Raw genomic sequence first — 57,184 nt, 5'->3', positions numbered from 1 at the left:
CTGCGGGCCGGCGATGTGATCCTGCTAATCGTGGCGAGAACTACGGAGGGCTGGACGACACGGTGACAGGTGATGTGGGTGGACCTGCCGAATCCGAGACGTTCGACGTCGGCCGTGCCGACGTCGGACGTCTCGGGCAACGCCCGAATACCCCGGCCCTCTGGAGAGGCTCAAACAATCGGCGGGCGGCCGGCGCGGGCCAGTCGCAGCACGGTGGTCCAGGACATCGGCCGGCGCTGTCCGTACCCGCCCTTGAGACCTTCCCGTAGACCGGCGAACCAGACGGCGAGGTTCGCGCGGGACCGGATCCGGACGAGGCTGAGCAGAGTCCAGGTCGCCAGGTAGATGGGGATCAGGGGGGCGGGTAGCCGGCGGTAGGCGAGCCAGACGCGGTTGCGGGCGACGAGGCGGTAGTAGGAGGCGTGCCGGGCGGGGTCGGTGGCGGGGTGGTGGATGACGATGTCGGGCGCGTACCAGCCGGTGCGCCCGAGATCCCACAACCGCCAGGCCAGATCAACGCCTTCATGGAAGAGGAAGAAGTGGCCGGGCCAGCCGCCGGCCTGCTGGTAATCGGTGCGGCGTACGAGGACCACCCCTTCGGCCATGACGGTGACGGTGCCGGGCCGGGTGACGTCGCCGGCGCGCAGGCGCGGGACCCAGCGGCGCAGGGTGACACCGGTGTCGGGGTCGGCGATGCGGGGTTGGATGTAGGCGGCTTCAGGGTGGCGGCGGGCTTCGGTGACGAGCCGGGCGAGGATGTCGGAGGCGGGGAGGACGGCGTCGTTGTCGAAGAAGAACACGAACTCGCCGCAGCCCGGCCCGGCCAGGGCGTCCGCGCCGACGTTGCGGCCCTGGGGAATGCCTTCGTTGACGGGCAGGGTCACGGTGCGCACGCCGGCGGGCACCTGGTCGGGCTCTACCCCGTTGCCCACGATGACCACCCGTAGGTCGACGTCCTGCTGGACGAGGAGGGAGGCCATCGCCTGCGGGAACGCGGTGGGCCGATCGTTCATGGTGAGAACCACCACGTCAATGGTGGTCGTCGGGCTGGTCATCACGTCTCCCGGACGGGGTGGAGCACTCGTCGCGCAGGAGCGGTGCCACCTGCTGTTTTCCTCGTTTTAACTGGCTCACCCTAGCGCCGCGTCGGCCGAACGTCCCGCGGGCCGTCACCGGCCCGCCGCGCCGTGGCTTTTCCTGGCTCTGTGTAGGGGCGGCGTCAAAGCTTGGCGTCCGGGCGTATGGAACCCGTCAAGAAGCGCATTGCGCCGCAAAATCCACGATTTGCTCTCTATATGCCGCCGGTCTGGCGACAGGAACATTTCCGGATTTTGAGGAGTGAGGATGGCCGACGTCATCTTCGTCGTCCTGACGATCGCGATTTTCGCGATCTTCGGGCTCGTCGTGAAGGCGGTGGAGCGCCTGTGAGCGCTGTCAACGCCACCGGTCTCGTAGTGGCCGTCGGCCTGGTGATCTTCATGATCGCCGCCCTGCTCTTCCCGGAGCGCTTCTGATGAGCCCTACCTTCGCCGGGATCCTGTTCGTCGGATCCCTCGTCGTCGCGCTGGCTCTGGTGCACCGGCCCCTCGGCGACTACATGTACCGCGTCTACACCGGCACCCGGCACAACCCCGTCGAACGGGTGATCTACCGCTTGCTCGGCGTCCAGCCCGGCGCCGAGCAGCGGTGGAGCGTCTACGCCCGCAGCGTGCTGGCGTTCTCGGTGCTCTCGCTCCTGTTCCTGTACGGCCTGCAGCGCCTGCAGGACAAGCTGTTCCTCTCGCTGGGGATGCCCCCGGTCACCGACCACGTCGCCTGGAACACCGCGGTCAGCTTCGTGGCCAACACCAACTGGCAGGCCTATTCGGGCGAGTCCACGATGGGCCACCTGGTGCAGATGGCCGGCCTGGCCGTGCAGAACTTCGTCTCGGCCGCGGTCGGCATGGCCGTGGCGATCGCGCTGGTGCGCGGCTTCGCCAGGAACCGGAGCGACGGCCTCGGCAACTTCTGGGTGGACCTGGTCCGCGGCACGATTCGCATCCTGCTGCCCATCGCGTTCGTCGGCGCGATCGTGCTGGTGGCCGGCGGCCTGATCGAGAACTTCGCCGCCCCGCACACCGTGACGACCCTGACCGGCGGCCAGCAGGCGATCACCGGCGGCCCGGTGGCCAGCCAGGAGGTCATCAAGCTGCTCGGCACCAACGGCGGCGGCTTCTACAACGCCAACTCCGCGCACCCGTTCGAGAACGCCCAGGCGTGGACGAACTGGTTTGAGATCTTCCTGATCCTGCTCATCCCGTTCGCGCTGCCGCGCACCTTCGGCAAGATGGTCGGCCAGGTCAAGCAGGGCTACGCGATCGTCGCCGTGATGGCCACCCTCGCCATCGCGAGTGTCGTGCTGACCAACGTCTTCGAGCTGACCGGCGACGCCACCGTCCCGCAGGCCGTCGGGGCGGCACTGGAGGGCAAGGAGATCAGGTTCGGCGTGTCGAACTCCGCCACCTTCGCCACCGCGACCACGCTCACGAGCACCGGCGCGGTGAACTCCTTCCATGACTCCTTCACCCCGCTCGGCGGCATGATGACGATGGTCAACATGATGCTGGGCGAGGTCGCGCCGGGCGGCGTGGGCTCAGGCCTGTACGGCCTCCTCGTGCTGGCGGTGATCACGGTCTTCGTGGCCGGGCTCATGGTCGGCCGTACGCCGGAATATCTCGGCAAGAAGATCGGCGCCCGCGAGATGAAGCTCGCGTCGATGTACTTCCTGGTCGTGCCGGTCGTGGTGCTGCTCGGCACGGGCCTCGCCATGGGCTCGCCGGAGCAGCGAGCGAGCATGCTCAACAGCGGGCCGCACGGCCTCTCGGAGGTGCTCTACGCCTTCACCAGCGGTGCGAACAACAACGGCTCCGCCTTCGGCGGCCTCACCGTCAACACCCCGTGGTACGACGTCGCGATCGGTCTGGCCATGCTGTTCGGCCGGTTCCTACCGATCATCTTCGTACTCGCCCTGGCGGGGTCACTGGCCAAACAGGCACCGGTCCCGGCCTCGGCCGGCACGTTGCCCACGCACCGGCCACTGTTCGTCGGCATGGTCGTCGGCGTAACGGTCGTCCTCGTCGCCCTGACCTTCCTCCCCGCCCTGGCGCTCGGACCGCTCGCAGAAGGAATCCACTGATGTCCACTCCCGTGATCGAAGCGCCGGGCCACACCCCGGCCCCGCAGAAGCGGGTCGGTGGCGGCCTGCTCGATCCCAAACAGCTCGTCACGTCGCTGCCCGCCGCCCTGGTCAAGCTCAACCCCGTGCACATGTGGCGCAACCCGGTCATGCTGATCGTCGAGATCGGCGCGGTGTTCTCCACGGTGCTCGCGGTCGTCGATCCGTCGTTCTTCGCCTGGGCGATCGTCGTGTGGCTCTGGCTCACGGTAATCTTCGCCAACCTCGCCGAGGCGGTGGCCGAGGGCCGGGGTAAGGCGCAGGCCGCCACTCTGCGCGCCGCCAAGCGTGACACCACCGCCCGCAGGCTCGCGAAGCGGGACGACCCGTCCCGCTGGGACAGCATCGGCGCGCCCGAGCTCAAGCAGGGCGACTTCGTGATCGTCGAGGCCGGGGAGATCATCCCCGGTGACGGCGACGTGGTCGAGGGCATCGCCAGCGTCGACGAGTCGGCCATCACCGGCGAGTCCGCGCCGGTGATCCGCGAGTCCGGCGGCGATCGTTCGGCGGTCACCGGCGGCACCAAGGTGCTCTCCGACCGGATCATCGTCCAGATCACCCAGAAGCCGGGCGAGAGCTTCATCGACCGGATGATCGCCCTGGTCGAGGGCGCCAACCGGCAGAAGACGCCCAACGAGATCGCCCTCAACATCCTGCTGGCCGCGCTGACGATCATCTTCCTGGTCGCCACCGTCACCATGCAGCCACTGGCCATCTACTCCAAGGCCGACAACCCCGGCATCCCCGACTCCCTCGCGCTGAACGGCAACGGCGTCACCGGCATCGTGCTGGTCTCGCTGCTGGTCTGCCTCATCCCGACCACGATCGGCGCGCTGCTGAGCGCGATCGGCATCGCGGGCATGGACCGCCTGGTCCAGCGCAACGTGCTGGCCATGAGCGGGCGCGCGGTCGAAGCCGCCGGTGACGTCAGCACGCTGCTGCTGGACAAGACCGGCACCATCACCCTGGGCAACCGGCAGGCCTCGGAGTTCGTCCCGGCGCCCGGTATCTCCACCGACGAGCTTGCCACGGCCGCCCAGCTGGCCAGCCTCGCCGACGAGACACCCGAGGGGCGCTCGATCGTGGTCTACGCCAAGCAGGCGTACGGCCTGCGCGAGCGGCAGCCGGGCGAGCTGGCCCACGCCGAGTGGGTCCAGTTCACCGCCCAGACCCGGATGTCGGGCGTCAACGTCGACGGCCGCCAGGTCCGCAAGGGCGCCGCCACCGCGGTCATGAAGTGGGTCCGCGACCACGGCGGGCACCCGACCGACGAGGTCGGCTCCATCGTGGACGCCATCTCCGGCTCCGGTGGCACCCCGCTGGTCGTGGGCGAGGCGGTCGACGGCAAGGCCCGCGTGCTGGGCGTCATCCATCTCAAGGACGTCGTCAAGCAGGGCATGCGCGAGCGGTTCGACGAGATGCGCCGGATGGGCATCCGCACCGTCATGATCACCGGTGACAACCCGCTGACCGCCAAGGCCATCGCCGACGAGGCCGGGGTCGACGACTTCCTCGCCGAGGCCACCCCCGAGGACAAGCTCGCCCTGATCAAGAGCGAGCAGCAGGGGGGCCGGCTGGTCGCCATGACCGGTGACGGCACCAACGACGCGCCCGCGCTCGCCCAGGCCGACGTCGGCGTGGCGATGAACACCGGCACGTCGGCGGCCAAGGAGGCCGGCAACATGATCGACCTCGACTCCAACCCCACCAAGCTCATCGAGATCGTCGAGATCGGCAAGCAGCTGCTCATCACGCGGGGGGCGCTGACGACCTTCTCGATCGCCAACGACATCGCCAAGTACTTCGCGATCATCCCCGCGATGTTCGCCGCGGTCTACCCGGGGCTGGACGCGCTGAACGTCATGCGCCTGGCCAGCCCGCAGTCGGCGATCCTGTCCGCGGTGATCTTCAACGCCCTGGTCATCGTGGCGCTGATTCCGCTGGCGCTGCGCGGTGTCCGCTACCGCCCCTCCAGCGCCTCGAAGCTGCTCAGCCGCAACCTCTATCTCTACGGTCTGGGCGGCGTCGTCGTCCCGTTCATCGGCATCAAGATCATCGATCTTCTCATCCAGTTCCTTCCGGGGATGGCATAAATGGAACGCCTGCCCAGCTGGGTCCGCCAGCATCTCGCGGCACTGCGCGCAGTGCTCGTCCTCACCGTGATCCTCGGCGGGATCTACCCGCTGGTGGTCACCGGGGTCGCCCAGGCCGTCTTCAACGGCAACGCCAACGGCTCGATCATCCAGAAGGACGGCAAGGACGTCGGCAGCGCCCTCGTCGGCCAGAACTTCACCGACGCCGACGGCAAGGCGATCGGCAAGTATTTCCAGAGCCGTCCGTCGGCGGCCGGCGACGGCTACGACATGCTCTCCACCTCTCCCAGCAACCTGGGCCCCGAGGACATCGAAGATGTCCTGGCCGTCCCGGGCGCCAAGGACGACGAGGGCAACCCCGACACCGGTAAGCAGAGCCTGCTCACCCAGGTCTGCGCCCGCAGCATGGCCGTCGGCGAGCGGGAGGGCGTCAGCGGGGCCCGGCCGTACTGCACCTCCGACGGCGTGGGCGCCGTGCTGAAGGTCTTCCCGGCCGTCGGCACCGTCACCCGCGCGGTCAGCGTCAACCAGGCCTGCCCCGCCGCGCCGTTCATCGCCGACTACCAGGGCGTGAAGGTGGAGTGCGGCAAGCCCGGGGAAGACTACGCGGCCGGCCGTACCGTGCCGGTCCGGGGCGCCCAGACGGCGGCGGTGCCCGCTGACGCGGTCACCGCCAGCGGCTCCGGCCTCGACCCGCACATCTCGCCCGCCTACGCCGAGTTGCAGGCACCCCGCGTGGCCAGGGAACGCGGCCTGCCCGTGGGGAAGGTCGAGCAATTCGTCAAGGAGAACACCACCGGCCGCTCCCTCGGTTTCATGGGCGAGCCGGGCGTGAACGTCCTGAAGCTCAACCTGGCACTCGACAGAGGATGACCGGCGTGCCACGCGGACGGCTACGGGTCTATCTGGGTGCGGCCCCCGGGGTAGGCAAGACCTTCGCGATGCTCGGTGAGGGGCGCCGGAGGCTGGAGCGTGGCAGGGACGTGGTCGTGGGTCTGGTCGAGACCCACGGCCGGCCCCGCACCGCCGAGCTGATCGAGGGCATGGAGGTCGTCCCCCGCCGGACCCTGGTCCACCGGGGGACGAGCTTCACCGAACTGGACGTGGACGCGGTCATCGCGCGGGCGCCCCGGATCGCGCTGATCGACGAGCTGGCGCACACCAACGTGCCCGGTTCGAAGAACGCCAAGCGCTGGCAGGACATCGAGGAGATCCTCGACGCCGGGATCCACGTCGTCTCCACGGTCAACGTCCAGCACCTGGAGTCGCTGAACGACGTGGTCGAGCAGATCACCGGGGTGGCGCAGCGCGAGACCGTGCCCGACGAGGTGGTACGGCGGGCCGATCAGGTCGAACTGGTCGACATGTCACCCGACGCGCTGCGCCGCAGGATGGCGCACGGCAACGTGTACGCGCCGGAGAAGGTCGACGCGGCGCTGTCGAACTACTTCCGGGTGGGCAACCTGACCGCGCTGCGGGAGCTGGCACTGCTCTGGGTCGCCGGAAAGGTCGACGACCAGCTCGATCGTTACCGCGCCGAGCACGGCATCGCGGGGACCTGGGAGGCGCGTGAGCGGGTGGTGGTCGCGCTGACCGGCGGCCCGGAGGGGGAGACGCTGGTCCGGCGGGCCGCCCGCATCGCGGACCGGTCCAAGGGCGCCGACCTGCTGGCCGTGCACGTCACCCGGGCCGACGGCCTGGCCGGGGCCGATCCGGCGGGACTGGCACGCCAGCGCGCCCTGGTGGAGGACGTGGGCGCCACTTACCACCAGGTCGTCGGCGACGACATCCCGCGGGCGCTGCTGGACTTCGCCCGGGGGGTCAATGCCACCCAGCTCGTGCTCGGCGCCTCCCGGCGCGGCCGGTTCGCCCAGCTCCTCTCGCGGGGGGTGGGGGTCACGGCCACCGCGCTGTCCGGCTCCATCGACGTCCACATGATCACTCACGCCCAGGCGCACAAGGGGCGTGGTCCCGCCCGGTCCGGGGCGGCACTCACCCGCACCCGCAGGCTGGCCGGCTGGGTCGGCGCCATCGCCGGGGTGCCGATCCTCACCGCCGTGCTGATCCCCTTCAGGGAAACGCTGACGCTGCCCAGCGAGATCCTGTTCTTCCTGCTCATGGTCGTCGGTGTCGCCCTCATCGGCGGCATGTGGCCGGCCGTCACCGCCGCGGTCGGCGGCTCCCTCCTGCTCAACTACTACTTCACGCCGCCCCTCGGGACCCTGACGATCCACAATCCGGAGAACCTCTTCGCACTGGTCGTCTTCGTCCTGGTGGCCGTCATGGTGAGCGCCATCGTGGACGTGGCGGCGCGCCGGACGAGGGAGGCGGCGCGGGCGGGCGCGGACGCCGAGGTGCTGTCCACGCTGGCCGGGCACGTGCTGCGCGGCGAGGCGGCGCTGCCGTCCCTGCTGGCCCGGCTGCGCGAGACCTTCGCGCTGACCTCGGTCACCCTGCTGGAGCGGACCGGTCCGCCGGGCCCGGACGACCAGTGCGACCCGGAGGTGTGGCGGATCGTCGCGACCGCCGGGGCCGTCCCGTGCACCTGCCCGGGGACGGCCGACACCGACGTGGTCATCGACGAGACCCTGGTGCTGGCCGTGCGGGGCAGGCTGCTGGAGGCCTCCGACCGCCGGGTGCTGGAGGCGTTCGCCGCCGAGGCGGCCGTGGCGCTGCGCCAGGGCCGGCTGGAGGAGGAGGCCGGGCGGGCCAGGCCGCTGGCCGAGGCCGACAAGATGCGGACGGCGCTGCTGGCCGCGGTCAGCCACGACCTGCGTACCCCGCTCGCCGCGGCCAAGGCGGCCGTCGACAGCCTGCGCGCCACCGACATCCGGTGGAGCGGCGAAGACCGCGAGGAGCTGCTCGCCACGGCCGACGAGTCCCTGGTCAAGCTGGACCGGCTGGTGGCCAACCTGCTGGACATGAGCCGCCTGCAGGCCGGGGTGCTCGGGCTCACCCTCCAGCCGCTCGCGCTGGAGGAGATCATCCCGCCCGCGATCGACGACCTCGGGCACCTGTCCGAAAGGATCGACGGCCACGTCTCGATCGACCTGCCCGACATCGTCGCCGATCCGGCGCTGCTGGAGCGGATCCTGGTCAACCTCATGTCCAACGCCGTGCGCTACAGCCCGGCCGACCGGAAGGTCATCATCACCGCGAGCCGGTACGGCGAGCACGTCGAGATCCGCGTCGCCGACCACGGTCCGGGCATCCCGCCCGAGGCCTACGACCGGGTGTTCATGCCGTTCCAGCGGCTCGGCGACCGTGACAACCACACCGGTGTCGGCCTCGGCCTCGCGCTCTCCCGGGGGCTCGCGGAGGCCATGGGCGGCACCCTGCTACCGGAAGAGACACCAGGGGGAGGTCTCACCATGATCCTGACACTGCCCGTATCTTCGGGTGCGCACGCCGTACCCGCCCCTGTGGAGAGCGCGTGACCCGCATCCTCGTCGTCGACGACGAGCCCCAGATCCTGCGGGCGCTGCGGATCAACCTCCTCGCCCGGCACTACGAGGTCGCGGTGGCCGAGGACGGCGCCGCCGCGCTGCGGAAGGCCGCGGACTGGCACCCCGACCTGGTCGTCCTCGACCTCGGCCTGCCCGACATCGACGGAATCGATGTCATTCACGGGTTGCGCGGCTGGACTTCGGTCCCCATCGTGGTGCTCTCCGGCCGGACCGGCGGCTCGGACAAGGTGGACGCGCTCGACGCGGGTGCCGACGACTACGTCACCAAGCCGTTCAACATCGACGAACTGCTCGCCCGGGTCCGCGCGGTGACGCGGCGGACCGCCCTGCACGACTCCGAGCTCGCCCAGATCCAGGTCGGCGACCATGTCGTCGACCTGGTCGGGAAGACCGTCTCCGGCGGCGTGCGTCTGACGCCCACCGAGTGGCATCTGCTGGAGATCCTGCTGCGCAACCCCGGCAAGCTGGTCAGCCAGCGGCAGCTGCTGACCGAGGTGTGGGGGGCGAAGTATCTCAAGGAGACCCATTACCTGCGGCAGTACATGACCCAGCTGCGCAAGAAGCTGGAGCCCGACCCCGCCCACCCGGTGCACCTGCTGACCGAGCCGGGCATGGGTTACCGCTTCACACCGTGAGGCCCTGACCTCACGTCCGTCCGGAACGCACCGGAGGCGCCGGAACGGCGGCGCCCGGGAGTCCATGCGAGCGCACCGGCGTCAAACGCCATCGGAAATGGGAACTGCCGTTAAAAACCTGCGTGTCATCATCTTTCGTCTGCTGTTACGGTAGTGCGCGATGTGCCGGGAAGTCTGGTCGGCAATGGTGTTCGACGCCGGCTCGGACGGAGGTACCGGTGGCGCGGCGACTGGTTGAGCACCCGGTGGGTGGCTCTCGTCGGCCACGGCTGCCAGGAAGCTGATGGGGACCTCGCCACGGGCGTCAACCGGCGTGTCGCCGTCGGTCCGCCGCACGATCCTGTCCACGGCGGCGCCGTTCCCGGTCACCGGATCCGTGCCGGGTGTGATGCCCCCGGTGTCCGATGACGAGATCATCGGGGCGATGGCCGAGCCGGCCCTGTTCACGGTGTCGTTCCTCGACGGCAGGCGGATCGGCTGGAAGGACCCGCACAGCGCGCGGTGGCTGCCGGCCCGGGCGCTCTGCCGGGGTCTGCCGGAGGAGAGGACCATCGTTGGCTGACCATGGGAACGACCCCGTGGTGGTGATCGGGCTCGGCCGCTTCGGTAGCTCTCTCGCCCTGGAACTCGCCCGCCGGGGCACCGAGGTGCTGGCCATCGACAGTCGGCCCAAGATCGTACAGAGCATGGCCGGCCGCCTCACCCACGTCGTCACCGCCGACTCCACCGACCTGGAGGCACTGCGCCAGCTCGGTGTGCCGGATTTCTACCGGGCGGTCGTGGCCATCGGCACCGACCTGGAGGCCAGCATCCTGACCACCTCCCTGCTGGTGGAACTGGAGGTCGACGACATCTGGGCCAAAGCCGTCAGCCGCGAGCACGGCCGCATCCTGCAGCGCGTCGGCGCCCACCATGTGATCCTGCCCGAGCACGACATGGGCGAGCGGGTGGCGCACCTGCTGAACGGGCGGATGTTCGACTACATGGAAGTGGACGAGAACTACGCACTGGTCAAGACGCGTCCACCGCGCGAATACATCGGAATCCCGCTGGGCGAGTCCAACCTGCGCCGTAAGTACGGCGTGACCGTGGTCTGTGTCAAGGGCCAGGACGAGGAGTTCACCTATGCCGGGGCGGAGACGGTCCTGGCCTACGGCGACGTCATCGTCATCGCGGGCAAGATCGACCAGGTGGAGCGGTTCGCCGAACTGCCCTGAGGCCCCCGTGCCCACGGGTCCCCCGGCGGCTTCCCCGGGTCATCGGGGCGGGTGAGTCGCGCCGGAAGGCCGCGTCCCCGCGGGCGATGCGGGGACGCGGCCTTCCGGGTCCGGTCACGCGGGGGTGGCGACCTCCTGCTTGCCGGCCGGCTCGGGCAGGTCGAGGCTGTCGCGCAGCTTGGCGGGCTTGAGGAAGGCCGCGGCGATGAGGCCGACGGCGGCGATGGCGGCCGAGATGAGGAAGATGTGGCCGGTGGCGTCGCCGTAGGCGGCCCTGACGATCACCTTGATCGGCTCCGGCAGGGCGGCGATGTTCAGGCTGGCGCCGGCCGCCGCCCCACCGCCGCTGGTGGGAATGCCGGCCTTGGTCAGGCCTTCGGTGATGTTGGCGGCGACCTGGTTGGCCAGAACGGCGCCGAGTACCGAGACGCCGACGGTGCCGCCGAGTGAGCGGAAGAAGGTGACCGCACCGCTGGCGGCGCCGATCTCGCGCAGCGGGACGGTGTTCTGGATCACCAGCACGAGGTTCTGCATGGACATGCCGACCCCGATGCCGACGGCGAGCATGAAGATCGAGACCAGCACCAGCGGGGTCTCGTGGTCGATGGTGGCCAGGCCGGCGAAGCCGGCCAGCAGGACGACGAGGCCGACGAGGATGTACGGCTTGGTCTGGCCGCTCTTGGAGACCATCCTGCCGCTGATGGTGGAGGAGAACAGCACGCCGACCATCATCGGGATGGTCAGCAGGCCGGCGGTGGTGGGGCCGTAGCCCCGGCCGATCTGGAAGTACTGGCCGAGGAAGACCGAGCCGCCGAACATGGCCATGCCGACCGCGAGGCTGGCCAGGATGGCCAGCGCGGGGGTGCGGCGCCGGATGACGTGCAGCGGCACGACCGGCTCCCTGACCTTGGACTCGACCAGGGTGGCCAGGGCGAGCAGCACCACGCCGCCGCCGGCCATGGCCGCGGTCTGCCAGGACAGCCAGTCGAAGCTGTTGCCGACGAAGGTGACCCAGATGAGCAGGATGCTGACGCCGGCGGCGATGAGGGTGGCGCCCCAGTAGTCGATGCTCACGTTCTCGCGGCGCACGGTCGAGATGCGCAGGGTCTTGGCCAGCAGCGCGAAGGCGGTGACGGTGAAGGGCACGGCGATGAAGAAGCACCAGCGCCAGCCGAGCCAGGAGGTGTCGGCGATGAGGCCGCCGAGCAGCGGGCCGCCGACGGTGGCCACGGCCATGACGGCGCCGAGGTAGCCGTTGTAGCGTCCGCGCTCCTTGGGCGTGATCATGGCGGCGATGATGACCTGCGCGAGGATCTGCAGCGCGCCCATGCCGAGGCCCTGCAGGGCGCGGAAGGCGATGAGCTGCCCGGTGTTCTGCGCGAACCCGCAGGCCAGCGAGCTGACCATGAAGATCACGATGGCGATCTGGAGCAGCAGCTTCTTGTTGAACAGGTCGGCGAGCTTGCCCCAGATGGGGGTCGAGGCGGTCGAGGCCAGCAGGGACGCGGTGACGACCCAGGTGTACTGCGACTGGGTGCCGTCGAGTGCGCCGATGATCTGCGGCAGTGCCACCGAGACGATGGTGCTGCTGATCATGGCGACGAACAGGACGAGCAACAGGCCGCTGAGGGCTTCGAGGACCTGACGGTGGGTCATCGGCTCCGCCGCGGGCGGCGCCGCTGGCTGTGCGCTCACGCGCAAACTCCGATCTAGCGAGAAAGGGATACAACCCGGACACTTTACATGCCCAATGGGCAACTTTGCGCACTGGGCATTTATTCCCATTGGGTAAGCTGTCTGTATCATGGACAGCACAGCAGGGTTGCGCGAGCGCAAGAAGACCGAGACCCGCCAGGCCGTGCACGAGGCCACGCTGCGGCTCACCGTCGAGCACGGCCTGGACCATGTCACCGTCGAAGCCATCGCCGACGCCGCCAATATCTCCCGCCGGACGTTCTCCAACTACTTCGACAGCAAAGAAGACGCCCTGCTGTACGGAGATGAGCAGCGCCTGCGCGGGCTGGTGCAGCGGGTGCGCGACCAGCCGGCGGACCGATCCGCCTGGCAGGCGCTGTGCGACGCGCTGGAGAGCCTCTATGAGGAGACCGGCGGCCCCGACCGGGAATGGCATCTGCGCGCCCGGCTGGCCATGCGCCATCCTTCTCTGCTGGCCAAGCAACTGGCCAGCAGGATCCGGCTGGAGAACGAGCTGAGCCAGGCGGTGGCCGAGCGGGAGCGGCAGGGCGACAACAGCCCGGAGATGCTCACCGCCGCGTTCTTGACCGCCCTACGCCTCGCCACCCAGTGGTGGTGCGCCGAGCACGAGACGCGAACACTGCGCGAGCTCACCCGCCAGGCACTCGATCAGATCGCCCAGCCGTTCGGCTGACGCCGCGGCCCGGCGGAAGGGCGGTAAAATGATCAAGGGCCTGGTTCTCGTTGGAGAACCAGGCCCTTGAACTCGGGAATCAACGTCGGGGTGACAGGATTTGAACCTGCGACCTCTTCGTCCCGAACGAAGCGCGCTACCAAGCTGCGCCACACCCCGGTGCACGTCGGTCTTGCTCGTGCTTCGGAAAGTCTAGCGGACTTCGCGGGTGCTTGCGTCGCTCCGGCGGCGAGGTACGAGCGTGAGGAGGCTCGCTTCGGGGAAGCAGGCGAACCGGACGGGGGCATAGGGGCTGGTGCCGAGTCCGGCGGAGACGTGGAGGTAGGCGGAGTGGTGGCGGCTCAGGCCCTTGACCCGGGGCCGGTCGATGCCGCAGTTGGTGACCAGGGCGCCGTAGAAGGGGACGCAGAGCTGGCCGCCGTGCGTGTGGCCGGCGAGCAGCAGCTGGTAGCCGTCGGCGGCGAAGCGGGTCATGTTGCGGGGCTCGGGCGAGTGCATGACGCCCAGCCGGAGATCGGCCTCCGCGGGCGCCGGACCGGCGATCAGGTCGTAGCGGTCCAGGTTGATGTGGGAGTCGTGGATGCCGCCCACGGCCACGTCGAGGTCGCCCACCTTGATGCGGGCGGTGGTGTTGTTCATGTCCAGCCAGCCCTCGAGGGCCATGCCCGCGCCCAGCTCGTCCCAGGGGAGCGAGGGGAGCTTCTGGCCGTGGTCTCCCTTGGAGGTGCGCCAGAGGTAGCGCACGGGGTTCTTCGGGCGCGGTGCGTACATGTCGTTGGAGCCGTAGACGAACAGGCCCGGACGGGTCAGCAGGGGTTCGAGGGCGTGCAGGAGCGGGCCGACGGCGTCGGGGTGGGCGATGGAGTCGCCGGTGTTGACCACCAAGTCGGGCTTGAGGTCGCCCAGCGAGCGGACCCAGTCGATGAGCATCCGTCTGCCTGGGGTGAGGTGCAGGTCGGACAGGTGCAGGATGCGCACCGGCCGCTGGCCGGGCTCCAGCACGGGCACGTCGAAACGCCGCAGGCGGAACGCGTTGCGCTCGACGACAGAGGCGTAGGCGAGGCCGGCCAGGCCGGCGCCGAACAGGGACAGGGGAACCGCAGCTGCTTTCCTCACCTTCTCATCATGCCCGACATCACGCTCCCTGAAGGAAACTTGGGGTACGGCGGAGCCGGTGAGGCGGCAAGATGGACCGCATGAGCGCATTGAAGGACAAGCTGAAGGCCGATCTCACGGCTTCGATGAAGAGCAGGGACGAGATCCGGACCCGTACGATCCGGATGGCCCTCGCGGCGGTGAACGTCGAGGAGGTCGCGGGCAAGTCGGCACGCGAGCTCTCCGACGACGAGATCCTCAAGGTGCTGGCCAAGGAGGCCAAGAAGCGCCGCGAGGCGGCCGAGGCGTTCAGCGGAGCCGGCCGGACGGAGCAGGCGCAGGCCGAGGTGGACGAGCAGGCCGTGCTGGAGGCGTATCTCCCGGCCCAGCTCTCCGATGAGGAGCTCGGCAGACTCGTGGACGAGGCCATCGCGGAGAGCGGTGCCGCCGGACCCCAGGCCATGGGGCAGGTCATGAAGGTCCTGACGCCCAAGGTCGCGGGCCGGGCCGAGGGCGGCCGGGTGGCTCAGGCCGTACGTGCCCGTCTGACGGCCTGAGAGGCCGCGCACCCGCCCGGGGCTGTCCCGAATGGCGGGATGGCCGGAGCCCTCCCTGAAGGCTTCAGGGAGGGCTCCAGCGGCTCTACCGGTTGACGGGAGCGGGGGTGGCCTCGTTCGGGAAGCCGCCGTCACCGTCGTTCGGGAAGCCGCCGTTGCCGCCGTCGCCGTCGTTCACGGTGGTGTCGTCGGTGGAGGGTGGGCCGTCCCCGCTGTCGCGCGGCTTCCTGGGGGGCGGGGGCGCGCAGCCTCCGGAGCAGCCGCCGAAGCGGTCCATGTTCACCGGGGTGAAGCGAGTCGGATCGACGTCCTTCAGGGCGCTGGACATGGAGTTCCGCCAGATCTGACCGGAGATCGTGGCGCCGTACACGTAGCCGTAGTATTGCCCGCCGATGGTCACGCCGACCAGATCGTGCTCGAAGGCGCCACGCGGGTCGCCGAGGCTGACCGCGGAGGCGAGGTCGGGGGTGAAACCGGCGAACCAGGCGGCGGTGTAGCCGTCGGTGGTGCCGGTCTTGCCCGCGGCCGGCCGGCCGATGCCGCCGTACTCGCTCATGGTGCCCCTGGTGAACACCCCGGACATGATGTGGGTCGCCGCGTCGGCGACCTCCTCGTCGAGGACCTGGCTGCACTTCGGCTTGTACGAGGTGGTCTTGCCGGTGCGGTCGCGGACCTCGGTGATGGCCATGGGCTTGCAGTAGGTGCCGCGGGCGGCGATCGTCGCGTAGGCGGCGGACACCGTCACCGGGTCCATCTCGTTGACGCCGAGGGTGAAGGTCTCGACCTCCTCCAGCTTGTCGCCGTCGGCCCGCTTGATGCCGAGCTTCTTGGCCATCTTGACCACGTTGCAGAGGCCGACCTGCTCCTCCAGCTTCACGAAGAAGGTGTTCACCGAGCCCAGGGTGCCGGTGGTCAGGGTCTTGAAGCCGCCGCCGCCCTCGCTGGAGTTGTGGACGTCGTGTTCGGGGGCGCCGACCCGGTTGCCCTCGCAGTCGCGGAACGAGCCGTAGCCCGGAGCCCGGTACGCCGCTCCGGTGCTGTTGCCATCGTTGATCTTCATGCCCCGGTCCAGGGCGGTGAGCAGGGTGAAGGCCTTGAACGTGGAGCCGGCCTGGAAGCCCCGGCCGCCGCCGTGCTGGACGTCGGCGGCGAGGTTGTAGCCCATCTCGTTCTTCTTCTTGTTCTGCCCGAACTTCCGGCTGGCGGCCATCGCCTTGATGGCACCGGTGCCGGGGACGACCATCGCCTGCGAGGCGACCGGCTTGTCGCTGGTCTTCACGAACTGCTTGATGGCCTTCTCCGAGGCCTTCTGCGCGGTCAGGTCGAGCGTCGTCTGGATCGTCAGGCCGCCCCGCTGGAGCTGCTTCTTGCGCTGCGTGGCCGTCTTGCCGAAATCCTCGTTGTTGAGCAGCTCGTACTGGGCGTAGAGGCAGAAGTAGGGGTAGTCGCTCTCGTCGCAGCCGCCGGGGACCGGGATGTCCTTGAACCCGAGTTTCTTGGCCTTGGCCTCGGTGGCCTCCGGCAACGTGATCTTCTTGAGCTCGTACATCCGGTCCAGGACCGTGTTGCGCCGGTCCAGTAGCCGCTGACGGCTCTCCTTGCCCGCGTTCGGGTCGGTCCTGCTGGGGTTCTGCACGGCCCCGGCCAGGGTGGCCGCCTGCCACAGGTTCAGTTTGGCGGCGGGCTTGCCGAAGAACCGCTTGGCCGCGGCCTGGATCCCGTGGGCGCCCGCGCCGAAATAGGCGATGTTGAGATAGCGCTCGAGGATCTCCGACTTGGTGTATTTCTCCTCGACGGCCATCGCGTACCGCAGTTCGTTGAGCTTGCGGGGGTAGGAGGTCTCGATGGCGGCGGCCTGCTCCTCCTTGGTCTCCGCGCTGTTGACCAGCACCTGCTTGACGTACTGCTGGGTGATGGAGGAGCCGCCCTGGATGTCGCCGCCACCGGAGAGGTTCTTCACCGCGGCGCGGAAGGTGCCTTCCAGGTCGATGGCCCCGTGCTGGTAGAACCGGTAGTCCTCGATGGAGACGATCGCGGTCTTCATGATGTCGGCGACCTGGTCGAGTTTTACCGATTCGCGGTTCTCGTAGAAGAACTGCGCGAACTGCTTGCCGTCCGCGTCGAGCAGTGTGGTCTTCTCCGCGAGGGGGGGCTCATTGAGCTCCTTGGGGAGCAGGTGCAGCTCCTCCGTGGCGGACTTCACGGTCATTCCCGCACCGCCCACCGCCGGAAGCGCGACGGCAGCGACCAATACGCCTGTGGCAGCGGCTGCGGCGATCAGCCGCAGAAGGTTCCCGACGGCTGATCCCTGATCTTTGCCTTGAGCTTGCACGAGTCAAGGGTACGTCGGACGGATGGCCCAAACGGTAACGGATGACTATTTCGCCGCGCGTCGAGCATCTAATCGATCAGGTGACTAGTCATTCCCGGCCAGATGGCCGCTGATGACCATGCGAGAAATTGGTCCCGCCGGGGTCTGTCGGCCCGAACGTCTGATTGCGTACGTTCTCTTTCTGCGGCAATTGAATACGGAGGCTCGACGCCCGCGCCCGTCGGCCCCAAGTCACGACTGACCACCTAAGGGGAGTGGGGTCGAATGTGGATCACGGATTGGACCTCCCGTGCGGCCTGTAAGGGTGCGGATCCTGACGCGTTGTTCGTTCAGGGTGCTGCCCAGAACCGAGCAAAGCTGATCTGCCGAGGATGCCCGGTCCGGACCGAGTGCCTCGCCGATGCGCTGGACAATCGCATCGAGTTCGGGGTGTGGGGCGGGATGACCGAGCGCGAACGCCGGGCGCTGCTGCGTCGGCGGCCGGATGTCGACTCCTGGCGTGACCTGCTGGAGTTGGCCAAAGAAGAGTACGAGCGAACGAACGAGCTGATAGCGGGCTGAGTTCGCGCCGATCCCGTACGGCTGGCGCCGGGCGCCAGCCGTACATTCGTGTGCCCGCCCTGCGGCAGGCGGTTCAGGCTCCCTGGGAGGCCAGGAGCCGTCCCACCTCGCGCAGTCCCTCCAGGTCGTGCACGTCCTCCGCCATGGCGGGGACCTGGGCCACCGGCACCGTGGGATGGGCGGAGGCGAAATGCTCCTGCTCGCGGTGCTCCCGGGCGGCCAGCTGCATCCGACCGGCGTGCAACCGCAGGACGGCGGCGGTCAGGTCGTGCTCGCCCCGCGACTCCAGGTCCTCGGCCGCCGCGGTGCTCCGTGCCGCCGACAGCCCGGCCGCCGGTGAGCGGTGCACCCTGTTGACCACGAGCCCGGCCAGAGGCATGCGCTCCTCGGCGAGCCGCTCCACGAAGTAGGAGGCCTCACGCATCGCGTCCCGTTCGGGTGCGGCGACGACGACGAACGCGGTCCCGGGGGCCTGCAGGAGCTTGTAGGTCTGCTCGGCGCGCGCCCTGAACCCGCCGAAGACGGCGTCCAACGCGGAGACGAACGTCTGCAGGTCCTTGAGCACCTGCGCGCCCAGCAGCTTGGTCATGGCTCCGGCGACGAAGCCGAACCCCACGTTGAGAAGCTTGAACGCACTGCGCCCACCGGCCTTCGCGGGGGCCATCAGCAGCCGGATCAGTCGTCCGTCCAGGAAACGGCCCAGCCGTTCCGGCGCGTCGAGGAAGTCCAGCGCGGAGCGGGAGGGCGGGGTGTCCACGATGATCAGATCCCAGTCGCCCGACCGGCGGAGCTGGCCGAGTTTCTCCATCGCCATGTATTCCTGCGTGCCGGCGAAGCTGGACGACAAAGTTTGATAAAAGGGATTTGTCAGAATCTGCCGGGCCCGCTCGGGGTCCGCGTGCGCTTCGATGATTTCGTCGAAGGTCCGCTTCATGTCGAGCATCATGGCGTGCAGGCGGCCCTCGCCCGCCACACCCGCGACGGGCCGCGGGGTGTTGTCGAGCTCGGTGAGTCCCATGGACTGCGCCAGCCGCCGGGCCGGATCCACGGTGAGCACCACGGCCGAACGGCCGCGCTCGGCCGCTCTCAGCCCCAGCGCGGCCGCGGTGGTGGTCTTGCCGACCCCGCCGGAGCCGCAGCAGACGATGATCCGGGTGCCCGGGTCGTCGATGATCGCGTCAAGGTCGAGAACCGGGACGTTCCGCTGCCTGCCGGACCGCTCGCTCATGCTGCTCCCTGGTTGCGGATCGATTCGGCCAGCTCGTACAGCCCGGCCAGGTCCACCCCGTCGGCCAGCAGCGGCAACTCGTAGCGTGGACGTCCGGCTCTGTCCAGCGACGCCCTCTCGCGGTGCTCCAGGCGCGTCCGGCGGGCGTGGTCGGCGATCTCCTCGCCGAGGGACTCGGCCACGGCGGTGGCGTCGGAGCTGCCGTCCGCGAGTCCGGACGCCTTGAGGCCGAGTGCCAGCTCGCTCAGGTCGAACCGGTTCTCGCCCGCCTCGTCCAGGACGGACGCCGGTATCAGCGACTCCCTGACCATGTTCGTGAAGATCCCGCCGGGCGGCAGCTCGGCCTCGCGGAGCTCGTCGAGTCCGTCCAGGGTCTCCTGGACCGGCATCTCCTCCAGGAGCGTGACGAAGTGCACCGCGGTCTCCGGGGAGGACACGACGCCGTTCACCAGATCGGCGTGGTTCTTGATGGGCCCCATCCTGGCCAGTCCCGCCACCTCGCTGGTGACGTTGAGGAAGCGGGCGATCCGGCCGGTCGGCGGCGCGTCGAGCACGACGGCGTCGTAGACCCGGCTGCCGTCCTTGGCCCTGCGGCGGACGGCCTCGGTGGTCTTGCCGGTGACCAGGACGTCACGGAAGCCGGGGGCGATGGTGGTGGCGAAGTCGACGACGCCCATCTTCGACAGGGCCTTGCCCGCCCGGCGCATGCCGTAGAACATCTCCAGGTAGTCGAGCATGGCCTCTTCGGCGTCGACGGCCAGTGCGTAGACGTCACCGCCGTCGGGCGCGACGGCGATCTTCCTCTCCTCGTACGGCAGCGGCGGCAGATCGAAGATCTGCGCTATTCCCTGCCGGCCCTCGACCTCCACCAGCAGGACCTTGCGGCCGTCCGCGGCGAGGGCCAGGGCGAGTGCGGCGGCGACCGTGGTCTTCCCGGTGCCGCCCTTGCCGGTGACGACGTGGAGGCGTACGCCGTCCCAATCGGTGTCGCTAGCTCTCACGCTCCGAAGGCTACCCAACGGTCACCCGACGATTCGCCGGAGCTGTCTACTGGTGGGACCGCAGGTGCGGATTGTCATAGTGATCCTCCCCACTCCGGCACGGTGCGGGAGGTTGACAGCCGCGCTCCGCCCGTCGGAACACCCATGGGAACCCCCGGACGGAGCCTCCTCGCTAATGTGTCCCACATGACGAAATGGGAATACTCGACGGTGCCTCTGCTGGTCCACGCGACCAAGCAGATTCTCGATAACTGGGGCCAGGACGGCTGGGAGCTCGTCCAGGTCGTGCCGGGGCCCAACCCCGAGCAGCTGGTCGCCTATCTGAAGCGGCCCAAGCAGTGACCCCCGAGGAGAGGCTGGCCGAGCTCGGCCTGACGCTGCCCGAGGTGGTGGCGCCGCTGGCGTCCTACGTTCCGGCGGTCCGGTCGGGTGATCACGTCTACACCTCGGGCCAGCTCCCGATGGTGGACGGCAAGCTCGTGGCGACCGGCAAGGTCGGGGCCGAGGTGAGCCCCGAGGAGGCCCGTGAGCTCGCCAGGACCTGCGCGCTCAACGCCCTCGCCGCCGCCGCCTCGGTGGCCGGGGGGCTGTCGAACATCGTCCGGATCGTCAAGGTCGTCGGCTTCGTGGCCAGCGACCCCGCCTTCAGCGGCCAGCCGCAGGTCGTCAACGGTGCCAGCGAGCTGTTCGCCGAGGTGCTGGGGGAGGCGGGCAAGCACGCCCGCAGCGCGGTCGGGGTGGCCGTCCTCCCGCTGGACGCGCCGGTCGAGGTCGAGCTGATCGTCGAGGTCCGCTGACCATTGTCCGGTACGGGAGCCGTGCCACATGATGGACCCGGAAACCGAGTGTTGCTCCGGTGGAGGGTCTGAATGGGTGGGATTCCGCTTTCCGGGGAGTTCGGTGAGCGTGCGCGCGACATCCTGGCCGGGCGGGTGAAGCCCGTCCCGGCCAGGGACGCCGCCACCGTGGTCCTCCTGCGCGAGGGGGTGGAGGTCTACCTGCTCCGGCGCAAGGCGAGCATGGCCTTCGCAGCGGGGGCCTACGTGTTCCCCGGCGGGTCGGTGGACCCCCGCGACGCCGACCACGCGATCGCCTGGGCGGGGCCCTCGCCCGCGGAGTGGGGAGCGGTCTTCCGCGCGGACGAGAGGATCGCGCGCGCTCTGGTCTGCGCCGCGGTGCGGGAGACCTTCGAGGAGTCCGGCGTGCTGCTCGCCGGGACATCCCCCGAGTCGGTGGTGGCCGACACCACCGGTGACGACTGGGAGGCCGACCGGCTCGCGCTGATCGACCGGAGTCTGTCGTTCGCCGACTTCCTGGACCGGCGCGGCCTGGTTCTCCGCGCCGATCTGCTGCGCCCCTGGGCCCACTGGATCACTCCCGAGATCGAGCACAGACGCTTCGACACCCGGTTCTTCGTCGCCGCCCTCCCGCCGGGCCAGCGCACCCGCGACGTCGGTGGCGAGGCCGACCAGGTCGTCTGGGTACGGCCCGCCGACGCGATCGACCAGTCCAAGAACGGCCAGATCTTCCTGATGCCCCCGACCTACCGCACGCTCGGCGAACTGTGCGACCACCAGACGGTGGCCGACGTGCTCGGCACCGAGCGGGAGATCGTCACCTTCATGCCCGAGATCGTCGAGATGGACGGAGAGATATACATCGTGCTCGACGACGACTACAGGTTCGGTTCCGCATGAGTGGGCGAGTCGGTCGATGCGGGGTGTTCGCGAATGCGGACTCCGAGCTGCCAGGCGAGGGGGTCGCATGAGTGAGCGCAGCGAGCGAATCAGGCAGCACAGGGTGTCCGCGGATGCGGACTCCGAGCCGCCAGGCGAGGGGGTCGCATGAGTGAGCGCAGCGAGCGAATCAGGCAGCACAGGGTGTCCGCGAATGCGGACTCCGAGCCGCCAGGCGAGGGGGTCGTATGAGTGAGCGCAGCGAGCGAATCAGGCAGCACAGGGTGTCCGCGAATGCGGACTCCGAGCCGCCAGGCGAGGGGGTCGTATGAGTGGGTTGCGGATCCCCCTTGACGGGCCCGACGGGTCCGGGACGGCTCACGCCCTCAGCGTTCTCGCGCCCAACCCGTCCCCGATGACCCTGGACGGCACCAACACGTGGGTGATCGGCCGGGGGGAGGAGGTGCTGGTCGTCGATCCGGGGCCGGACGACGGACCGCACCTGCGGCGGGTCGCCGATCTTCTCCGGGAACGGAGGGTGACGACGATCCTGCTCACCCATGGGCACCATGACCACAGCGGCGGCGCGAGGAGGTTCGCCGAACTGGTCCGCGCACCTGTCCGGGCCCTGGATCCGGAGCACCGACTCGGCGAGGAGGGCCTCGCCGACGGCGACGTGCTCACCGCCGGCGGGCTGGAGCTCCAGGTGGTCGGCACCCCCGGCCACTCGTTCGACTCGCTCTGTTTCTGGCTGCCCGAGGACCGGGCGATGCTGACCGGGGACACCGTGCTCGGCCGGGGCACCACCGTCATCGCCCCGGACGGCGATCTCGCCGACTACCTGCGCTCCCTGGACCTGCTGCGGGCGAGGGCCGAGCAGGTCGGCGCCGAGGCGCTGCTGCCGGGGCACGGCCCGGTGCTGCCCGATCCGATCGGCGCGCTGGACGGCTACATCGCGCACCGGAGACGGCGGCTGGACCAGATCCGGGAGGCACGCGAACAGGGTGCGCGGACTCCGGGAAAGCTCGTCGAGATCGTCTACGCCGATGTCGACAGGTCCCTCTGGCCGGCCGCCGAGATGTCGGTCCGCGCCCAGCTCTCCTATCTCGAAGGTCTCGAAGGTCTCGAAGGCAGTGCGGGCGGCGACCGCTAACGCGAGCGGTTGTGCAGGCGCTCCAGGTCCATGATGACCACGGCCTTGGCCTCGATGCGCAGCCAGCCGCGCTGGGCGAAGTCGGCCAGGGCCTTGTTCACGGTTTCACGCGACGCCCCGACGAGCTGGGCCAGCTCCTCCTGGGTGAGGTCGTGGTGGACCCGGACACCGTCGTCGATCCGCTGGCCGAAGCGGTCGGCCAGGTCGAGCAGGGCCTTGGCGACCCGGCCGGGGACGTCGGTGAAGACCAGGTCGGCCAGCACGTCGTTGGTACGGCGCAGCCGCTGGGCCAGGGCGCGCAGCAGGTGCAGGGCCACCTCGGGGCGGCCGGTCAGCCAGGGGCGGAGGTCGTCGTGGCCGAGCCCGGCCAGGCGGACATCGGTCAGCGCGGTGGCGGACGCCGTACGGGGGCGGGGGTCGAACAGCGACAGCTCACCGAACATCTCGCTCGGGCCGAGCACGCTGAGCAGGTTCTCCCGGCCGTCCGGTGCGGTCCTGGAAAGTTTGATCTTGCCCTCGAGCACCACGTACAGACGGTCCCCGGTCTCGTTCTCGCTGAACAGGGTCTGGCCCTTGGACAGCTCGACCTCGGAGATGCTGGTGCGCAGCGCGGCGGCGCTCTCACGGTCGAGCGCCGAGAACAGAGGGGCCTTGCCCAGCACGTCGTCGGTGTTCACAGTGCCTCCTGGTTCACGGCTCACGCAGTCATTGTGACCCATCCCACCAAGCAGCTCTCAGGGGGCCCATGCGCGTAGGCTTGCCGGGTGCCTCGCAACGTCGGTCGTGCCGGTGAATCCCCGCTCGCCCTGGTCCGCCGTGCTCGCCGGATAGACCGCATTTTGGCGGAAACCTATCCGGACGCGCACTGCGAACTCGACTTCCGCAACCCCCTGGAGCTGCTGGTCGCGACGATCTTATCTGCGCAGTGTACGGACAAAAGGGTCAACACCGTTACCCCTACGCTTTTTGCGAAATATCAGACAGCTGAGGATTACGCGGGCGCGGACCGGACCGAGCTGGAGGAGCTCATCCGTTCGACAGGCTTCTTCCGGGCCAAGACCACCAGCATCATCGGCATGGCACAGGCCGTGTGCGGCCGTTACGGCGGTGAGGTCCCGGGCAAGCTCAAGGACCTGGTCACGCTGCCCGGCGTCGGCCGTAAGACCGCCAACGTGGTGCTCGGCAACGCCTTCGGCGTCCCCGGCATCACCGTGGACACGCACTTCCAGCGGCTCGTCCAGCGGTTCGGCTGGACCGGGGAGACCGATCCGGTGAAGATCGAGCACGTCGTCGCGGGGCTCATTCCGAAACGCGACTGGACGATGATGTCCCACCGCCTGATCTGGCACGGCCGCCGGATGTGCCATGCCCGCAGACCCGCCTGCGGCGTGTGCCCGCTCGCCGCGCTCTGCCCCTCCTACGGCCTCGGTCCCACCGATCCCGTGCAGGCCGCCAAACTGGTGCGTCCCGGACCCTCCTCGTAACCGGCCGCCCGATCGGGAAGCGCGGAGCGGGATGCCGTGTTGCAGAGACCGGAGGTGGGCCCGTGGAGATCCCCGGATGGTTGGAGACGCTGGCCGAGCGAGTCGCGAAGGCACCGGTGCCCCTGGCTCTGCGTCCGCCGCCTTCGGGCGGCCGGCCGGCCGCCGTGCTCATGCTGTTCGGCGAGGGGCCGCTCGGTCCCGACGTGCTGCTGATCCAGCGCAGCTCGCGCGGGCGCCGGCACGCGGGGCAGCCCGCCTTCCCCGGCGGCGGGGTCGATCCCGAGGACGACGGCCCGATCGCCGCCGCGCTTCGGGAGGCCAAGGAGGAGACCGGTCTCGACCCGGCCGGTGTGCGGGTGGTCGGCACGATGCCCGAACTCTACGTCAGGCCCAGCGACAACCGGGTCACCCCGGTGCTGGGCTGGTGGCACACGCCCAGCGTGGTGCACGCGGCCTCGCCCGAGGAGGTCGAGTCGGTGGAGCGCGTCCCGATCTCCGAGCTCGTCGACCCGGCCAACCGGCTCGGCCTGCGCCATCCGAGCGGTCACTCGGGCCCGGCCTTCCGGGTGCGCGGACTGCTGGTGTGGGGCTTCACCGCGGGAGTGCTCGACGGGGTGCTCGCCGGCTCGGGCTTCGAGCTCCCCTGGGACCGGTCACGGATCGAGGACCTGCCTCCGGACGTCCTCAACCTCGCGTCCCGTTGACAGCGCCAGGCCGAGACAGGCCCAGTCGGCCACGTCGTCGTCGGGATCCCTGATCAGCCGCCGTAGCGCGGCCAGGCCCATCGGGTCGGGCGGGCTGCCCATGATGTTCGGCAGCGCGTAGGCCGCGCCGTACCGGACCCGGCGATCGGGGTGCTCGCCCAGGGCGATCACCGAGGGCAGCGCACGACGGTCCCTGAGGTGGCCGAAGGCGATCAGCACCGAGTAGAGGACCATGCAGTCGTCCTCGCTGGCCGCCAGGAAACGCAGCACCGGCAGGCTGCGTTCGACGAACCCGAGCCTGCCCAGGATGTCCACTCCCAGCATCCGCTCGGAGGCGGTCTCGCCCGCGCACAGCCTCCGAGCCGCCAGGAAGGTCTGCAGGTCACCTCGCGCGTGCAGCAGAGTGATCGCGTGCCAGCGGATCGTGCCGTCCTGGTCCTGGTCCCGCAGCGCGGTCTCGATGAGAGACTCCACGGCCGCCGACCCCCCGATCGTTGCCATATGACCACGATAACCGCGTGGACCTACCGGAAGGGGTGCACGCGCGGGCCGGACGCTGGATACCGTAAAGGGGTGAGCGGTGATCTCCTTGATCTTATCCTGATCGCCCTGATGGTGGCCTTCGCTGTGTCGGGATACCGCCAGGGGTTCATCATCGGTGCCCTGAGCTTTGTCGGATTCGTCGGCGGCGCCCTGCTGGGCCTGTTCATCGCCCCGCCGATCGCCGCCGCCGTGGTCGACGGTGACACCGAACGGGCCCTGCTCGCCGTCGTCATCGTCTTCCTCACAGCCACGATCGGGCAGTTCGCCTCCTCGACCATCGGCGCGGTGGTCCGCAGCCATGTCACCTGGGAGCCGGCGAAGGTGGTCGACGCGGTCGGCGGCACCTTCGCGAGCGCGCTCTCGGTGCTGATCATCGCCTGGCTGATCGGGTCGTTGATCTCGGTCTCGCAGTTCACCCTGCTCAGCGAGCAGGTCAGCAAGTCCCTGCTGATCAGCACCGTCGACCAGACGATGCCGAAGGCGGCCAAGGACCTGCAGAAGCCGTTCAAGGACCTCATCGACACCTCCGGCTTCCCCAGGGTGTTCGACGCCATCGGAGGCGGTCAGTTCGTCGAGGTCGAGCCACCCGACCGGAGTGTGCCGAAGGGCGCCCAGCTCACCCGGGCCCGCCGGGGCATCGTCAAGGTCGAGGGCGTCGCCTCGACCTGCCGCCGGCATATCGAGGGCACCGGATTCGTCTACTCACAGAACAAGATCATGACGAACGCCCATGTGGTCGCGGGAGTCGACCAGGACCTCCAGGTCACCGACTACCTGAACAACGCCCACCCGGCCAAGGTCGTGCTCTACAACCCGGACAGGGACATCGCGATCCTCCACGTCCCAGGTCTGAACATGCCGATCCTGCGCTTCGACGGCACCGCCGAGAAGGGCGACAACGCCATCGTCGCGGGCTTCCCGCACGGCGAGGGTTTCACCATGAAACCGGCCCGCATCCGGGTGCAGCAGAAGGCGAAGGGGCCCGACATCTACGAGCGCAAGACCGTCGTCCGCAGCGTCTACTCGGTCCGCGGCGAAGTCAGGCCGGGCAACTCCGGCGGGCCGCTGCTCACCACCGACGGCCGGGTCTACGGCGTCGTCTTCGCGGCGGCGACCGACCGGGCGGAGACCGGTTTCGTGCTGACCGCCGCCGAGGTGGCGCCGGACGCCGAAGACGGCTCCAAGCTGTTCAACCGGGTGGACACCCAGGACTGCGACCGCAACAACTAGTCAGAGCAGGTCCCTGATCACGGCGACGGCCGCGCCGGCGTCCATGTCGTCCTGATCACCCAGGCTCCGGGCGGTCCGGGCGATCTCCTCGTACGGCATGCCGTACGAGGAGATCCTGTCGGCTCCCCGGGTGAACAGTGCGGCCGCCCCCCGCCGGTTGCCCCGCTGGAGATGGGTGAGACCCACGCAGATCTGCGCCAGCCCCTGCCAGAGCTCCCGCTCCTCCTCGGGAGCGGTCTTCCACCGGCCTTCGAGCACCTCGTGGGCGTGGAACGGCTGGCCCTCTCCGAGCAGCCGGCGTGCCTCGGAGAGGGCCTCGCCCGCGCTGGGGGCGTAGTCGTCCGGGACGCGTTCCACGCCTTCCGCCCCGTGCGGCAGAGGCCGCCCGAAGGCGTCCCGGGGACGCTGGTTGCGGGGCCTTCCGTCAGGGTCGCGGTCACGTGCGGTCATCGGTCACCGAGCCTTCCGCCCGTACGGCGGTCGCGGACGTCCATCGGTCGTCGAGCTCTCCGCCCGGAGAATAGTCGCGGACGTTCATCGGTCGGGCTCCGGGTCGGCCAGCCAGCCGATGAGCTCGGCGTCGAACTCCTCCGGGCGCTCCTCATGCGGGAAGTGCCCCGCGTCCTCGATGAGCCGCCACCGGTAGGGGGCCGCCACGTAACGGCTGGAGCCCTGGGCGGTGCGGGGCAGGGCATGTCCGTCGAGCGCACCGTGTATCTGCAGGGTGGGCACGCCGGTCTCCTTCCGCATGGTCCTGGCATAACGCAGGCCGTCGGGGCGGAGCTGGGAACGGGCGAACCAGCGGTGATACTCCAGGGCGCAGTGTGACACGGTGGGGATGCGGAAGGCGTCGCGGTAGGTCCTCGACACCTCCTCCTCCGGCCAGTCCGGCCCGGACCACCGATCCAGCAGCCGCCCCACCAGTGCCCCCTCCTTGGTGGTCAGACGGCGCTCGGGCAGGAAGGGGAGCTGGAAGCCCAGCGCGTAGAGAGCGGCCCTGAGCTGGCCGGACCGAGCACCGAGCAGCGCGGAGCGGAGCCTGCGCGGATGGGGAGCGGAGACCGGGACCAGTCGCAGGACCGTCTTGGGGTCCAGCACCGACATGGTCCAGGCCACCAGCCCGCCCCAGTCGTGCCCGACGACGATCGCGCCGGTCTCGCCCAGAGCCCGGACCAGCCCGGCGGCGTCGCTGGCCAGGGTGGGCAGGTCGTAGCCGCGCGGTGGCTTGTCACTGGCCCCGTAGCCCCGCAGATCGACGGCGACCGCTCGGTAACCGGCCTCGGGCAGCGAGACGAGCTGGTTGCGCCAGCTCCACCAGAACTGCGGGAACCCGTGCAGGAGCAGCACCAGCGGGCCCTGACCCGCCTCCACGATGTGGAAGCGGGTGCCGCCGGCGTGCACGGAGCGGTGGGTCCACGGGCCCTCGATCCGGACCAGGGACTCGTCGGGACGGCTCACCGGTCCTGTCTCATCGGTTCGCGGTGGGTGCCGACCTGGCCCGCGGTGGGTGGGGCCGGCGCGGCGACGGACTCGCCCTCGCCGCTCTTGATGGTCTTCAGCGAGCGCAGGGTCCGTGGCATCCCGGGCAGACCCCGGAACTTCCTGATGCCGATGAAGGCCAGCAGCCCGGCCACGACCAGGTAGAAAACGGTGACGATCGCGAAGGCCAGCCACGTCCACACGTGCAGTGCGACCAGGGCGTAGGCGAGGGTGAACGACGCCAGGATCAGGACCAGGTGGGCCATGAACGCGGCGGCGCCGAGGAGACCCGCGGCCATGCCGACCCGTTTGGCGTTGAAGCTGAGCTCCGACTTGGCCAGCTCGATCTCGGCGCGCACCAGGGTGGAGATCTGGTCGCTGGCGGCGGCGACGAGCGCGCCCAGCGACTCCTCCTGTGGCTCCGCGGGTGGAATCTGTGTCATGAAGCTCTCCTATCAAGCACCGGTATCAGACATCATCCTGCGCGTTGCGGTGGTTGCGCACACGCACCCGGAGCAGGATCGCCGCGAGGACGGAGGCCGTGAGGCTCGCCACGAGAACCCCGGCGGTCACCGCGTTCGCCCGCTCCGGATCAGCGCCGTATGCCAGATTGCCGACGAGCAGGGACACGGTGAAGCCGATCCCCGCCAGTATCGAGACGGCGGCCATGTCCCGCCAGTGCAGTTCCTCCGACAGTCTCGCCAAGCCGAGCCGTACGGCCAGCCACGCCCCGCCGAAGACACCCAGGAACTTACCGGCCACCAGACCGGCGATCACGCCGAGCACCACCCGGTCGGTGACCATCGTGCCGAGGCTCTCCTTGTCGAGCACGACCCCCGCGGACATGAACGCGAACACGGGCACCACGAGGCCCGCCGAGACGGGGCGGATGTAGTGGTCGGCCAGTTCGGCGGGGGAGCCCTCCTCGCCTGGACCGCTGTGCACACGTGTCATCAGGCCCAGCGCTACCCCGGCGACGGTCGCGTGAACACCGCTGATCTCGACGAAATACCAGGCGAGGAGAGCGAGCGGCAGGTGGATCCACAGGCCGCGGACCCGCCTGGCCTGCAGCACGCCGTACAGGACGATGAGCGCCGCTCCGGTCAGCAGGGCCAGGAGGTTCAGGTGCCTGGTGAAGAAGACGGCGATGACGGTGATCGCGCCGAGATCGTCCACCACGGCGCTGGTCAGCAGGAACGCCCGCAGCGCGGCGGGCATCGCACTGGCCGTCACGGCCAGTACGGCGAGGGCGAAGGCGATGTCGGTGGCCATGGGGATGGCCCAGCCGCGGGACGCCCCCGGTGCGCCGGCGCTCACCGCGAGGTAGACGAGAGCGGGGACGATCATGCCGGCGATCGCGGCGACGATGGGCAGTGCGGCCTTGCGGAGGTTGGAGAGCTCCCCGTGCACGAACTCCTCCTTGACCTCGATCCCCGCGATGAAGAAGAAGACGGTGAGCAGGCCGTTCTGGACCCATCGGTAGAGCTCGAAGTCGAGGTGGAGGGATCCGGGACCGAACCTCACGGTGCGGAGCGCCTCGTAGGAGTCGGTCGAGACGTTGGCCCACACCAGGGCGGCGACCGTGGCCAGCAGCATGACGACGCCGCCGACGGTCTCGGCGCGGAGTGCCTCGGCGAGCTGGCGGGCGTATCGGACGGTCGGCCGGAAGGGCCAGATTTCGACGGTGCGGCGCATGGGACCTCCGGGAAACGCAGAGGGGGTCGGTCCCCCGCTGGCCGACCAGACTTCCCGGCACACCTGATCAGCAGCCTATCGAATCATCCTAAATAGGGCATCGGACGGCCCGGTGGGCGGGAGGCGCGGGTTCCTCGTTGTCAGGGCTCCGCGCCTTCCCGCCGGGGTGTTCAGTCGTCGCTCTTGGCGCTGGGCAGCTTCTCGGAGATGAGGTTCATCACCGTGCTGTCGGCCAGTGTGGTGACATCACCGACGCTGCGGTTCTCCGCCACGTCGCGCAGCAGGCGTCGCATGATCTTTCCTGAGCGGGTCTTGGGCAGCTCCGGGACCACGAGGATCTGGCGCGGCTTGGCGATCGGGCCCAGAGCCTTGGCCACGTGGGCGCGGAGCTCGGCGGCGATGTCGGCACCCTCCTCGGCGTTGCCGCGCAGGATCACGAAGGCCACGATGGCCTGGCCGGTCACCGGGTCGGTCGCGCCGACCACGGCCGCCTCGGCGACCTTCGGGTGGGAGACCAGGGCCGACTCCACCTCGGTGGTGGAGATGTTGTGGCCCGAGACGAGCATGACGTCGTCCACCCGCCCGAGCAGCCACAGGTCGCCGTCGCTGTCCTTCTTGGCACCGTCGCCGGCGAAGTACATGCCCTCGAAGCGGGACCAGTAGGTGTCGATGTAGCGCTGGTCGTCGCCCCAGATCGTGCGGAGCATGGCCGGCCACGGCTCGCTGAGCACCAGGAAGCCGCCGCCGCCGTTGCCGACGGGCTGGGCCTGGTCGTCGACCACCTCGGCGCTGATGCCGGGCAGCGGGCGCATGGCCGCACCGGGCTTGCCCGCGGTGACACCGGGCAGCGGGCTGATCATGATGCCGCCGGTCTCGGTCTGCCACCAGGTGTCCACGACCGGGCAGCGGTTGCCGCCGATGTGCTCGCGGTACCAGACGTAGGCCTCGGGGTTGATCGGCTCGCCGACGCTGCCCAGGATGCGCAAGGACGACAGGTCGTATTTGGCGGGGATGTCGTCGCCCCACTTCATGAAGGTCCGGATCGCCGTCGGGGCGGTGTAGAGGGTCGTGACCTTGTACTTCTGCACGATCTCCCAGAACCTGCCCCGGTGCGGGGTGTCCGGGGTGCCCTCATAGAGGACGCTGGTCGCGCCGTTGGCCAGCGGGCCGTACACGATGTAGGAGTGGCCGGTCACCCAGCCGATGTCGGCGGTGCACCAGTAGACGTCGGTGTCCGGCTTGAGGTCGAACACCGCGTGGTGGGTGTAGGCGACCTGGGTCAGATAGCCGCCGGTGGTGTGCAGGATGCCCTTGGGCCTGCCGGTCGTTCCGCTGGTGTAGAGGATGAAGAGCGGGTCCTCGGCGTCGTGCGCCTGCGCCTCGTGCACCTCCGGCTGCCGGTCCACGATGTCGTGCCACCAGACGTCCTTGTCGGTCTGGGCCACGTCCTGGCCGGTCCTCCGTACGACGAGGACGTGCTCGATTCCGGGGCACTCCCTGACCGCCTCGTCCACGGTCGGCTTGAGCGCGCTGGGCGCGCCGCGGCGGTAGCCGCCGTCGGCGGTCACCACGACCTTGGCGTCGGCGTCCTGGATCCTGCCGCTGAGCGCGCTGGAGGAGAATCCGCCGAACACCACCGAGTGGACCGCGCCGATGCGCGCACAGGCGAGCATCGTGATCGGCAGCTCGGGGATCATGGGCATGTAGACGGCAACCCGGTCGCCCTTGCCGACGCCCAGCTCCTGCAGGGCGTTGCTGGCCTTGGCGACCTCGCGCTGCAGGTCCGCGTAGGTGAGGGTACGGCTGTCGCCCTCGGGCTCACCCTCCCAGTGATAGGCGACCTTGTCGCCGCGGCCGGCCTCGACGTGCCGGTCGACACAGTTGTAGGCGATGTTGAGCTCTCCGCCGACGAACCATTTGGCGAAGGGCGGGTTCCACTCAAGGGCGGTGTCCCAGCGCCTGGACCAGGCCAGCCGGTCGGCCTGCCTCTCCCAGAACGCCAGGCGGTCCTGCTCCGCCTCGGCGTAGGCGTCGGCGGTCACGTTCGCGGCCGCGGCCAGGTCGGCAGGAGGTGCGAACCGCCGCGTCTCGTTCAGCAGGTTCGACAAGGTCTCCTGGGTCTCACGCGACTCGGAACCAGGGGTCTCCGGGGCCACTGCGTACTCCTCACGTACTACTGGGCGACTGGTCGTGTCCCACTTCACCAGGCCAGAGGTGCCTCCCACAAGAGGTCTAGACAGGTCTGTACCAATCGGTGATCGGTGGTCATCGAGGTTCACAACGGTCTTAACACCCGGTAACAATCGCAGCTAAACCGTTGCTTTTTCGACACCGTAAGAATGTAGGAAACGTTATTCCTCGGGCTTTGGTCCGTTCCATAGGCTTTAGTAGGGCGGTGCGGCGAACGGCGCTATGTGTTCGCCGGACGGCCCGTAGTCCCTTTCCGCCGGCCGGGTCGGGGCCTTGTTGACCGGCGGGTAGGGTCGGGGACCGTGAGTGACCCATTGGCTGCCATCGCCGAACTACCCGGAGTGTCCGAGGCGGTCGCCGACGCGCGCAAGGCCGTGGACCGTCTCTACGGTCATCGCGTACTACGGCGCAAGAGCCCGGAGGTCTCGGCCAGGTCGGCCCTGCGCGGCGCCCGCGCGTCCGCCGCTCTGGAAGGCGTGGACGTCCCGCTTGAGGCCATCCCGGAGGCCACCGATCCCGTCGTCCAGGGCGCGTTGCGCGTCTCGGCCGAACTGGGACGGCTCGGCCCGACCTGGCGCTCGGCCCCGCGTCAGGTGCTGGCCAGGCTGCACACCCTCGCCGCCGCCGGTCTCACGGAGAATCCCGGCCGTCCCCGTGCAGGCGGCGAACCGCCCGACCTCCTCGACCTGGGCGCGGCTCCCGGGCCCGAGGAGAGCGTGGCCCGGGTGGGCGGACTGGTCGATCTGGTGACGGGGACCACCGCGGCACCCGCGCTGGTGCTCGCCGCCGTCGTGCACGCGGAGTTGACGGTGCTCCGGCCGTTCGGATCGGTGGACGGGGTGGTCGCACGGGCGGCGGAACGGCTGACGCTGGTGGAGTTCGGCCTGGATCCGAAGTCGCTGGCGGCCGTCGAACTGGGCCACCTCGAACTCGGGGCGGCCTACGGCGAGAGCCTGAGGGCCTATCTGACCGGGACCCCGGAGGGGGTGGCGACGTGGGTGCGGCACTGCGCCTCGGCGGTCACGCTCGGCGTTCGAGAGGCCACCGCGATCTGTGAGGCCATGCAGCGCGGCTGATCGGGACCGCCTCGGCACGGGAGACGGGGCCGTCCTCACCGTCCTGAGCCGCGCGGCACCGGCCTGCGCCGTGGCACGGAGGACTCCGGGCCGCAAAGCGAACGGCGCCCCTGGTGTGGGGCGCCGTCGCCAACATGTCCAGCCGGGTTACCAAGCGTGCACCAAATAATCCTCGGGTCGGGACAAGCCCGGCCCGACGGTGCCTCCCGCGGCTCGGCGGCACGTGGGTGCCCGGCGGCCATGCTCGGACAACTGGTCCGTGGAACCTTTCTATGCCGGATCCTGGCCGATGGGAACCCCTGAAACCAAGACCTTTACAGATCAGGGGACATTCATCGACGAACTGGTACATACATCGCATAAGGCACTTAGATGGTCATATGTATGTCCTGGCGCTCGATATGGTCACTCTCTGTGAGAGGCGTGGATCGGTTGGGGTGGTTTTCATCGAACGATGCGCCGCGACTCAATCGTTACTTTAAAAAAGTTAGCGGAAATCGGGGATTGCTCCTCGACGAAACTCAAGTCGATCGGGCAGCATGAGGTGGTATCTCCCTAACGGAGTTACTGTGCGGGGGTCGGCACCGCTATCTCGTGCCATGATCGGGTGAACCCCGGAAAGCTTTCTTCTGAAACGGGACCGGCTCTACCCCCCCCAGAGCCGGACCGGTTGGCGACCCCCGCTACCCCCCCAGCGGGGGTCGCCACTTTTCCGGACCGATCCGGCCATGCCCGCCACGCTCGTCATGGCGTGATCCGCCAAGGGGCGGCCGTCCCCAGGTGGTGGCGGACCTGCCCCGGTTCTCCACAGAACGTCGTTCGGTGACTTCGCCGAGGCGAGCCCTGCCGAAAAGTGGACCTCCCCACTTCAGGGAGGCACCCTTGAACCGCCCGTTGGTCATCACCGAGGACCACGACCTGCTGGACGACCTGCTCCGCGTAGCCGCCGCGGCCGGCGCCGAGCTTGACGTCGTGCATGCGCCCGCACATGCCCGGCCCTACTGGAACCGGGCACCGTTGGTCGTCGTCGGCAGCGACCTGGCCGACGCCCTGGCCGCCACCGGGCCCCCACCCAGACCCCGCGTCCTCCTGGTCACCCGCGTTCCCGAAGATCCGGACACCTGGCGAAAATGCGTCACCGTCGGTGCCCAGGCCGTGCTGGAACTGCCCTCGGCGGAGCGCCGGCTCGTCGACGAGTTCGCCGACGTCGTGGAGCCTGCGGCCAGAGCGGGGCAGGTGGTGTGCGTCGCCGGCGGACGTGGTGGAGCGGGCGCCAGCGTACTGGCCGCCTCGCTGGCGGTGAGCGCCTCCCGGCAGCGCCTCCACACCCTCCTCGTCGACGCCGACCCGCTCGGCGGCGGCCTGGATCTGCTGCTCGGGCAGGAGGAGGCCGACGGAGCCCGCTGGTCCGACCTGGTCGCCCGGGAGGGCAGGGTCAGCTTCACCGCGCTTCAGGCCGCGCTGCCCACCGTCGCCGGGCTGACCCTGCTCTCCTTCCACCGCGGAGAGGTGGAGCCCATCCCGGCCGAGGCGATGCGCTCGGTCCTTGAGGCCGGTCTGCGAGGTTTCGACCTGGTGGTCGTCGATCTGCCCCGCCACCCCGACAGCGCCACCGTGGAGGCACTGAGCAGGGCTTCCACCACCCTGCTGGTCGTCACCGCCGACGTCCGCGGAGTGCTCGCCGCAGCACAGGTGCTCGTCGGGCTGCGCAGGCACACCGGCGATGTGCGGGCCGTCGTGCGCAGCGGGGTTCTGGACGACGAGGTGGTCACGACCTCACTCAACGTGCCGTACGCGGGCAACCTCCCGGATCAACCCCGCCTCACCGCCGCCCTCAACCGGGGCGACGTCCCCCCGCTCGGCCGCCGGACCGCTCTCGGCCGGTTCTGCGCCTCCTTCCTGCACTCGATGCTCAGGACGGAACAGTGAAACAGCCCGGCATCGCGACCACGGTCTCGTCCGAACTGGTCGAAGCGGTCCGCGTACGGCTGGCCAGGGCCGGGGTCGAGCCCAGTGCCGCGCACGTCGCGGTCGCGCTCCGGGCGGAGCGGGCGGTGCTCGGCGACGCGGAGATCCTGGCGGTGGCCCGTGTCCTGTGCGCCGATCTGATCGGTGCGGGCCCGCTGGAGCCGCTGCTCGCCGAGCCCGAAGTCACCGACGTGCTGGTGAACGGTCCGCGCGAGGTATGGGTCGACGACGGTCATGGTCTGCGCCGGACCGCGGTCGTGTTCCCCGGCGAAGAGGCGGTGCGGCGGCTCGCCCAGCGCCTCGCCGCCGCGGCGGGCAGGCGTCTCGACGATGCCTCCCCCTACGTCGACGCACGTCTGGCCGGTGGCGTCCGGCTGCACGCCGTCCTGCCGCCGGTGGCGGCCGGTGGCACCTGCCTGTCCCTGCGACTCCCTCCTCGCCGCACCTTCACCCTCCCCGATCTGGTCGACGCCGGCACGATCAGGGCTGACGCCGTCCCCGTGCTCACCGCGTTCGTCGAGTCACGGCTCGCCTTCCTCGTCACCGGCGGCACCGGTACGGGGAAGACGACCCTGTTGTCGGCCTTGCTCTCCCTGGTCGATCCCGGAGAGCGGCTGCTGCTGGTCGAGGATTCGGCCGAGCTGAGACCGATTCACCCCCACGTCGTGCGCCTGGAGTCCCGCCCGGCCAACCTTGAGGGGGCAGGTGGCGTCGGCCTGCGTGACCTCGTCCGTCAGGCCCTGCGCATGCGCCCGGACCGCCTCGTGGTCGGAGAGGTCAGGGGAGCGGAGGTCGTCGATCTTCTCGCCGCTCTCAACACCGGGCACGAAGGGGGCTGCGGCACCCTCCACGCCAACACCGCGACCGACGTACCACCCCGGTTGGAGGCTCTGGCCTGTGCCGCCGGCCTCAGCCGGGAGGCGGTCCACAGCCAGATCGCCGCCGCCTTGGACGGTGTCATCCACCTCACTCGCGACCATGCCGACGGCCGACGCCGGGTGGCCGAGATCTGCATGATGAGCCGCCGCCCCTCAGGCCTGGTCGAGGCCGAACCCGCCCTCACCTTCTCTCCGGACGGCTGTGTGACCACCGGTCCGGGATTCGCCGCCCTTACGGCACGAGCCCCCGGCCTCTCTGCTCTCCCCGGTTCGCCACCCGGGCCGGGTGGGTCCGGTTGTCGTCATGAGCGCCCGGAAGGCCCCGCCGTGACACGCCGGCCATCGGACGGCTCCTCTCCGGGAGCCCGTGGAGCACTGCCATGACGGTGACGGCCGTCCTCCTCGCCGCCCTGGCCGCGTGGCTGTGGACCGGACCGGATCCGGGAACGGCCCGGCTGCGACGCCTGCGGCGCCGCCCCCGGAGCGGATCGCGCTCGCTGAGAGCGAGGGTCGCCGGCCGGTCGCGGCCTTCCCGGCGTACGGCTGCCTGGCGGGCCGCGTCGATCGAGTTGTGCCAGGGGCTCGCAGCCGAACTGAGCACAGGACAGACGGCGGGTGAGGCCCTGGCCCGAGCGGTGTCAGCCGCGGAATTTCCCGACCCGGTGGCATTACGGCCACTGATCGCCGCCGCGAGGGACGGCGGTGACGTTCCGGCCGCGCTCCTGGCGGTGGCACCGGAGCAGGGAGGTGAGGCTCTCCGGAGGCTTGCCGCCTGCTGGCAGGTGAGCGTGACCGTCGGGGCGGCTCTGTCCGTTCTCGTCGATCGCGTGGCCGGTTCCCTCAGAGAGGCCCAGGCCCACCGCCAGGATGTCGCGGCCCAACTCGCCGGACCCCGTGCCACCGCCCGACTGCTGGCCGGTCTGCCGGTGCTCGGCCTGCTGATGGCGGCGGGTCTGGGTATGCGCCCGCTGCACTTCCTGTTCGGCAGCCCGGCGGGCGCGGCCTGTCTGGCAGTCGGTCTCGCTCTCGACGGCTGCGGTCTGTGGTGGACCCGGCACCTGGTCATCCGTGCGCAGCAGGCCTGATCTCGCTGCCCGGCCGGTGGCCGGACGATCGGAGGACGGAATCAATGATCATTTTTCTTGCCGGCGTGCTCGCCGGACTCGCCGGGTGGCTGTGGGTCTCACCCGTTGATCCCGCTCAACGACTGCGACGGGTCTGGCTGCCGTTCCCTCCTGTCCCGCCTGTTCAGGTGAGACCGGGAGCACCAGAGCCCTCGTTCTTCTCTCATGCGGCCTTCTCTCATGCGGCGAAAACCTATGGTTCACCGGAGAAACGGTGGCCGAGCCGAGGAGAGGCGGCGCTCTCGGCCGCCATCGGACTGATGGCGTTTCTCGTCGTCGGCGGAGTGCCGGGAGTCTGCGTGGGGGTCGCCGGCTCCGTCGCCGCGCTGACGGTCGCCCGGCGGCGGGAGCCGCCACGGTCGCGCAGGGAGCGCGATCGGGTGGTGGCGGACCTGCCGTTGGCGGCCGACCTCATGGCCGCATGCATGCGCGCCGGTCAACCGGTCACGGGGGCCATCGATGTCACCGTTGAGGCGATCGGCGGACCGCTCGGTGATCGGCTGGCCTGGGTGAGCGGACAACTCAGACTGGGCGCCACGCCGGAGGACACCTGGCAGGCCCTTGCGGCCGATCGTGGACTGGCTCCGATGGCACGCGCCATGAGCCGGGCCGCACTCAGCGGTGCCCCAGTGGCCGATGCCCTGACCAGGTTGTCCGATGACTCCCGGCACGCGGCCCGTGCCTTGTCGTCGGCGGCCGCGCGGCGGGTCGGAGTTCAGGCGGTCGCGCCGCTGGGGCTCTGCTTCCTGCCGGCCTTCGTCTTTCTCGGCATTGTCCCCGTGGTGGCCGGACTCGCCGGTGAAGTGCTGCTCCCCTGAGTTGTCCACAGCGCCTCCCCGGCCATCCACAGGTTATCCACAGATTGTCCACAGGTAGGCGTGGAGCTTGTGGATAACCCGACGACCTGCCTTCGGCGGGTCCGGGCGAGGGGGCGTCGGCCTGGTGGCGGGCGCCGGGCAAATGGACATGCCTTGTAGGACGGAAATTTTCTGTCGGTATAGCTTGCCAAAATCTGTCGTGATGACAGTAGACATTCGTGGATCGAGGGACTAGCGTTTGGTTGACTCAAGTGAAGGCCAGCACGGCAGGGTCGACCTGTCGTGGAAGACGGTCGGCCTGCTCGGGCTTGCCGGAGCCGAAGCAACGGAAGGGTTCCGGCGGGGCGACAGGTGGCCGTCAGGCCGTGGCAAGAAGAACGTCGGCGTTCGCAATAGAGGAAGGAGAGGTTCAGCCGCCATCAAGATCACTCGCAGCGGATGCACTGTCATCGTGCGGGTGCCGTGGCTCCACGGAATGGAAGGTGATTCCCGGTTGCGCATATGCGATTCAGACGCACTGCCCAATACGAGGAGGCTTGTCCGAAGTCGAAAGGCCGACGTAACAGTCGGTAGATGGTGTTGAAACTCTCTGGGCCCCGGTGCTTACAGGCATCGGGGCCCTTGTCCGCGTTCTCGTTGTGTTCTCTCGTCGTAGTGTTCCTTCGGAAGGTGTGATGGGGCAGGTTTCTCCGGCTTCGGCCGACAAGTTTGATGACGATGACTATCCGGCCTACTCCATGGGCCGGGCCGCTGAGATCCTCGATGTCACTCCGGCGTTTCTCCGCAGCCTGGGCGCGGCGAAACTGATCGAGCCACAGCGGTCGAACGGCGGCCATCGCCGCTACTCCCGTTACCAGCTCCGGCTGGCCGCCCGCGCGCGCGAACTGGTCGATCGGGGCACCGCTCTGGAATCCGCCTGTCGCATCATCGTCCTGGAAGATCAGCTGGCGGAGGCATTGCAGCTCAATGCCGAGCTGACGGAGCGCGACAGCTGACCTTTTCCCGGTTTGAAAGGGTCGGATCACTCCGGGTTCGCCGCACTTGGATGACGGAATTCACACCTTCAAGAGTTCGGGTCAGCGTGACCGCAGGCGCAAAGATCTTCCCGGCGACCGTCGTCCCCGTTGTCCACAGGCAAGGGGCGGAATCCACAGAATGGCGTTCGCATCCACAGGGTCACGTGGTCTTAGGGAAATCTCATCCAGCAGATGCCGGGTGTCCGACCCGGTGGGATTTCCGGGAGGAAACGATGGCTCGATCGATCACCGGGGACATTCGACGTAGCCGGTTGCGGTGGTCCCGTGCCCGGTGGGTGCTTCTGACCGCCGGCGCAGGCCGTGATCGGGGCATGTCCACCGCTGAATACGCGGTCGGCACGATCGCCGCCTGTGCTTTCGCCGCGCTGCTCTTCAAGGTGGTGACGAGTTCCGAGGTCCAGCAGATGATCTCTAGCCTGATCAACCGAGCGCTGAACGTGGCCGGATGACCCTCGCGACGCCGGGTGCCTCCGCCCACCCGTCCAGAGGGTCGGTCACCGCCGAGACCGCCGTGGTCCTGCCCGCGCTTGTGGTGGTGCTGGCCGCCGCACTGTGGGCGGTGGCGGCGATCGGGGCGCAACTGGAATGTGTGGACGCGGCTCGGGCGGGGGCTCGGGCCGCGTCACGCGGTGAGTCGCTGGAGCAGGTGCGGGGCGGTGCTCGCTCCGCCGCCCCGGCGGGCGCGCACGTCGTGGTGTCCCGGGGCGCGGAGACGACCAGGGTGGAGGTGTCCGCGCGGGTCAGACCCCGTTGGGGAGTCTCGCTGCCAAGCGTCACTGTGCGGGCGGTCGCGGTCTCCGCCACCGAGCCGGGAGCTTACACACCGGGAGCCGATGCGGCGGGAGCCCACGCACCGGGAGCCGAACGGTGAAACGTGGTGCCTGCCGGGTCACAGAAGAAGGGGGAAGGGATCGGGGAGCGGCGACGGTCTGGGCGGTCGCACTCATCGCTTTGATCTTCGTGGTGGCCGGGGCGGTCGTGTCCGCCGGCGTGGCGAGGGTGGCCCGCCACCGGGCACAGAGCGCCGCCGACCTGAGCGCGCTCGCCGCCGCCCGGCTGGCTCTTGCCGCTCCGGAGCGCGGATGCGCGGTGGCGGCCTCACTGGCCGAGGGCAACGGAGCGCGGATCATCCGGTGCTCCGTCCACGGTGACGGCGTGGCCCAGGTCCAGGTGGCCGTATGGCTGTCGCTGCCTCTGGTGGGTGCGCGGAGGATCACCGCCGACGCGCGCGCCGGGCCCGTTCACGTCGCCGACACATAGACAGCGCCGGTGTGCACACTTGTGCGGGCCGAGGGCTCGTCCACCGTGCGGCGCGGAGCCGGGCGAAGTGCCTTGGACACGGCGATGCCGGGAGCGCGGTGCGCTCCCGGCATCGCCGTATCGTGTCTACCTCAGCGTGAACGCTCGGGCGGTGGTCTGCTCGACCTTGTTGCCGCCGTTGTCCCACGCCTCGGCCTTGAGGCTGACGGCGCCCTTGGTCTTGGCGAGCGCCGGGTAGGTGAGCGTGGTGGTGTACACGCCGCCCCGGCCCTTCTTGACCGACGCGTTCTTCCAGGTCTGGCCGTCATCGGTGCTGTAGGAGAGCTTCAGCCCGGCGATGGCCGGCAGCTTCTCGGTGGACGGCGCGTGGCTCACGTCGATGTCGAACGTGTGCCGGCGCCCGGCCTGGACGCTGTTGTCCAGCGCCTGGGTGTCCCCGAGGTCGTAGCCGACGAACACCAGCGGCTGCGGCCCGCACGGGCCGGTCAGCTGCGGCAGGAGCGCGCAGGTGTGGGTGTCGGCGACGGTGTCCTTGTCCCGGCCCTTGGACCGGAACGTCCACACGTTGGTGTTGCCGCGGGCAGTCTGTTCGAGCCGGTAGACGCCTTCCTCCTTGGGCAGGTTGTACATCGGGTAGATGCTGCCCTGGTAGCGCGGGAGCTCCTTGCCGTCCTTGGACAACTTCGCGAGAGCGCTGAAGTAGACGCCCTCTCGTCCCTGCTGTCCGTTGCCGTTCACGAGGCTGAAGTTGGCCAGGAAGATATCGCCGGCCCGGCACATCGGGCATTCCAGCCGGTAGCCGCTTCCGGGCAGCGAGGGCATGGTCAGGCTTCCGGGGGTGAACACGCCAGACCCCCAGTTCCGTGTCTCCTTGCCGGGCTTCTCGATCGTCGTGACGATCTTGAGGTCCTCGCCGCTGCCGGTGTTCACGATGCCCACCCGGAGCGTGTCCGCGGAGAGCCCGCTGAAGTACTCGGGCCGCTGGGCGGGTCCGGTGAAGCCGAAGGCCACCGAGAACGACGTCTTTTCCAGGGGCTTGAAGCTGTGCCAGGTCTCGGTCTGCAGGCCAGGACCGTCCGGGGTGTGGAAGTCGGTGTCCACGGTCCGCAGCCGGTTCTGGGAGTAGCGGTAGGTGAGGTCGCCGGGGATCTTGCCTTCCTCGTACTCCTGCAGCTGGTAGGTGTAGTCGATGTTGGGATTGCTGGTGATCTCAAGGGTGACGGGGCCGCGCGCCAGCTGGGTACGCAGCTTCTCCGCGGCCGTCCTGGTGATCTGCACCACCGGGAGCTCCGTCTTGCCGGAGCCATGATTCGACACGGGGATGCTGCAGGGGGTGACCGAGTCGTCGGCGAACAGCACGATGCCCACGGCGCCGGCGGCCTTCAGCTGCTGGACGCGGTCGATGTGGATCTGGCAGTACCCGGTCGTGCCGACGGCGAGCAGCGCGAGCTTCCCGCGAAGGTCGGTGGCGGCGATCTCCTCGGGACTGGCGGCGCCGACATAGGCCAGCTTGTTGCTGCGGGTCCCCGCCGGGAAGGGGGTGTCCTCCTGACCTATGGTCTGTCCCTTGTCGAAGTACTCGTTGGTCACGGATGCGATGGAGTACTTCTGCGGGGCCACGGCGCGCACGGCCACCTGCTCGTTGATCGCGGTGAGCCGGGTCGAGAACAGGAGCTCACCCTTGGTGACCTTCTTGGTGGGGGAGACGTACCGGTCTCCGATCCCGATGAGGCCCATCTCCCCCGAGGTCACCGGGCTGCCGTCCCATGCCGTGCGCACATACGTGATGGCGCCGACAGCGTGCCTGAGGTCGATCGGCTTCGGGGTCTCGTAGCGCAGGAGGACGGCCTCGCGGGCGTCCAGGGTGACCTCGAGCCCGCTCTCCGGGACGACGACCTCGGGATTCAGCAGCGTGGCGACCGGGCCGGTTCCGCCGTCGGGCGACTGGTGCACCACACCGGCCGAGACGGAGTAGGTGCCGGGCTCGACCAGGTACTGGTAGGCGCCGTCACCGATGTAGGAAGCCCCGCCAACGCCGTAGACGTCGGGGACGTCGACCGCGCTCGCCCCGGTGTAGAACTCGAAGGGCCCCGGGGCCTGACCGTTCCTGTTGATGACGTGGACGGTGAGCGGGACCCGCTTGGGCCCGCGCACCAGGCCGATCGGGGTGGTGACGCGCACACCTGCGGCGTCGGTGGCCACCAGGGCGCCGGTGTAGGTGCCTCTGGCGAGACCGTCCGGGTGCAGGGTGACGGTGACCTCGGCGGTCCTGCCCGCCGGGACGGTCACCGTCGGCGCGCTGGTCGTCAGCGTGTCCGTCGTGTCCTTCATGGTGGCGGCGAGCGTGAGAGTCACCTCGGCGTCGCCGTCGTTGGCGTAGGTGACGGTCTTGTCCACGGTGTCGTTGTGGTCGACCGGGATGTAACCGAAGTCGGCGTTGGGGGTGGTGGCGGTCACCTTCTGGGAGACCGCCCGGGCCACGTCGACCCGGCCGGCGCCCTGCTGGTAGACGGTGTGCCCGGCGTCCTTGGCGGTCGACATGAGCGCCGCCTTGAGCCGTTCGCCGCGCCAGTCGGGGTGCTCCTGGGCGAGGATGGCCGCGGCCCCGGCGACGTGCGGGGTGGCCATGGAGGTGCCGTTCAGGGAGGTGTAGAGGTCGTCGACGGGGGTGCCCAGGCCGGTGCCGGCCGCGCGGGCGGCGACGATGTCCACGCCCGGTGCGGCGATGTCCGGCTTGAGCGCGCCGTCGTTGACGCGCGGACCCCGGCTGGAGAAGTTCGCCAGTGCGTCGGACTTGTCGGTGGCGGCCACGGTCAGCGCCGAAGCCGCGGCGCCGGGCGCGCCGACGGTCTCCTTCTCAGGCCCTGCGTTGCCGGCGGCGATCACGAACAGCGCGCCGGTCGACTCGCTGAGCTCGTTGACGGCCTGCGAGAGCACGTCCGTGCCGTCGCTGGGGTCACCGCCGATGCTCATCGAGACGATCTTCGCCTTGGCTTCGCCGACGGCCCACTCCATGCCGGCGATGATGGCGGAGCTGTCACCGGATCCCTCGTTGTTGAGGACCTTGCCGATGGCGAGCTGGGCGCCGGGCGCGACGCCCTTCCGGGAGCCGTCAGAGCCGGCACCGGATCCGGCGACGGTGGCGGCGACATGGGTGCCGTGGCCGTGGCCGTCGGCCACTTCCTCGTCGGGGACGAAGCTGCGACTGGTGACGATCTTGCCGGCCAGGTCGGGGTGGCCGGCGTCGACGCCGGTGTCGAGGACGGCGACGGTGGTGCCGGAGCCGTCGAACCCGGCCTTCCACGCCTCCGGCGCGCCGATCAGCGGCACGCTCTCCGCGAGGTCGACCTTGACCTTGGCGTCCAGCCACACCTTCCCGATGCCGCCGGTCAGCGACTTGAGCTGCTTGTCCGGCGTCGCGGCGCTCTGACCGCGCAAGGTGGACCAGAAGTCCGGCGCGCTGTCCTTGTCCACCGCCACCGCGGCGCCATGGATGCTGGGCAGCGACCGCTCGGCGGTGCTCGCGGGCAGGGCCTGCGCGGTGGCCGCGATCGAGGCCTGCGGCGCGCTGCCCTGGTACTGCACGATCAGCGGCAGTTGCTTGTCCGCGTCGTCGGCGAAGCCGTTGGTCGCCAGGTACCGCACGTCGAACAGGCGGCGCTCCAGGACCCCCGCCGCGATGGCGGGCTGCGCGTCGTCCGGGATCACGAAGATCCCTTCCGGGCTCGCCTCGCTCCGGAAGTTCGGGGTGCTGCCGTCCGGGCGGCGGACGGCTTTGGGGGTCGCGGTGTAGCGGCCGCTGCGGTCCTGGGTGAGCCGGACGGTGTCTCCGGTGATCAGTGTGACGTTCCACTGATGGCCGCCGGAGCCGGCCAGTGTGGTGACGTCGCTGCCACCCTCGGGGGCGGCGTTCGCGGCCCCGGGAGCGAGCAGTCCGGCGACCAGCGCCGTGACGGCGGCCCCGACTAACACTCTGGGCATGATGTGTTCCTGACTTCTTGCGGAATGGGGGACGGGGCGGCGCTCCAGGCGCGTCTCATACGTCGACCCAACTGTCATCGAGTTCGGGCGCCGGTCCGCTGTCGGCATCCTGCTCGTGTTCGTCCCTGTCATCGGGGGCACGCTTGGGCATGCGACAAGAGTTAAGGATGTGGCCAGGAGTTATCTATGGGGTAAATGCCCCATTTTTGGCAGGTCTGCCAGGCGGTGCGCGATGCCGCATAGGGAGCGGGGAGCCGGACGTATGCGGCGGCGGCCGTGAACCGTTCGGCGTCGCCCGTCAGGAGGCCTCCGGCGTGATCGAGCACCGCCGACGCGACCGGGGCGTCCAGCGTGGCGAGCTCCCGATCGAGGCGCGTCACCACCGACGGCAGACGCCGTATCCTCCGATCACGTTTCGCGCGGATCGGCGGCGAGCAGTACGGCGAGGAGCCGGAGGGCACCCGCCTTGTCCAGCGGTTCGTTGCCGTTGCCGCACTTGGGCGACTGGATGCAGGAGGGGCAGCCGCGTTCGCACTCGCAGGAGGCGATGGCCTCACGGGTGGCCGTGAGCCAGTCCAGGGCGCGGGCATAACCACGCTCGGCGAAGCCCGCACCGCCCTCGTGGCCGTCGTAGACGAAGACGGTGAGCAGTCCGGTGTCGGGGTGCAGTTCGGTGGAGACGCCGCCGATGTCCCAGCGGTCGCAGGTCGCAAAAAGCGGCAGCAGGCCGATGGCGGCGTGCTCCGCCGCGTGCGCGGCCCCGCCCAGGTCCACGCCGTCCTCGGCCAGGGAGACGATCTCGGAGGTGGGCAGCGTCCACCACACCGCGCGGGTGCGCAGTGTGCGCGGCGGCAGGTCGAGAGGCTCGTCGCCGAGGAGTTCGCCGCTCTGCGCGCGGCGCTTGAGGTAGGACACGACCTGCCGGGTGACCTCTACCGAGCCGAAGTGGAGTTCTCCCGGGCCGAGTGGGTGAGAGCGGAGGGACTCAAGGACCGAGATGTCGGTGACATCTCTGGCGAAGGTCGTGTAGTCGGGGGTTCCGGCCTCGACGAGGGCGACCCCCGCCTCCAGATCGAGCTCGACGACCAGGTAGGTCTCTCCCTGATGGACGTAGACGGCGCCGGTGTGCACGCTTGTGTGGGCCGAGGGCTCGTCCACCGTGCCGAGCAGCCGGCCGGTGGACACCTCCACGACCTGGATCGGCGCGCCGCCCGACCCCCGGATGTCGGCGAGGTCGGTGGCTCGCTCCCGGCTGGTCCAGAACCAGCCGGTGGCACGCTCTCTGAGCAGGCCGTCTCCGACCAGGTCGGCGAGCACTTCCTTGGTGGTCGGGCCGAAGATGTCCAGCTCGTCCCGGGAGAGCGGGATCTCGGCGGCGGCGGCGCACAGATGCGGGCCCAGCACGTAGGGGTTGTCGGGGTCGAGCACGATCGTCTCGACGGGCCGTCCGAACAGCGCCTCGGGGTGGTGGACCAGATACGTGTCCAGCGGGTCGTCCCTGGCGACCAGCACCGCCAGGGCGTCCTGTCCCGCCCGGCCCGCCCGTCCGGCCTGCTGCCAGAGCGATGCCCGCGTCCCCGGCCAGCCCGCGATGAGCACCGCGTCCAGCCCGGACACGTCGACACCGAGTTCCAGCGCGTTCGTCGTCGCCAGTCCGAGCAGCTCGCCCGACCGGAACGCCTTCTCCAGTCCCCGGCGGTCCTCGGCCAGATACCCGGCCCGGTAGGCCGCCACCTTGTCCGGCAGATTTTTCGGTGCTCCCACGTCGACCACGAGATCCTGAAGTTTCGCCTTGGTGGTGAGGGCCACGGTCTCGGCGGCACGGCGGGAGCGGACGAAGGCCAGAGTACGGACGTCGGCGATCACCAGGTCCGCCAGGAGGTCGGCGCTCTCGGCTGCCGCGGGACGCCGGACGGGAGCACCGCCCTCGCCGCGCAGATCGGTCAGGGGAGGTTCCCACAGGGCGAAGGTGGTCGCGCCCCGGGGAGAGGCGTCCGTGGTCACCTCGGTCATCTGGAGACCCGTCAGGCGGGTCGCGAAGGTCCCGGGCTCGCTGGCCGTGGCGGAGGAGAGCAGGAAGGCCGGGCTGGAGCCGTGCCTCGCGCAGATCCGGCGCAGGCGGCGCAGGATCTGGGCCACGTGGGAGCCGAACACGCCCCGGTAGCCATGGCATTCGTCCACCACCACCATCCGCAACCGCCGCCAGAAGGGCGACCACTGAGGGTGACGGGGAAGGAGGGAGCGGTGGAGCATGTCCGGGTTGGTGAGGACGTAGTTGGCGTGCTTGCGGACCCAGGCCCGTTCCTCGAAAGAGGTGTCGCCGTCGAAGGTGGCCGCGCGGAGCTCGGGGACGTCCAGCTCGTTCAGGGCGCGGAGCTGGTCGGCGGCCAGCGCCTTGGTGGGCGTCAGGTAGAGGATCGTGTCCCCTTCGAGCACCGACGAGAGAGCCGGGACCAGGTAGGAGAGAGATTTACCCGAGGCGGTTCCTGTGGCAATGATCACGTTTTGACCACGATGGAGCAGTTCGGCCGCCTCGGCCTGATGCGGCCATAGGCCAGAAATCCCGTGGTTCGCCCAGCGCGTAACCAGGCTTTCGTGAACCCAGGGCGGCCAGCCGGCTTCACCCGCCTGACGTGCTGGAACGTGCTCCACATGGGTTACGCGTTCGCGACGTGCGGAAACACCGAGCAGGTAGCTGAGCGCGTCACCGGCTCGGATCGAGGAGGATGAGGGCGGAGTCACTGGTTTCCAGTCTGGCATCTGTGGGCAGAGTCGCCGGGAATCGTGATTTCGTATAGACACTGAGCGTACGCATGGTTGAATGCCGCGCGTCGGGGCTTGTCGTCTGGGGGCCACCCGGTCCCAGGAGTCACGCCTGAATAGGTACTTTCGCAGGCAAGGCGCTGGAGGATCTGTGGATCTGAAGTTGGACCACCATTCCGAGGACCGTCTCACCATCGTTGAGGTCGAGGGTGAGATCGATGTCTACACCGCGCCCAGATTGCGTGAGCTCCTGATCGATCTGGTCAACAAGGGGAACTTCCACCTCCTGGTCAACATGGAGAAGGTCGACTTCCTTGACTCAACGGGCCTTGGTGTCCTGGTCGGCGGGCTCAAGCGAGTTCGGGCGCACGACGGCTCACTGGAGCTGGTCTGCACCCAGGAGCGCATCCTGAAGATTTTCCGGATCACAGGACTTACCAAGGTCTTCGGGATCTACGCCTCAGTGGATGAGGCCAAGGAAGCCCACGGTCGAGACAAGTAGTCGTGGCTACCGTCGAGCTGACGTTCAGTGCTCTCCCCGCGCACGTGCGCACGGCACGTCTGGTCGCCACGGCGATCGCCAGGCGCACCGGTGTGGAGGAGTCGCTGCTGGACGAGGTGCGGCTCGCCGTCGGTGAGGCGTGCTCCCGGGCTGTCGAGGCACATCGCCTCCACTGTCCGGGAGAGCCGATCCGCATCGAGCTACGTGATGATCTGGGGCGGTTCGAGGTGACTGTCACCGACTCCGCCCCGAGTGATGAGCTGGAGCAGGAACGCGAGCTGTTACGGTTCGACGATCCACTCGGGCAGCTTCCCGACACGCTGATGACCGGATTCGGCATCGCGGTCATCGTGGGGCTGGCCGACGACGTCCAGGTCTACCCGAGCCAGAAGGGTATGCGTATCCGCATGAGCTGGCCCGCGGCGACCAACGGTCTGTATCCGGTCTGACAGCAGTGAACCCGGGCGGCCGGGCGTGTCCACTGGACGCGCCCGGCCGTCCGCATGTCGGATGCGTATTTTCGGCCAAACATAAATTTGATATCTGCTGGACGAAATCAAGGTGAAATGCGGGTTTGCTGACTGACATACCTGCTTGAACGGCCTTGTGGGCGGGCCGGTCGAGACCGATTACCGGGCGTGTCGTTAATTGGCCGCGTACAGAGGCTTCATATCCTCGTCGTGGCTGCGTAGACTCCCGGAACCGGCCAAGGTTTGTCCCTCGGAACGGCCCATGAACGGGCTCACCTCCGTGGGAAGTCTGCGGACGCAACCGGAAGCGGCACTGCCAATACCCGGAGTGCGCCGCTCTGTCAGCCGAGAACATCCAGCGTGCAGCGCACTCCGGGCAGGACGTGTTCCCGTCTTGCCGAGGAGAGTCGGATGTCTGTACTCCAGCTAGCCGTTGCCGAAGAGCCAGCGGTATCCCTGAGCGGTTCCCATTTCACCATCGTGATCGTTGTGGCCGTTGTGGCCCTGCTCGCACTCGCCGTCGCGGCCGTGCTCGTGCGAGAGGTGCTCGCCGCCGGCCAGGGCACCGAGCGTATGCAGAACATCGCGCGCGCCGTACAGGAAGGAGCTTCCGCGTATCTGACGCGGCAGTTCCGGACGCTTGCGGTGTTCGTCGTTCTGATTCCTTTCCTGCTTTATCTGCTCCCCGCCGAATCGACCGGTGTGGCCGTCGGCCGGTCGATATTCTTCGTGATCGGTGCGGTTTTCTCCGCGCTGACCGGGTTCATCGGCATGTGGCTGGCCGTCCGGGGAAACGTCCGTGTCGCCGCAGCCGCGCGTGAGTCGGGCGAGAAGATCGCGATGCGGATCGCCTTCCGCACCGGTGGCGTGGCCGGCATGATCACCGTCGGCCTCGGCCTGCTCGGCGCCGCCATCGTGGTGCTCGTCTACGGAGGCGACGCCCCCGCCGTTCTTGAGGGCTTCGGCTTCGGCGCGGCGCTGCTCGCCATGTTCATGCGGGTCGGCGGCGGCATCTTCACCAAAGCCGCCGACGTCGGCGCCGACCTGGTCGGCAAGGTCGAGCAGGGCATCCCCGAGGACGACCCGCGCAACGCCGCCACCATCGCCGACAACGTGGGCGACAACGTCGGCGACTGCGCGGGCATGGCCGCCGACCTGTTCGAGTCCTACGCGGTCATGCTGGTGGCCAGCCTGATCCTGGGCAGGGTGGCGTTCGGCACCGAAGGCCTGGTGTTCCCGCTGATCGTGCCGATGATCGGTGTGATCACCGCCATCATCGGGATCTTCGCCACCGCCCCGCGCAGCGGCGACCGCAACGGTATGGCCGCCATCAACCGCGGATTCTTCATCTCCGCGGTGATCTCGGCGGTCCTCGTCGCCGGGGCCGCCTTCCTCTACCTGCCGAGCAGCTTCGCGGGTCTGACCGGGGTGAGCCCGGAGATTGCCGCGATCACCTCCGATCCCCGCCTGATCGCCATCGGAGCGGTGCTCATCGGCCTGGTGCTGGCCAGTGCCATCCAGATCCTCACCGGCTACTTCACCGAGACGAACCGCCGTCCGGTGCGGGACATCGGGGAGAGTGCCCGCACCGGTCCCGCCACGGTCATCCTGTCCGGGATCAGCGTCGGCCTGGAGTCGGCGGTCTACTCGGCACTGATCATCGGCGCCGCCGTCTACGGGGCGTTCCTGCTCGGTTTCGGCAACGTCACCATCGCCCTGTTCGCGGTGGCCCTGGCGGGCACCGGCCTGCTGACCACGGTCGGTGTGATCGTTTCGATGGACACCTTCGGCCCGGTCTCCGACAACGCCCAGGGCATCGCCGAGATGTCCGGCGACGTCGACGGCGAGGGCGCCCGGGTGCTCACGTCACTGGACGCGGTGGGCAACACCACCAAGGCCATCACCAAGGGCATCGCGATCGCGACGGCCGTGCTCGCCGCCACGGCGCTGTTCGGGGCGTTCCGGACGGCGATCGAGACCCAGCTCGCCGCCGCGTCCCAGGGGGTCAAGGACGTGCTGGGCCCGTTCAGCACGTTCAACCTGAGCGTCGACTCCCCGAACGTGCTGGTCGGGCTGATCATCGGTGCGGCGGTGGTGTTCATGTTCTCCGGCCTGGCCATCATGGCGGTCGGCCGGGCGGCCGGGCGGGTGGTCTTCGAGGTGCGCGAGCAGTTCCGCACCAAGCCGGGGATCATGGCCGGTACGGAGTTGCCCGACTACGGCAGGGTCGTCGACATCTGCACCCGCGACTCGCTGCGGGAGCTGGCCACGCCGGGCCTGCTCGCCGTGCTCACCCCGATCGCGGTCGGCTTCGCCCTCGGGTACGCGCCGCTCGGCGCGTTCCTCGCCGGTGCCATCGCCTGCGGAACGCTGATGGCGGTCTTCCTGGCCAACTCCGGCGGTGCCTGGGACAACGCCAAGAAGCTGGTGGAGGACGGCCACCATGGGGGCAAGGGTTCACCGGCCCACGAGGCCACCATCATCGGCGACACCGTCGGTGACCCGTTCAAGGACACCGCGGGCCCGGCGATCAACCCCCTGCTGAAGGTGATGAACCTGGTGGCGCTGCTGATCGCCCCGGCCGTGGTGACCTACGCCGACAACGTGGCGCTGCGGATCGGCATCACCGTGGTCGCGGCCGGCATCGTCGTCGCCGCGGTGGTCGTCTCCAAGCGTCGTTCGGCGAGCATCGCCCCGACCGAGGAGAACAACGCCGAGCGTGAGCGCGAGCCCGTCTCGAACTGAGTGAGGTCCGTTCCGAGCTGAACAGATCCGACCCGAACCGGGTGAGGTCTGACTCGAACTGAGTAGACCTGACCCGAACCGGGTGAGGTCCGAGGAAGGGGTGCACGGGGTCGTGCACCCCTTTCGCGTGTGCGAGGCCTCTCGGTGGGAAACTGGGCCGTATGGAACAGCAGCCCTCCGGAGGCAAGACGCTCATACTCATCCTGCTGGCGATGGTCGCGGTGTTCGCGGTGATCGTGGGGCTCGCCATGTGGGCGGCGCGGTGACGACCCGCACGCTGATCGTGCTGCGGCACGCCAAAGCGGCCCACGTGCCGGGTCTCGCCGATCGGGAACGCCCCCTCACCACGCGTGGCGAGCACGACGCCCGCAGGATCGGCGAGGTGCTCACCCACATGGATCTCCGGCCGGACCTGGTGCTCTGCTCGCCGGCGACGCGGACCAGGCAGACCGCGGACCTGGCCCTGCCCGATGCCGACATCGTGGTCGAGCCGGCCATCTACGAGGCTTATCCCGACGAGCTGCTGACGCTGATCCGGCAGAGCGCCCCGGAGGTCCGCACACTGGTCCTGGTCGGCCACAATCCCGGGGTCCACGAGCTGGTCATGGGCCTCACCACGAGGGATGGCGACTCCGGCTTCCCACCCGGCGCGTTCGCCGTGATCGAGACGGAGGACGAGTGGGGCGAGTTCGACATCGGGCGTGGCGTCTCCCGCTGGACCCCGAAAGATGACTGAGCGCTCGGGGGAGCACTAAGCATCACGAAGATGGGCAGAAAAGTGCCACCCCCGTCCTGACGACCTCGGAGGGTGGCATGCGGAAGATCGCCGAGGCGCTGCGGGGCGACTTCGTGATCTCCCACCGCCCGGCCTGGGGGTACGGCCTGCTGTGCGCGCTGGGCATCTGCCTTCCCCTGCTGCTCGGCGTCGTGCTCGGCCATGTTCCCCAGGGCGCGGCGATGGCGCTGGGGGGCTATCTCACGATCTTCGGGGACGCCCCCGGCCTGCCGTACGGCGAGCGTACCCGCAAGCTGCTCGTGGCCACGCTCATGGTCACACTGGGTACCGGCCTCGGTGCGCTGATCCAGCCCTATCCCTGGCCGGCCGTCGCCGTGGTGGGTCTGGCCGCCATGGCCGGCGCCTACTGGCCGATGATCAGCATTTCCTCGGTGCTCGCCGTGGTCCTGAGCTACTTCGCCCCGTCGAGTATGAGCGCGCCGGCTCACATGGGGGTCGCGGCGGCCGGCGGGCTGCTGATGACGCTGCTCCTTGTCGGGCTCTGGCCGGTGCGCCGTCTCCGGCCGCTCCGGGAGGCCTTCGAGGAGGCAGGTGAGGCGCTGGCCGACCTGTTGGAGGCCGTCGGCCAGGACCGGCTCTCCGACGAGGGCTGGGAGGAACTGCGCCGCCGGGCGGTTACCGCGCGGGACGGCGCGGCCAGGGCCTTCTCCCTCTACTGGGTCTCGGAGGAGGACAGCCGGGCACTGGACCGGCTGCTGGCCACGCTGACCCGCATCTTCCATGAGACCGTCGCCCTGCGGGTGCTGCGGGCGGCGGCCGTACAGACGGACATCCGCACGGAATGGACCGCGGAGCTCGACGAGGCGGTCCTTGCGCTGGCCCGCGCGCTGCGAGAGGCCATGACGGCTGGCGACTCGGCCGCGGTGCCCGAGGCGCTGGGCGCCATGGGACGGTTCGCCGAGCGGGTCGAGGAGATCCGGCTGTCGGCTCACGCGGGCGGCGCACCCCTGCCCGCGGCGGTGCTCCTCGGACAGATCCGCCGGTGCCTGGACCGGATCGGGACGGCGGTGCGGTCGGTGGCGCAGCGGGCGGTCGAAGGGGTCGAGGTCGGACCGCGCCTGCCCCGGTTCGGCCGGTTGCGCAAGCCGGTGTTCTCGTCCGGTCCTCATCCGCTGCGCCTGGGCCTCGCGGTGACGCTGGCCATGGCACTGATGTTGCTGGCTCACGAGCACTATGCGAAGTGGTTCGTGGTGACCGTGATCGTCGGCCTCCGGCCGGCCTATCGCGACACGGTGGAGCGGGTGGTGCTCCGCGCGACCGGCACGGCGGTGGGTGCGACGGGCGCGGCGGTGGTGCTGGCGGTCGCGCCGGGCCAGTCCTACCTGATCGTGTTCATCACGGTCTGCGCTGCGCTGGGGTTCGCGTTCCGGGGAGCCAGCTACGGCTATTGGATGGTCTTCGCCACGCCGCTGTCGCTGATGCTGTCGGACTTCTCCCTTCGGCTCGACTGGGCCGCGGCGGCCGTGCGGGTGGTCCTCACGATCGCGGGCGGGGCACTGGCGCTGGTCTTCGCCCGGCTGCTGTGGCCCAGGGGACAGCGCGCGGAGCTGACCGGCAGGGCCGTGGCCATGCTCGAAGAGCACGCGGCCCTGGTGCGGTCACTGATCGACCAGGATCCCGACGAGGTGCGTGCCCGGTCCTTCTCGGCGGGCGAGGCAGCCGGCAGGTTCTCCGACTCCCTGGACCGGCTGGACAAGGAGCCCGGAGGCAGTGCGCCCCGGCGGCTCAGGGACGCCGTGGCCGCCGCCCGGCGGCTGCGTGACAACGCCCTCGCCCTGTTCGCCCTGCCGCCTCCGGGCGAGGAGTCCGGGCCCGCGGCGACGGTTCTCGACATGGTCGCCGACCGGCTGGAGAACGTCGCCGAAGCGGTCGGTACGGATCGCCCGGAGGCGCCGGCCGACGATCTGGACGCCATCTTGGACGAGCTCGGCGCGCACGTGGACGTGCTCACCGAACGCCGCCTGGACGAGGTGGCCGAGGGGGCGGCCGACGAGATGACGGGGGTGCGCCGCGGGATCAGGCATGCGGCCGCCGCGCAACCCGCCCTGAGGGGGCTCAGCGCCGAGGCCCTCCGGCTGGCCTCGCTCATCGCTCCGCGACGGTGAGGCCGTTCTCGCTTACCGCTCCGCGACGGTGAGGCCGTTCTCGTTCATCGCTCCGCGACGGTGACGCCGTCCTCGGCATCGGCGGCCTCGACCTCGGCGCGCGGGATGCCGAGCAGGTAGAGGATCGAGTCGAGATAGGGCACGTTCACCGCGGTGTCCGCGGCCCGGCGGACCACCGGCTTGGCGTTGAACGCGATGCCCAGGCCGGCCGCGGCGATCATGTCCAGGTCGTTGGCGCCGTCGCCGATGGCGACGGTCTGGCTGATCGGGATGCCCGCCTGCAGGGCGAACCGCTCCAGCGCCCGTGCCTTTCCGGGGCGGTCGACGATCTCGCCGACGACCCGTCCGGTGAGCACGCCGTCCACGACCTCAAGGGTGTTGGCCGCGGAGTAGTCGATGCCGAGGTCGTCCACGAGGGCGTCGGTGAGCTGGGTGAACCCGCCGCTGACGATCGCGAAGCGGTAGTCGAGCCGCTTGAGCGTCCGCACCAGCGTGCGGGCGCCGGGGGTGAGCACCAGCTCCTTGCGGACCTTCTCGAAGATCTCTTCGGGCAGGCCCGCCAGCAGCGCGACCCTGCGGCGCAGCGATTCGGCGAAGTCGAGTTCGCCGCGCATCGCCTCCTCGGTGACCCGGGCCACCTCGTCCAGGCAGCCGGCGTGTGCCGCCAGCAGTTCGATCACCTCGGCCTGGATGAGCGTGGAGTCCACGTCCATCACGATCAGCCGTTTGGCCCTGCGGTGCAGGCCGGTCCGCTGCACGGCCACGTCCACCTGCTGCGCGTGCGCCTCGGCGGCCAGCTCGGTCCTGAGCGTGTCCGGGTCGGCGCCGGAGACGGCCAGCTCGATGCAGGTGACCGGATAGTTGGACAGCCGCTCGATCCGGTCGATGTTGGCACCGGCCGCCGCGATCCGGCCCGCGATGCCTGCCATCGCCGCAGGCTGCAGGGGCGCGCTGAGCACGGTGACGTGCAGCCGCCCACGCCGCCGCTTCTCCTGCGGGTCGGATCCGGTGGACAGCTCGACGTGCAGTCCCAGATCCTCGGCGGTCCGTTCGACGGTGGTCCACAGGGCGCCTATGGTGCTGCCCGTACCGGTCGGGGTGTCGCCCGCGTAGGCGACGAGGACGCCCAGGGTGAGCCGGCCGCGTATGACGACCTGCTCGACATCGGCGACCACGACCGGGAAGCCGGCCAGGACGGCGAAGAGCCTTGAGGTGACGCCCGGTCGGTCGGGGCCGGTCAACGTGATCAGAAGCGTGCGCTGGTTCATCGGTCTCTACGCTACTTGGCCCCGGAATACCTCATGAATGCGGTTCACCATTCGGACGCCTGAAGTTCACGGTTCTCTCCCGCCCGGTGCCATCCGCGCGGGGCGGTCTGTCACCGCGGACCGAGGTAGGCGATGACGGCGGCGACCCGGCGGTGGGTGTCGGGGCTGTTCTCCAGCGCCAGTTTCATGAAGATCGAGTTGACGTGTTTCTCGATCGCCGAGACCGACAGGTGCAGGGCGCGGGCGATTCCGCCGTTGGACAGGCCGTGAGCCATCTCCCGCAGCACGTCCAGCTCCCTGGGGGTCAGCTCGGCGGGTGGTGGATTTCCGCTCACCCCGCGCTTGGCCAGCAGGCCCTCCACCACCTTGGGGTCGATCACCGACCCGCCCGCGGCCACCGACCGGATCGCGCCGAGTAGTTCGTCGATGTCCCCGACCCGGTCCTTGAGCAGGTAGGCCCGCCCCTCGGTGCCGTCCCTGAACAGGTCCAGCGCGAACACGGCGTCGGAGAACTGGGAGAGCACCACGACACCGATGTCCGGCGAGGCGTCCCTGATCCGGTGCGCGGCGTCGATCCCCTCCATGCCCGCACGTACGATCGCGGCCGAGCCGGGCATCCGGATGTCGGTCACCACCACGTCGGGCCGGAGCCGCCGGGCGGCGTCGAGCAGCTCGTCGGCGGTGCCCACCGCCGCCACCACGTCGATCTCCCCCGTGGCCTCCAGGAGCCGGCGGGTGCCCTCGCGTACCAGGTAGTGGTCCTCGGCCAGGACGACCCTGAGCTCAGCCATGAGCCGCGCGGTGTGCGGAAACGGTCATGGGGGAGATCCTGCCCGCTCGACGCGCCCGGCGCATATGAGGCTGTCCGCACATCCATGGCGCACCCGGGACACGCCGTACGGCCCGGCCCGGGAAGTCGGGGAGCCCTGCCCTGGTAACCCAAGAGGACTGGCACCCGAGAGGCCTGGGACCCGGGAGGCCCGGGATCCAAGAAGACTGGTATCCGAGAGGCCCGGGACCCAGGAGGAGGGCGTCCGGGCCGGCGGTGTGGCGGCGTCACAACGATCTGAGTCCGCGCATGGCGACGTCGATGGCACGTCGCGCCGACTTCAGGTATTCCTCCTCCGAGTCGCCGAACATTTCACGGCTGGTGAGCTCGGCCGCCTGGACGGCGCCGAACAAGGAGCCGACCGCCGCAGCCGCGGTGATCGGGTCCAGTTTGTCCGGAAAGGCGGTCAGGAGCGCCTCGGCGATCCTGCGTTGCAGGTCGAACAGCACAAGCAGGGCCTTGGCCTGGAGGGCCGGCACGGTCAGGACCAGCCTGCCGTAGATCTCCATCAGCTCGGGGTCGCCGGATATCGGGCCCTCGGCGAATCGGGCGATGACCCGGTCGTAGGTCTTGAGCAACACGTCCGAGACGCCTTCGTCCAGTGTCCGCTCGGAGATCACCTCCACCGTCGCCTGGTAGTACTGCTCGACATCGGCGAACAGCACGTCGTCCTTGCTGCGGAAGTAGTTGAAGAACGTCTTCGTGGCCACGTCCGCTGCGGAGGTGATCTGCGCGAGGGTGGTCTGCTCGTAGCCCTGCTCGTCGAACAACCTGAACGCGGTGGTGACGAGTAACTCCCTGGTCTGGCGTTTCTTGCGCTCGCGTCGCGTCTCCTCCATGAAGAAAAGCTTACATCACAGCTATTCATACAACGATTGTATTTTTACACAAAGTGTTGTTGCATGGGTTGTAGACACGATCCTCGCGGAGGGCGTGGCCACCCGGCCCGTCCCGGCCATGCTCGACCGCCTCTGGAAGGAGCGAGATGTCCACTCCCTCAACCCCGGCACCGGCGCCGATCCCGACCGTGCGTCCCGCGGGCTGTCCCTTCGATCCGCCCGAGGAGTTCGCACGGCTGCGCACGGACCATCCCGTCAGCCCGCTGGCCTACCCCGACGGCCACGTCGGCTGGCTGGTGACCAGCCACGCCCTGGTCCGTGCGATCCTGGCCGATCCCCGCTTCAGCCACCGGTCCGAGCTCGCGCATAGCCCCTTCCCCGGAGCGGGCGTTTCCGAAAAGCCCCAACCGGCGCCGCCGGGGGCCTTCACCGCGATGGATCCGCCCGAGCACACCCACTACCGTCACCTGCTCACCGGCCAGTTCACCGTCCGCCGGATGCGGCAGCTCACCGCGCGAATCCAGGAGATCACCAGTGAGCACCTGGACGCGATGGAACGGCTCGGCCCGACGGTGGACCTGGTGGAGGCGTTCGCGCTGCCCATCCCGAGCCTGGTGATCTGCGAGCTGCTCGGGGTGCCGACCGAGGAGCGGGCCCGGTTCCAGCGGGACATGACCACGCTGCTGCGCCTGGACATCCCGCAGGAGAAGAAGATGGCCATCTTCGTCGCCCTGACGGAGTACATGCGCGAACTGGTGGTGGCCAAACGCGCCGAGCCCACC

51 protein-coding genes and 1 tRNA gene (1 of these 52 running past the window's edge) are annotated in these 57,184 nt (G+C 69.4%); 33 read left to right on the top strand and 19 right to left on the bottom strand.

What is annotated here, in order from left to right:
- Positions 1–170: 170 nt before the first annotated feature.
- Positions 171–1,055 carry a glycosyltransferase family 2 protein gene (locus tag OHA77_RS18940; protein WP_406319331.1) on the bottom strand — a complete coding sequence of 295 codons (885 nt, stop codon included), beginning with the start codon at positions 1,053–1,055 and terminating at the stop codon, positions 171–173.
- A gap of 369 nt (positions 1,056–1,424) precedes the next feature.
- Between OHA77_RS18940 and kdpF the strand changes: the two genes are divergently transcribed.
- From kdpF to OHA77_RS18900, 8 genes are all read left to right on the top strand, one after another.
- A complete protein-coding gene (gene kdpF / locus OHA77_RS18935) occupies positions 1,425–1,514 on the top strand; it encodes a K(+)-transporting ATPase subunit F (RefSeq protein WP_037936924.1) in 90 nt (29 codons plus the stop codon).
- Positions 1,514–3,175, top strand: a complete 1,662-nt coding sequence (kdpA, locus tag OHA77_RS18930; protein ID WP_406319330.1) for a potassium-transporting ATPase subunit KdpA — start codon at positions 1,514–1,516, stop codon at positions 3,173–3,175. Before kdpF ends, kdpA begins: the two co-directional genes overlap by 1 nt.
- Positions 3,175–5,307 carry a potassium-transporting ATPase subunit KdpB gene (kdpB, locus tag OHA77_RS18925; RefSeq protein WP_406319329.1) on the top strand — a complete coding sequence of 711 codons (2,133 nt, stop codon included), beginning with the start codon at positions 3,175–3,177 and terminating at the stop codon, positions 5,305–5,307. The genes kdpA and kdpB overlap by 1 nt, the downstream gene beginning before the upstream one ends.
- Entirely contained in the window at positions 5,308–6,180 is an 873-nt protein-coding gene (locus OHA77_RS18920; RefSeq protein WP_406319328.1) for a potassium-transporting ATPase subunit C, read from the top strand.
- Between the two features lie 5 nt (positions 6,181–6,185).
- Positions 6,186–8,744, top strand: a complete 2,559-nt coding sequence (locus tag OHA77_RS18915) for a DUF4118 domain-containing protein (protein WP_406319327.1) — start codon at positions 6,186–6,188, stop codon at positions 8,742–8,744.
- Positions 8,741–9,409 carry a response regulator gene (locus OHA77_RS18910; protein ID WP_406319326.1) on the top strand — a complete coding sequence of 223 codons (669 nt, stop codon included), beginning with the start codon at positions 8,741–8,743 and terminating at the stop codon, positions 9,407–9,409. Before OHA77_RS18915 ends, OHA77_RS18910 begins: the two co-directional genes overlap by 4 nt.
- Positions 9,410–9,692: 283 nt before the next feature.
- On the top strand, positions 9,693–9,971 hold the full coding sequence (locus tag OHA77_RS18905) for a hypothetical protein (protein ID WP_406319324.1): 279 nt from the start codon (positions 9,693–9,695) through the stop codon (positions 9,969–9,971).
- Positions 9,964–10,626, top strand: a complete 663-nt coding sequence (locus OHA77_RS18900; RefSeq protein ID WP_406319323.1) for a potassium channel family protein — start codon at positions 9,964–9,966, stop codon at positions 10,624–10,626. Before OHA77_RS18905 ends, OHA77_RS18900 begins: the two co-directional genes overlap by 8 nt.
- 114 nt (positions 10,627–10,740) lie before the next feature.
- Here the strand turns inward: OHA77_RS18900 and OHA77_RS18895 are convergent, their stop codons facing one another.
- Positions 10,741–12,282: an MDR family MFS transporter gene (locus OHA77_RS18895; protein ID WP_326826967.1), complete on the bottom strand. Its 1,542-nt coding sequence runs from the start codon at positions 12,280–12,282 to the stop codon at positions 10,741–10,743.
- 148 nt (positions 12,283–12,430) lie between these two features.
- Here OHA77_RS18895 and OHA77_RS18890 point away from each other — a divergent pair, with 148 nt between their 5' ends.
- Positions 12,431–13,015: a TetR/AcrR family transcriptional regulator gene (locus OHA77_RS18890; protein WP_406319322.1), complete on the top strand. Its 585-nt coding sequence runs from the start codon at positions 12,431–12,433 to the stop codon at positions 13,013–13,015.
- 85 nt (positions 13,016–13,100) lie between these two features.
- On the opposite strand, the gene OHA77_RS18885 is transcribed toward OHA77_RS18890, so the two are convergent.
- A tRNA-Pro gene (locus tag OHA77_RS18885) sits at positions 13,101–13,174 on the bottom strand.
- A 33-nt stretch (positions 13,175–13,207) separates the two neighbouring features.
- Entirely contained in the window at positions 13,208–14,131 is a 924-nt protein-coding gene (locus tag OHA77_RS18880; protein ID WP_326819353.1) for a metallophosphoesterase, read from the bottom strand.
- A gap of 80 nt (positions 14,132–14,211) precedes the next feature.
- On the opposite strand from OHA77_RS18880, the gene OHA77_RS18875 reads away from it, so the two are divergent.
- Entirely contained in the window at positions 14,212–14,667 is a 456-nt protein-coding gene (locus tag OHA77_RS18875) for a GatB/YqeY domain-containing protein (protein WP_326819354.1), read from the top strand.
- An 85-nt stretch (positions 14,668–14,752) separates the two neighbouring features.
- Here OHA77_RS18875 and OHA77_RS18870 read toward each other — a convergent pair whose 3' ends face one another.
- On the bottom strand, positions 14,753–16,876 hold the full coding sequence (locus OHA77_RS18870; RefSeq protein WP_406319321.1) for a transglycosylase domain-containing protein: 2,124 nt from the start codon (positions 16,874–16,876) through the stop codon (positions 14,753–14,755).
- A 387-nt stretch (positions 16,877–17,263) separates the two neighbouring features.
- On the opposite strand from OHA77_RS18870, the gene OHA77_RS18865 reads away from it, so the two are divergent.
- Positions 17,264–17,560 (top strand): WhiB family transcriptional regulator, encoded by a 297-nt coding sequence (locus OHA77_RS18865; RefSeq protein WP_012887233.1) that lies wholly within the window; start codon positions 17,264–17,266, stop codon positions 17,558–17,560.
- Positions 17,561–17,633: 73 nt separating this feature from the next.
- On the opposite strand, the gene OHA77_RS18860 is transcribed toward OHA77_RS18865, so the two are convergent.
- Both OHA77_RS18860 and OHA77_RS18855 read right to left on the bottom strand, forming a co-directional pair.
- On the bottom strand, positions 17,634–18,788 hold the full coding sequence (locus tag OHA77_RS18860; RefSeq protein ID WP_326819356.1) for an ArsA family ATPase: 1,155 nt from the start codon (positions 18,786–18,788) through the stop codon (positions 17,634–17,636).
- Positions 18,785–19,789 carry an ArsA-related P-loop ATPase gene (locus OHA77_RS18855; RefSeq protein WP_326819357.1) on the bottom strand — a complete coding sequence of 335 codons (1,005 nt, stop codon included), beginning with the start codon at positions 19,787–19,789 and terminating at the stop codon, positions 18,785–18,787. The genes OHA77_RS18860 and OHA77_RS18855 overlap by 4 nt, the downstream gene beginning before the upstream one ends.
- Before the next feature lie 186 nt (positions 19,790–19,975).
- On the opposite strand from OHA77_RS18855, the gene OHA77_RS18850 reads away from it, so the two are divergent.
- From OHA77_RS18850 to OHA77_RS18835, 4 genes are all read left to right on the top strand, one after another.
- A complete protein-coding gene (locus OHA77_RS18850; protein WP_012887236.1) occupies positions 19,976–20,131 on the top strand; it encodes a DUF4177 domain-containing protein in 156 nt (51 codons plus the stop codon).
- Complete coding sequence (locus tag OHA77_RS18845; RefSeq protein ID WP_326819358.1) at positions 20,128–20,586, top strand: RidA family protein; 459 nt, start codon at positions 20,128–20,130, stop codon at positions 20,584–20,586. Before OHA77_RS18850 ends, OHA77_RS18845 begins: the two co-directional genes overlap by 4 nt.
- A 72-nt stretch (positions 20,587–20,658) precedes the next feature.
- A complete protein-coding gene (locus OHA77_RS18840) occupies positions 20,659–21,486 on the top strand; it encodes an NUDIX hydrolase (RefSeq protein WP_406319320.1) in 828 nt (275 codons plus the stop codon).
- Between the two features lie 307 nt (positions 21,487–21,793).
- The gene (locus OHA77_RS18835; RefSeq protein ID WP_406319319.1) at positions 21,794–22,618 is read left to right on the top strand and encodes an MBL fold metallo-hydrolase; all 825 of its coding nucleotides are present in this window, start codon (positions 21,794–21,796) and stop codon (positions 22,616–22,618) included.
- On the opposite strand, the gene OHA77_RS18830 is transcribed toward OHA77_RS18835, so the two are convergent.
- Positions 22,615–23,337 (bottom strand): Crp/Fnr family transcriptional regulator, encoded by a 723-nt coding sequence (locus OHA77_RS18830; RefSeq protein ID WP_406319318.1) that lies wholly within the window; start codon positions 23,335–23,337, stop codon positions 22,615–22,617. The two genes, OHA77_RS18835 and OHA77_RS18830, sit on opposite strands and share 4 nt — an antisense overlap.
- Positions 23,338–23,382: 45 nt before the next feature.
- Between OHA77_RS18830 and nth the strand changes: the two genes are divergently transcribed.
- Together nth and OHA77_RS18820 are read left to right on the top strand one after the other, a co-directional pair.
- Positions 23,383–24,102, top strand: coding sequence for an endonuclease III (gene nth / locus OHA77_RS18825; protein WP_406319316.1), 720 nt, complete (start codon positions 23,383–23,385; stop codon positions 24,100–24,102).
- 62 nt (positions 24,103–24,164) lie between these two features.
- Complete coding sequence (locus tag OHA77_RS18820) at positions 24,165–24,806, top strand: NUDIX hydrolase (RefSeq protein WP_406319315.1); 642 nt, start codon at positions 24,165–24,167, stop codon at positions 24,804–24,806.
- Here OHA77_RS18820 and OHA77_RS18815 read toward each other — a convergent pair.
- Positions 24,756–25,307 carry a HEAT repeat domain-containing protein gene (locus OHA77_RS18815; RefSeq protein WP_406319314.1) on the bottom strand — a complete coding sequence of 184 codons (552 nt, stop codon included), beginning with the start codon at positions 25,305–25,307 and terminating at the stop codon, positions 24,756–24,758. The genes OHA77_RS18820 and OHA77_RS18815 overlap by 51 nt on opposite strands.
- A gap of 72 nt (positions 25,308–25,379) precedes the next feature.
- Here OHA77_RS18815 and OHA77_RS18810 point away from each other — a divergent pair, with 72 nt between their 5' ends.
- Entirely contained in the window at positions 25,380–26,579 is a 1,200-nt protein-coding gene (locus tag OHA77_RS18810; protein WP_406319313.1) for a MarP family serine protease, read from the top strand.
- Here OHA77_RS18810 and OHA77_RS18805 read toward each other — a convergent pair whose 3' ends face one another.
- The 5 genes from OHA77_RS18805 to acs form a co-directional block, all read right to left on the bottom strand.
- Positions 26,580–27,029: a DUF309 domain-containing protein gene (locus OHA77_RS18805; protein WP_406319311.1), complete on the bottom strand. Its 450-nt coding sequence runs from the start codon at positions 27,027–27,029 to the stop codon at positions 26,580–26,582.
- Between the two features lie 84 nt (positions 27,030–27,113).
- Positions 27,114–28,037, bottom strand: a complete 924-nt coding sequence (locus tag OHA77_RS18800; protein ID WP_406319309.1) for an alpha/beta fold hydrolase — start codon at positions 28,035–28,037, stop codon at positions 27,114–27,116.
- Entirely contained in the window at positions 28,034–28,501 is a 468-nt protein-coding gene (locus OHA77_RS18795) for a phage holin family protein (protein WP_406319308.1), read from the bottom strand. The genes OHA77_RS18800 and OHA77_RS18795 overlap by 4 nt, the downstream gene beginning before the upstream one ends.
- Before the next feature lie 25 nt (positions 28,502–28,526).
- A complete protein-coding gene (gene nhaA / locus OHA77_RS18790; protein ID WP_406319307.1) occupies positions 28,527–29,753 on the bottom strand; it encodes a Na+/H+ antiporter NhaA in 1,227 nt (408 codons plus the stop codon).
- A gap of 170 nt (positions 29,754–29,923) precedes the next feature.
- On the bottom strand, positions 29,924–31,909 hold the full coding sequence (gene acs, locus OHA77_RS18785) for an acetate--CoA ligase (RefSeq protein ID WP_406319306.1): 1,986 nt from the start codon (positions 31,907–31,909) through the stop codon (positions 29,924–29,926).
- A 336-nt stretch (positions 31,910–32,245) separates the two neighbouring features.
- Between acs and OHA77_RS18780 the strand changes: the two genes are divergently transcribed.
- The 9 genes from OHA77_RS18780 (at position 32,246) to OHA77_RS18740 (ending at position 40,104) form a co-directional block, all read left to right on the top strand.
- Positions 32,246–33,019 carry an oxidoreductase gene (locus tag OHA77_RS18780; RefSeq protein WP_406319305.1) on the top strand — a complete coding sequence of 258 codons (774 nt, stop codon included), beginning with the start codon at positions 32,246–32,248 and terminating at the stop codon, positions 33,017–33,019.
- Positions 33,020–33,901: 882 nt separating this feature from the next.
- Positions 33,902–34,948, top strand: coding sequence for a septum site-determining protein Ssd (gene ssd, locus OHA77_RS18775; RefSeq protein WP_406319303.1), 1,047 nt, complete (start codon positions 33,902–33,904; stop codon positions 34,946–34,948).
- Complete coding sequence (locus OHA77_RS18770) at positions 34,945–36,249, top strand: TadA family conjugal transfer-associated ATPase (protein WP_406319302.1); 1,305 nt, start codon at positions 34,945–34,947, stop codon at positions 36,247–36,249. Before ssd ends, OHA77_RS18770 begins: the two co-directional genes overlap by 4 nt.
- Positions 36,246–36,950, top strand: coding sequence for a type II secretion system F family protein (locus OHA77_RS18765; protein ID WP_406319301.1), 705 nt, complete (start codon positions 36,246–36,248; stop codon positions 36,948–36,950). The genes OHA77_RS18770 and OHA77_RS18765 overlap by 4 nt, the downstream gene beginning before the upstream one ends.
- Before the next feature lie 299 nt (positions 36,951–37,249).
- Positions 37,250–37,807, top strand: a complete 558-nt coding sequence (locus OHA77_RS18760) for a type II secretion system F family protein (protein ID WP_406319300.1) — start codon at positions 37,250–37,252, stop codon at positions 37,805–37,807.
- Positions 37,808–38,481: 674 nt separating this feature from the next.
- Positions 38,482–38,802: a MerR family transcriptional regulator gene (locus OHA77_RS18755; RefSeq protein WP_406319299.1), complete on the top strand. Its 321-nt coding sequence runs from the start codon at positions 38,482–38,484 to the stop codon at positions 38,800–38,802.
- Between the two features lie 353 nt (positions 38,803–39,155).
- On the top strand, positions 39,156–39,293 hold the full coding sequence (locus OHA77_RS18750; RefSeq protein ID WP_326819376.1) for a DUF4244 domain-containing protein: 138 nt from the start codon (positions 39,156–39,158) through the stop codon (positions 39,291–39,293).
- Positions 39,290–39,715, top strand: coding sequence for a TadE family type IV pilus minor pilin (locus OHA77_RS18745; RefSeq protein WP_406319298.1), 426 nt, complete (start codon positions 39,290–39,292; stop codon positions 39,713–39,715). The genes OHA77_RS18750 and OHA77_RS18745 overlap by 4 nt, the downstream gene beginning before the upstream one ends.
- Positions 39,712–40,104: an Rv3654c family TadE-like protein gene (locus OHA77_RS18740; RefSeq protein WP_406319297.1), complete on the top strand. Its 393-nt coding sequence runs from the start codon at positions 39,712–39,714 to the stop codon at positions 40,102–40,104. Before OHA77_RS18745 ends, OHA77_RS18740 begins: the two co-directional genes overlap by 4 nt.
- Before the next feature lie 126 nt (positions 40,105–40,230).
- On the opposite strand, the gene OHA77_RS18735 is transcribed toward OHA77_RS18740, so the two are convergent.
- Positions 40,231–44,085, bottom strand: a complete 3,855-nt coding sequence (locus OHA77_RS18735) for a S8 family peptidase (RefSeq protein WP_406319296.1) — start codon at positions 44,083–44,085, stop codon at positions 40,231–40,233.
- 408 nt (positions 44,086–44,493) lie between these two features.
- Complete coding sequence (locus OHA77_RS18730) at positions 44,494–46,845, bottom strand: DEAD/DEAH box helicase (RefSeq protein WP_326819380.1); 2,352 nt, start codon at positions 46,843–46,845, stop codon at positions 44,494–44,496.
- Between the two features lie 154 nt (positions 46,846–46,999).
- On the opposite strand from OHA77_RS18730, the gene OHA77_RS18725 reads away from it, so the two are divergent.
- The 5 genes from OHA77_RS18725 to OHA77_RS18705 all read left to right on the top strand — a co-directional run bounded on the left by OHA77_RS18725 (position 47,000) and on the right by OHA77_RS18705 (position 53,466).
- Positions 47,000–47,350 carry an STAS domain-containing protein gene (locus tag OHA77_RS18725; protein ID WP_030916965.1) on the top strand — a complete coding sequence of 117 codons (351 nt, stop codon included), beginning with the start codon at positions 47,000–47,002 and terminating at the stop codon, positions 47,348–47,350.
- Positions 47,351–47,352: 2 nt separating this feature from the next.
- On the top strand, positions 47,353–47,799 hold the full coding sequence (locus OHA77_RS18720) for an ATP-binding protein (protein ID WP_326819381.1): 447 nt from the start codon (positions 47,353–47,355) through the stop codon (positions 47,797–47,799).
- 432 nt (positions 47,800–48,231) lie between these two features.
- Complete coding sequence (locus OHA77_RS18715; RefSeq protein WP_406319295.1) at positions 48,232–50,565, top strand: sodium-translocating pyrophosphatase; 2,334 nt, start codon at positions 48,232–48,234, stop codon at positions 50,563–50,565.
- A gap of 262 nt (positions 50,566–50,827) precedes the next feature.
- Entirely contained in the window at positions 50,828–51,301 is a 474-nt protein-coding gene (locus tag OHA77_RS18710; protein WP_326819383.1) for a histidine phosphatase family protein, read from the top strand.
- Positions 51,302–51,378: 77 nt separating this feature from the next.
- Positions 51,379–53,466 carry an FUSC family protein gene (locus tag OHA77_RS18705; RefSeq protein ID WP_406319294.1) on the top strand — a complete coding sequence of 696 codons (2,088 nt, stop codon included), beginning with the start codon at positions 51,379–51,381 and terminating at the stop codon, positions 53,464–53,466.
- A 44-nt stretch (positions 53,467–53,510) separates the two neighbouring features.
- Here OHA77_RS18705 and serB read toward each other — a convergent pair whose 3' ends face one another.
- From serB to OHA77_RS18690, 3 genes are all read right to left on the bottom strand, one after another.
- Positions 53,511–54,734, bottom strand: coding sequence for a phosphoserine phosphatase SerB (gene serB / locus OHA77_RS18700; protein WP_326819385.1), 1,224 nt, complete (start codon positions 54,732–54,734; stop codon positions 53,511–53,513).
- 110 nt (positions 54,735–54,844) lie between these two features.
- Positions 54,845–55,525, bottom strand: coding sequence for a response regulator (locus tag OHA77_RS18695; RefSeq protein ID WP_406319293.1), 681 nt, complete (start codon positions 55,523–55,525; stop codon positions 54,845–54,847).
- Positions 55,526–55,790: 265 nt separating this feature from the next.
- The gene (locus tag OHA77_RS18690; RefSeq protein WP_406319292.1) at positions 55,791–56,402 is read right to left on the bottom strand and encodes a TetR/AcrR family transcriptional regulator; all 612 of its coding nucleotides are present in this window, start codon (positions 56,400–56,402) and stop codon (positions 55,791–55,793) included.
- Positions 56,403–56,548: 146 nt separating this feature from the next.
- On the opposite strand from OHA77_RS18690, the gene OHA77_RS18685 reads away from it, so the two are divergent.
- On the top strand, positions 56,549–57,184 hold the 5' portion of the coding sequence (locus OHA77_RS18685) for a cytochrome P450 (protein ID WP_406319291.1). 579 nt of this gene lie beyond the right edge of the window; the window shows 636 of its 1,215 coding nt (coding positions 1–636); the start codon lies at positions 56,549–56,551; its stop codon lies off the right edge, out of view.

Origin of the sequence: Streptosporangium sp. NBC_01639 (genome assembly GCF_045209755.1) — a bacterium.
Lineage (GTDB): Bacteria > Actinomycetota > Actinomycetes > Streptosporangiales > Streptosporangiaceae > Streptosporangium.
The sequence above is the reverse complement of the archived record's forward strand: the minus strand, read 5'-3'. Positions and strand labels throughout refer to the sequence as shown.

Coding starts and splice junctions, on each gene's coding strand:
- nhaA (WP_406319307.1), bottom strand. CDS start 29,753: ATGCGCCGCACCGTCGAAATCTGGCCCTTCCGGCCGACCGTCCGATAC.
- OHA77_RS18865 (WP_012887233.1), top strand. CDS start 17,264: ATGTGGATCACGGATTGGACCTCCCGTGCGGCCTGTAAGGGTGCGGAT.
- OHA77_RS18815 (WP_406319314.1), bottom strand. CDS start 25,307: ATGGCAACGATCGGGGGGTCGGCGGCCGTGGAGTCTCTCATCGAGACC.
- OHA77_RS18760 (WP_406319300.1), top strand. CDS start 37,250: ATGGCGTTTCTCGTCGTCGGCGGAGTGCCGGGAGTCTGCGTGGGGGTC.
- kdpB (WP_406319329.1), top strand. CDS start 3,175: ATGTCCACTCCCGTGATCGAAGCGCCGGGCCACACCCCGGCCCCGCAG.
- OHA77_RS18795 (WP_406319308.1), bottom strand. CDS start 28,501: ATGACACAGATTCCACCCGCGGAGCCACAGGAGGAGTCGCTGGGCGCG.
- OHA77_RS18695 (WP_406319293.1), bottom strand. CDS start 55,525: ATGGCTGAGCTCAGGGTCGTCCTGGCCGAGGACCACTACCTGGTACGC.
- OHA77_RS18840 (WP_406319320.1), top strand. CDS start 20,659: ATGGGTGGGATTCCGCTTTCCGGGGAGTTCGGTGAGCGTGCGCGCGAC.
- serB (WP_326819385.1), bottom strand. CDS start 54,734: ATGAACCAGCGCACGCTTCTGATCACGTTGACCGGCCCCGACCGACCG.
- OHA77_RS18920 (WP_406319328.1), top strand. CDS start 5,308: ATGGAACGCCTGCCCAGCTGGGTCCGCCAGCATCTCGCGGCACTGCGC.
- kdpA (WP_406319330.1), top strand. CDS start 1,514: ATGAGCCCTACCTTCGCCGGGATCCTGTTCGTCGGATCCCTCGTCGTC.
- OHA77_RS18730 (WP_326819380.1), bottom strand. CDS start 46,845: ATGCCAGACTGGAAACCAGTGACTCCGCCCTCATCCTCCTCGATCCGA.
- OHA77_RS18745 (WP_406319298.1), top strand. CDS start 39,290: ATGACCCTCGCGACGCCGGGTGCCTCCGCCCACCCGTCCAGAGGGTCG.
- OHA77_RS18895 (WP_326826967.1), bottom strand. CDS start 12,282: ATGACCCACCGTCAGGTCCTCGAAGCCCTCAGCGGCCTGTTGCTCGTC.
- OHA77_RS18905 (WP_406319324.1), top strand. CDS start 9,693: ATGGGGACCTCGCCACGGGCGTCAACCGGCGTGTCGCCGTCGGTCCGC.
- OHA77_RS18715 (WP_406319295.1), top strand. CDS start 48,232: ATGTCTGTACTCCAGCTAGCCGTTGCCGAAGAGCCAGCGGTATCCCTG.
- OHA77_RS18755 (WP_406319299.1), top strand. CDS start 38,482: ATGGGGCAGGTTTCTCCGGCTTCGGCCGACAAGTTTGATGACGATGAC.
- OHA77_RS18875 (WP_326819354.1), top strand. CDS start 14,212: ATGAGCGCATTGAAGGACAAGCTGAAGGCCGATCTCACGGCTTCGATG.
- OHA77_RS18870 (WP_406319321.1), bottom strand. CDS start 16,876: ATGACCGTGAAGTCCGCCACGGAGGAGCTGCACCTGCTCCCCAAGGAG.
- OHA77_RS18765 (WP_406319301.1), top strand. CDS start 36,246: ATGACGGTGACGGCCGTCCTCCTCGCCGCCCTGGCCGCGTGGCTGTGG.
- OHA77_RS18690 (WP_406319292.1), bottom strand. CDS start 56,402: ATGGAGGAGACGCGACGCGAGCGCAAGAAACGCCAGACCAGGGAGTTA.
- OHA77_RS18705 (WP_406319294.1), top strand. CDS start 51,379: ATGCGGAAGATCGCCGAGGCGCTGCGGGGCGACTTCGTGATCTCCCAC.
- OHA77_RS18835 (WP_406319319.1), top strand. CDS start 21,794: ATGAGTGGGTTGCGGATCCCCCTTGACGGGCCCGACGGGTCCGGGACG.
- OHA77_RS18805 (WP_406319311.1), bottom strand. CDS start 27,029: ATGACCGCACGTGACCGCGACCCTGACGGAAGGCCCCGCAACCAGCGT.
- OHA77_RS18850 (WP_012887236.1), top strand. CDS start 19,976: ATGACGAAATGGGAATACTCGACGGTGCCTCTGCTGGTCCACGCGACC.
- OHA77_RS18860 (WP_326819356.1), bottom strand. CDS start 18,788: ATGAGCGAGCGGTCCGGCAGGCAGCGGAACGTCCCGGTTCTCGACCTT.
- OHA77_RS18830 (WP_406319318.1), bottom strand. CDS start 23,337: ATGGGTCACAATGACTGCGTGAGCCGTGAACCAGGAGGCACTGTGAAC.
- OHA77_RS18940 (WP_406319331.1), bottom strand. CDS start 1,055: ATGACCAGCCCGACGACCACCATTGACGTGGTGGTTCTCACCATGAAC.
- OHA77_RS18890 (WP_406319322.1), top strand. CDS start 12,431: ATGGACAGCACAGCAGGGTTGCGCGAGCGCAAGAAGACCGAGACCCGC.
- OHA77_RS18750 (WP_326819376.1), top strand. CDS start 39,156: ATGTCCACCGCTGAATACGCGGTCGGCACGATCGCCGCCTGTGCTTTC.
- OHA77_RS18735 (WP_406319296.1), bottom strand. CDS start 44,085: ATGCCCAGAGTGTTAGTCGGGGCCGCCGTCACGGCGCTGGTCGCCGGA.